Origin of the sequence: Janthinobacterium sp. KBS0711, from assembly GCF_000988085.1 — a bacterium.
In the GTDB taxonomy this organism is placed as follows: domain Bacteria; phylum Pseudomonadota; class Gammaproteobacteria; order Burkholderiales; family Burkholderiaceae_D; genus Janthinobacterium; species Janthinobacterium lividum_E.
Genome location: NZ_LBCO01000005.1, coordinates 1 through 57,671 on the forward strand (window position 1 = coordinate 1; position 57,671 = coordinate 57,671).

The 57,671-nt window shown below is 62.4% G+C and carries 40 protein-coding genes, 1 tRNA gene, 1 pseudogene and 1 riboswitch (1 of these 43 running past the window's edge); of the genes and pseudogenes, 21 read left to right on the forward strand and 21 right to left on the reverse strand.

The features are described 5' to 3' along the window. From VM94_RS27640 to VM94_RS02755, 12 genes and pseudogenes are all read left to right on the forward strand, one after another. Nucleotides 1-124 (forward strand): annotated as a pseudogene (locus tag VM94_RS27640) (elongation factor Tu); the annotation flags it as partial. Nucleotides 125-190: 66 nt separating this feature from the next. After that, nucleotides 191-266: transfer RNA gene (locus tag VM94_RS02705), tRNA-Trp, on the forward strand. A 32-nt stretch (nt 267-298) separates the two neighbouring features. After that, on the forward strand, nt 299-682 hold the full coding sequence (gene secE, locus VM94_RS02710) for a preprotein translocase subunit SecE (RefSeq protein ID WP_010394308.1): 384 nt from the start codon (nt 299-301) through the stop codon (nt 680-682). After that, nucleotides 682-1,308: a transcription termination/antitermination protein NusG gene (gene nusG / locus VM94_RS02715; RefSeq protein ID WP_034753130.1), complete on the forward strand. Its 627-nt coding sequence runs from the start codon at nt 682-684 to the stop codon at nt 1,306-1,308. The genes secE and nusG overlap by 1 nt, the downstream gene beginning before the upstream one ends. A gap of 115 nt (nt 1,309-1,423) precedes the next feature. Beyond that, the gene (gene rplK, locus VM94_RS02720) at nt 1,424-1,858 is read left to right on the forward strand and encodes a 50S ribosomal protein L11 (protein ID WP_034753131.1); all 435 of its coding nucleotides are present in this window, start codon (nt 1,424-1,426) and stop codon (nt 1,856-1,858) included. Beyond that, nucleotides 1,858-2,553 carry a 50S ribosomal protein L1 gene (gene rplA / locus VM94_RS02725; protein WP_046682082.1) on the forward strand — a complete coding sequence of 232 codons (696 nt, stop codon included), beginning with the start codon at nt 1,858-1,860 and terminating at the stop codon, nt 2,551-2,553. The genes rplK and rplA overlap by 1 nt, the downstream gene beginning before the upstream one ends. A gap of 320 nt (nt 2,554-2,873) precedes the next feature. Continuing rightward, on the forward strand, nt 2,874-3,413 hold the full coding sequence (gene rplJ / locus VM94_RS02730) for a 50S ribosomal protein L10 (RefSeq protein ID WP_034753621.1): 540 nt from the start codon (nt 2,874-2,876) through the stop codon (nt 3,411-3,413). A 67-nt stretch (nt 3,414-3,480) separates the two neighbouring features. Then, nucleotides 3,481-3,852, forward strand: coding sequence for a 50S ribosomal protein L7/L12 (rplL, locus tag VM94_RS02735; RefSeq protein ID WP_034753136.1), 372 nt, complete (start codon nt 3,481-3,483; stop codon nt 3,850-3,852). A 244-nt stretch (nt 3,853-4,096) separates the two neighbouring features. Continuing rightward, entirely contained in the window at nt 4,097-8,203 is a 4,107-nt protein-coding gene (gene rpoB, locus VM94_RS02740; protein WP_046682083.1) for a DNA-directed RNA polymerase subunit beta, read from the forward strand. 109 nt (nt 8,204-8,312) lie between these two features. Beyond that, entirely contained in the window at nt 8,313-12,554 is a 4,242-nt protein-coding gene (gene rpoC / locus VM94_RS02745; protein WP_034753138.1) for a DNA-directed RNA polymerase subunit beta', read from the forward strand. 444 nt (nt 12,555-12,998) lie between these two features. After that, nucleotides 12,999-13,787 carry an ArsR family transcriptional regulator gene (locus VM94_RS02750; RefSeq protein WP_235432798.1) on the forward strand — a complete coding sequence of 263 codons (789 nt, stop codon included), beginning with the start codon at nt 12,999-13,001 and terminating at the stop codon, nt 13,785-13,787. 76 nt (nt 13,788-13,863) lie between these two features. Continuing rightward, nucleotides 13,864-14,703 carry an HDOD domain-containing protein gene (locus tag VM94_RS02755; RefSeq protein ID WP_046682085.1) on the forward strand — a complete coding sequence of 280 codons (840 nt, stop codon included), beginning with the start codon at nt 13,864-13,866 and terminating at the stop codon, nt 14,701-14,703. 47 nt (nt 14,704-14,750) lie between these two features. On the opposite strand, the gene VM94_RS02760 is transcribed toward VM94_RS02755, so the two are convergent. From VM94_RS02760 to VM94_RS02785, 6 genes are all read right to left on the reverse strand, one after another. Continuing rightward, entirely contained in the window at nt 14,751-15,926 is a 1,176-nt protein-coding gene (locus VM94_RS02760) for a zinc-dependent alcohol dehydrogenase (RefSeq protein WP_046682086.1), read from the reverse strand. Further along, nucleotides 15,923-17,023: an SRPBCC family protein gene (locus VM94_RS02765; protein WP_052755479.1), complete on the reverse strand. Its 1,101-nt coding sequence runs from the start codon at nt 17,021-17,023 to the stop codon at nt 15,923-15,925. Before VM94_RS02765 ends, VM94_RS02760 begins: the two co-directional genes overlap by 4 nt. Nucleotides 17,024-17,192: 169 nt before the next feature. Beyond that, entirely contained in the window at nt 17,193-19,013 is a 1,821-nt protein-coding gene (locus VM94_RS02770) for a DUF885 domain-containing protein (protein ID WP_046682087.1), read from the reverse strand. 134 nt (nt 19,014-19,147) lie between these two features. Further along, the gene (locus tag VM94_RS02775) at nt 19,148-20,245 is read right to left on the reverse strand and encodes a M48 family metallopeptidase (RefSeq protein ID WP_046682088.1); all 1,098 of its coding nucleotides are present in this window, start codon (nt 20,243-20,245) and stop codon (nt 19,148-19,150) included. Continuing rightward, a complete protein-coding gene (locus tag VM94_RS02780) occupies nt 20,242-21,408 on the reverse strand; it encodes an HPP family protein (protein ID WP_046682089.1) in 1,167 nt (388 codons plus the stop codon). Before VM94_RS02780 ends, VM94_RS02775 begins: the two co-directional genes overlap by 4 nt. Nucleotides 21,409-21,486: 78 nt before the next feature. Beyond that, nucleotides 21,487-21,777 carry a DUF3349 domain-containing protein gene (locus tag VM94_RS02785; protein ID WP_046682109.1) on the reverse strand — a complete coding sequence of 97 codons (291 nt, stop codon included), beginning with the start codon at nt 21,775-21,777 and terminating at the stop codon, nt 21,487-21,489. A 155-nt stretch (nt 21,778-21,932) separates the two neighbouring features. Between VM94_RS02785 and VM94_RS02790 the strand changes: the two genes are divergently transcribed. After that, nucleotides 21,933-22,433, forward strand: coding sequence for a thioredoxin family protein (locus tag VM94_RS02790; RefSeq protein ID WP_082127523.1), 501 nt, complete (start codon nt 21,933-21,935; stop codon nt 22,431-22,433). A gap of 10 nt (nt 22,434-22,443) precedes the next feature. On the opposite strand, the gene VM94_RS02795 is transcribed toward VM94_RS02790, so the two are convergent. Together VM94_RS02795 and VM94_RS02800 are read right to left on the reverse strand one after the other, a co-directional pair. Continuing rightward, nucleotides 22,444-24,420, reverse strand: a complete 1,977-nt coding sequence (locus VM94_RS02795) for a methyl-accepting chemotaxis protein (protein WP_046682090.1) — start codon at nt 24,418-24,420, stop codon at nt 22,444-22,446. Nucleotides 24,421-24,561: 141 nt separating this feature from the next. Beyond that, nucleotides 24,562-25,059 carry an Lrp/AsnC family transcriptional regulator gene (locus VM94_RS02800; protein ID WP_046682091.1) on the reverse strand — a complete coding sequence of 166 codons (498 nt, stop codon included), beginning with the start codon at nt 25,057-25,059 and terminating at the stop codon, nt 24,562-24,564. Nucleotides 25,060-25,212: 153 nt separating this feature from the next. Here VM94_RS02800 and VM94_RS02805 point away from each other — a divergent pair, with 153 nt between their 5' ends. Both VM94_RS02805 and VM94_RS02810 read left to right on the forward strand, forming a co-directional pair. After that, complete coding sequence (locus VM94_RS02805; protein ID WP_046682092.1) at nt 25,213-27,240, forward strand: aminotransferase class V-fold PLP-dependent enzyme; 2,028 nt, start codon at nt 25,213-25,215, stop codon at nt 27,238-27,240. Between the two features lie 393 nt (nt 27,241-27,633). Then, complete coding sequence (locus VM94_RS02810; protein ID WP_046682111.1) at nt 27,634-36,261, forward strand: GH36-type glycosyl hydrolase domain-containing protein; 8,628 nt, start codon at nt 27,634-27,636, stop codon at nt 36,259-36,261. Here the strand turns inward: VM94_RS02810 and VM94_RS02815 are convergent. Next, a complete protein-coding gene (locus VM94_RS02815; RefSeq protein ID WP_138828935.1) occupies nt 36,258-36,476 on the reverse strand; it encodes a hypothetical protein in 219 nt (72 codons plus the stop codon). The genes VM94_RS02810 and VM94_RS02815 overlap by 4 nt on opposite strands. Before the next feature lie 113 nt (nt 36,477-36,589). Further along, the gene (locus VM94_RS02820; protein ID WP_046682094.1) at nt 36,590-37,165 is read right to left on the reverse strand and encodes a TMEM165/GDT1 family protein; all 576 of its coding nucleotides are present in this window, start codon (nt 37,163-37,165) and stop codon (nt 36,590-36,592) included. 21 nt (nt 37,166-37,186) lie between these two features. Then, a riboswitch (yybP-ykoY riboswitch) is annotated at nt 37,187-37,356 on the reverse strand. A 146-nt stretch (nt 37,357-37,502) separates the two neighbouring features. Between VM94_RS02820 and VM94_RS02825 the strand changes: the two genes are divergently transcribed. The 4 genes from VM94_RS02825 to VM94_RS02840 all read left to right on the forward strand — a co-directional run bounded on the left by VM94_RS02825 (nt 37,503) and on the right by VM94_RS02840 (nt 44,006). Continuing rightward, a complete protein-coding gene (locus VM94_RS02825; RefSeq protein WP_046682112.1) occupies nt 37,503-39,896 on the forward strand; it encodes a M1 family aminopeptidase in 2,394 nt (797 codons plus the stop codon). Between the two features lie 118 nt (nt 39,897-40,014). Beyond that, a complete protein-coding gene (locus VM94_RS02830) occupies nt 40,015-41,874 on the forward strand; it encodes a M1 family metallopeptidase (protein WP_046682095.1) in 1,860 nt (619 codons plus the stop codon). A gap of 22 nt (nt 41,875-41,896) precedes the next feature. Continuing rightward, nucleotides 41,897-43,534, forward strand: coding sequence for a serine hydrolase (locus VM94_RS02835; RefSeq protein WP_046682113.1), 1,638 nt, complete (start codon nt 41,897-41,899; stop codon nt 43,532-43,534). 277 nt (nt 43,535-43,811) lie between these two features. Continuing rightward, nucleotides 43,812-44,006: a hypothetical protein gene (locus tag VM94_RS02840; protein ID WP_046682096.1), complete on the forward strand. Its 195-nt coding sequence runs from the start codon at nt 43,812-43,814 to the stop codon at nt 44,004-44,006. A gap of 58 nt (nt 44,007-44,064) precedes the next feature. Here VM94_RS02840 and VM94_RS02845 read toward each other — a convergent pair whose 3' ends face one another. Beyond that, on the reverse strand, nt 44,065-44,895 hold the full coding sequence (locus tag VM94_RS02845) for a class I SAM-dependent methyltransferase (RefSeq protein ID WP_082127524.1): 831 nt from the start codon (nt 44,893-44,895) through the stop codon (nt 44,065-44,067). A gap of 85 nt (nt 44,896-44,980) precedes the next feature. After that, nucleotides 44,981-45,637 (reverse strand): pyridoxamine 5'-phosphate oxidase family protein, encoded by a 657-nt coding sequence (locus VM94_RS02850; RefSeq protein ID WP_046682097.1) that lies wholly within the window; start codon nt 45,635-45,637, stop codon nt 44,981-44,983. Nucleotides 45,638-45,745: 108 nt separating this feature from the next. Here VM94_RS02850 and pdxR point away from each other — a divergent pair, with 108 nt between their 5' ends. Further along, on the forward strand, nt 45,746-47,218 hold the full coding sequence (gene pdxR, locus VM94_RS02855) for a MocR-like pyridoxine biosynthesis transcription factor PdxR (RefSeq protein WP_046682098.1): 1,473 nt from the start codon (nt 45,746-45,748) through the stop codon (nt 47,216-47,218). Between the two features lie 10 nt (nt 47,219-47,228). On the opposite strand, the gene VM94_RS02860 is transcribed toward pdxR, so the two are convergent. The 8 genes from VM94_RS02860 to VM94_RS02895 form a co-directional block, all read right to left on the reverse strand. Further along, the gene (locus tag VM94_RS02860; RefSeq protein WP_046682099.1) at nt 47,229-48,008 is read right to left on the reverse strand and encodes a spermidine synthase; all 780 of its coding nucleotides are present in this window, start codon (nt 48,006-48,008) and stop codon (nt 47,229-47,231) included. Between the two features lie 59 nt (nt 48,009-48,067). Further along, nucleotides 48,068-48,592 carry an FxDxF family PEP-CTERM protein gene (locus VM94_RS02865; protein ID WP_046682100.1) on the reverse strand — a complete coding sequence of 175 codons (525 nt, stop codon included), beginning with the start codon at nt 48,590-48,592 and terminating at the stop codon, nt 48,068-48,070. 237 nt (nt 48,593-48,829) lie between these two features. After that, a complete protein-coding gene (locus VM94_RS02870; protein ID WP_046682115.1) occupies nt 48,830-50,146 on the reverse strand; it encodes a sensor histidine kinase in 1,317 nt (438 codons plus the stop codon). 14 nt (nt 50,147-50,160) lie between these two features. Then, nucleotides 50,161-51,513 carry a sigma-54-dependent transcriptional regulator gene (locus VM94_RS02875; RefSeq protein ID WP_046682101.1) on the reverse strand — a complete coding sequence of 451 codons (1,353 nt, stop codon included), beginning with the start codon at nt 51,511-51,513 and terminating at the stop codon, nt 50,161-50,163. Nucleotides 51,514-51,541: 28 nt separating this feature from the next. After that, nucleotides 51,542-52,780: an ABC transporter permease gene (locus VM94_RS02880; RefSeq protein ID WP_046682102.1), complete on the reverse strand. Its 1,239-nt coding sequence runs from the start codon at nt 52,778-52,780 to the stop codon at nt 51,542-51,544. Between the two features lie 28 nt (nt 52,781-52,808). Next, nucleotides 52,809-54,131: an ABC transporter permease gene (locus VM94_RS02885; protein WP_046682103.1), complete on the reverse strand. Its 1,323-nt coding sequence runs from the start codon at nt 54,129-54,131 to the stop codon at nt 52,809-52,811. A gap of 9 nt (nt 54,132-54,140) precedes the next feature. After that, entirely contained in the window at nt 54,141-54,857 is a 717-nt protein-coding gene (locus VM94_RS02890; RefSeq protein WP_046682104.1) for an ABC transporter ATP-binding protein, read from the reverse strand. A gap of 27 nt (nt 54,858-54,884) precedes the next feature. Beyond that, a complete protein-coding gene (locus VM94_RS02895; protein ID WP_046682116.1) occupies nt 54,885-56,150 on the reverse strand; it encodes an efflux RND transporter periplasmic adaptor subunit in 1,266 nt (421 codons plus the stop codon). A 101-nt stretch (nt 56,151-56,251) separates the two neighbouring features. Here VM94_RS02895 and VM94_RS02900 point away from each other — a divergent pair, with 101 nt between their 5' ends. Then, on the forward strand, nt 56,252-56,437 hold the full coding sequence (locus tag VM94_RS02900; protein WP_138828934.1) for a hypothetical protein: 186 nt from the start codon (nt 56,252-56,254) through the stop codon (nt 56,435-56,437). 9 nt (nt 56,438-56,446) lie between these two features. On the opposite strand, the gene VM94_RS02905 is transcribed toward VM94_RS02900, so the two are convergent. Beyond that, on the reverse strand, nt 56,447-57,671 hold the 3' portion of the coding sequence (locus VM94_RS02905; protein ID WP_046682106.1) for a phosphoethanolamine transferase. It continues 701 nt past the right edge of the window; the window shows 1,225 of its 1,926 coding nt (coding positions 702-1,926); its start codon lies off the right edge, out of view; it ends in the stop codon at nt 56,447-56,449.

Here is a 57,671-nt window from a genome sequence, read left to right on the forward strand (position 1 = left end):
CGATAACGTGTCGATCACCGTCAAGCTGATCAACCCGATCGCGATGGAAGAAGGTCTGCGCTTCGCTATCCGTGAAGGCGGCCGTACCGTCGGCGCCGGCGTGGTTGCAAAAATCCTCGCATAAGGAAATGTTATGCTTCCACCCGGGGCGTCCTGGGTGGTAGAATAGCACTCCTCGAAAGTTTTACGTAGGGACGTAGCTCAATTGGCAGAGCGTCGGTCTCCAAAACCGAAGGTTGGGGGTTCGATGCCCTCCGTCCCTGCCACCGTCAAGGTGCAGGGCACCGAAAGTAGAAAAATGTCAAATCAATCCGTGCAAACCGTTAGCACGTCGAGTGACAAGATAAAAGTCGCGCTGGCAATAGTGGCTGCGATTGCAGGAGTAGTCGGGTTTTATTACCTGGCAGGCCAACCAGCTCTGGTGCGTGCAAGCGCGCTTGTGGCTGGTTTGGTTATTGCTGTTGCGCTCTTGTATGTCTCGACGACCGGCCGTGAATTTCTCAATTTCGCCAAAGAAGCTGTGCGCGAAACCAAGAAAGTCGTTTGGCCTACCCGCAAAGAAGCCACGCAGATTACTGCGATCGTGTTTGCCTTTGTGCTGGTCATGGCGATTTTCCTGTGGGGTACGGATAAATTGCTCGAGTTTTTGTTGTATGACGTAATTCTTGGTTGGAAAAAATAATGAGCGAAAATGTGCATGATGAAGCGGCGGACGAGTCCGTTCCGGGCGACGCTCCGGTAGCGGACACTGGTGCAGCGCTGAGCGTGCCAGTCAGCAGCAAGCGCTGGTATGTCGTGCATGCTTATTCCGGCATGGAAAAAAGCGTCATGCGCGCACTGACCGAGCGCATCGAGCGCGCGGGCATGCAAGACCAGTTCGGCCAGATCCTGGTGCCGATCGAAGAAGTTGTCGAAGTCAAGAATGGTGTGAAGTCCGTCACCGAACGTCGTTTCTATCCTGGCTATGTGCTGGTTGAAATGGAAATGACGGACGAGAGCTGGCACTTGGTCAAGAACACCAGCAAGGTTACCGGTTTCATTGGTGGCAAGTCGAACAAGCCGACGCCGATCTCCGCGCGCGAAATCGACGGCATCATGAAGCAGATGCAGGAAGGTGTTGAAAAGCCCCGTCCAAAAACCTTGTACGAAGTGGGCGAGCAAGTCCGCATCAAGGATGGTCCGTTCACCGACTTCAACGGCAATGTCGAAGAAGTCAACTACGAGAAATCCAAAGTGCGCGTCTCGGTCACCATTTTCGGCCGCGCTACCCCGGTGGAGCTCGAATTCGGCCAGGTCGAAAAAGTTTAAGTATTATCAAGCGCCACCAGGAGCGTCGCAGCGGTCTCAGCGAAATCCGGTCAGAGGAGCCCCGCCAGGGTAGGATCGGCGGGGCGCTACTACTCAATCCAAGATAGGAGCCATCATGGCAAAGAAAATCATTGGTTTTATCAAGCTGCAAGTGCCAGCTGGTAAAGCAAACCCATCCCCACCAATCGGTCCAGCTCTGGGTCAACGTGGTCTGAACATCATGGAATTCTGCAAGGCCTTCAATGCACAGACCCAAGGTCTGGAGCCAGGCATGCCAATTCCAGTCGTGATCACCGCGTTCGCTGACAAGTCCTTCACGTTCGTGATGAAGACGCCTCCAGCAACCTACCTGATCAAAAAAGCTGCTGCGATCACCAAAGGTTCGCCGAAGCCACATACCGACAAAGTCGGTACGCTGACCCGCGCACAAGCTGAAGAAATCGCTAAATTGAAAACCCCTGATCTGACCGCTGCCGACATGGATGCTGCTGTACGCACCATCGCTGGTTCCGCTCGTTCGATTGGTATCACGGTGGAAGGTGTTGTATAATGGCTAAGTTATCCAAACGTATCAAGGCTTTGAAAGCCAAAGTCGACCGTACCAAAGTGTACGCTTTCGACAACGCTGTCGCTCTGATCAAAGAGTGCGCAACGGCCAAGTTCAATGAATCGATCGACGTATCGGTACAACTGGGTGTTGATCCTAAGAAATCTGACCAAGTGGTGCGCGGCTCCGTCGTGCTGCCAGCTGGTACCGGCAAAACCGTGCGCGTTGCAGTATTCGCGTCGGGCGAAAAAGCGGAAGCTGCCAAAGCAGCTGGCGCCGACATCGTTGGTATGGAAGACCTGGCTGAGCAGATCAAAGCCGGCGACATGCCTTTCGACATCGTTATCGCTTCGCCAGATACCATGCGTATCGTTGGTACCCTGGGTCAGATCCTGGGCCCACGCGGCATGATGCCTAACCCGAAAGTTGGCACTGTTACTCCTGACGTCGCTACCGCCGTGAAAAACGCGAAAGCCGGTCAAGTTCAGTACCGTACCGACAAATCCGGTATCATCCACGCTACCATCGGCCGTAAATCGTTCGCTGACGCAGATCTGAGATCGAATCTGGTCGCACTGATCGACGCACTGAACAAAGCCAAGCCAGCATCGAGCAAAGGCGTGTACCTGCGCAAAGTTTCGCTGTCGTCGACCATGGGCGCTGGCGTCCGTGTTGACCAGGCTAGCCTGGCAGCTTAAGTAACAGAATCAAGTCCTGTAGCGCCTTCGGGCGCTGCGGGCGCATCTTTGGGCTGTCTGCCCGGTGTTCGCACCAGGCAGGCAGACAATCAAAGACCGTTGGGCCGACTGCGATCGCACATGCAGAAGGTTAATAGGCTTGCCGGCAACGGCAAGTGCCCAACGCAGATGGTGTACCCGAACAAGTTTTGTAGTCCTCATGCTGCGTGAATCCATCCGCTCAGTTTAGTACTTCTTGACTTCGGACGCCGTGTTCGAACCGATGCAAGGCGCTCAACCACTCGGTTGTGATTGCCGAACATCATTTAAGGAGGTTGACCGTGAGTCTCAATCTGAATGACAAAAAGGCCGTCGTCGCCGAAGTTTCCGCACAAGTAGCAAATGCGCAAACGATCGTCGTGGCCGAATATCGTGGCATCCAGGTTGGTCACTTGACGCAACTGCGTGCTAAAGCGCGTGCCCAAGGCGTGTACCTGCGTGTGTTGAAAAACACTCTGGCTCGTCGCTCCGTTGAAGGTACCGCATTCGCCAGCCTGGCAGATGCCATGACCGGCCCGTTGATCTACTCGATCTCGGCCGATGCCGTTGCAGCAGCTAAAGTCATCGCTGACTTCGCTAAAACCAACGACAAACTGGTCATCAAAGCAGGTAACTACGCAGGCAAGCCGCTGGATACAGCTGCTGTCACCGCGTTGGCGAGCATTCCTAGCCGTGAAGTCCTCATTTCGCAGTTGTTGGGCGTTATGCTGGCTCCGGTTTCGGGCTTTGCACGTGGTCTGGCTGCCCTGGCAGCGAAAAAAGGCGAAGGCGCCGAAGCTCCTGCAGAAGCAGCAGCAGAAGAAGCCCCAGCAGCCGCTTAATTGCGCGCGCTTTTTTCTCTCAGTACCAATCTGATGTAACTAACGTAATAAATTTAGGAGTTTCAAAATGGCAATTAGCAAAGACGATATCCTGGAAGCAGTTAGCGCCATGTCCGTAATGGACCTGAACGACCTGGTTAAAGCATTCGAAGAAAAATTCGGCGTGTCCGCAGCAGCTATGGCTTCGGCCGGTCCTGCAGCAGGCCCAGCAGCAGCAGCTGAAGAACAAACCGAATTCAACGTCATCCTTGACACCTTCGGCGCAAACAAAGTTGGCGTTATTAAAGCAGTTCGCGAAATCACCGGCCTGGGCTTGAAAGAAGCTAAAGACCTGGTCGATGGCGCACCAAAAACTGTGAAAGAAGCAGTGTCGAAAGCTGACGCTGAAGCAGCACAGAAGAAACTGGTAGAAGCCGGCGCAACCGCTTCGATCAAGTAATATCTGTACCGGCGGCAGTTAGCGCCCGAGTCAAAGTCTGAGGTTTCCCCTCGCAAGGGGGGAAATCCGACTTTGGCTCCTTTGTCGTCTGCATCGTATTTGTCATGTAGTTGTAGCAGCAGTTTTTATTCGATTCAAGCCGGAAAGCAGAGCCTTGAGGTTTCGTCTGTGTCACACGCAGCGGTGCAAACGAACACTTGCAAAACCTGAATTTTCTATCCTTTCTGTCACTCACGGAGTGTCCATGCACTACTCATTTACTGAGAAGAAACGCATTCGCAAATCATTCGCGAAGCGCGCCAACGTTCACCACGTTCCGTTCCTGCTGGCGACCCAGCTCGAGTCTTATCATAGCTTCTTGCAAGAGGACATAGCACCGTCCGGCCGCAAGAATGATGGCCTGCAGTCGGCTTTCACTTCGATTTTCCCTATCGTGTCGCACAATGGTTTTGCGCGTCTCGAATTCTTGTCGTACGTTCTGGGCGATCCTGCCTTTGACGTCAAAGAATGTCAACAACGTGGCCTGACGTTCGCGTCGCCGCTGCGCGCGAAAGTGCGCCTGGTGATCCTGGACAAGGAATCGCCAACCAAGCCCGTCGTCAAAGAGATGAAGGAACAGGAAGTCTACATGGGCGAATTGCCGCTCATGACGACCACCGGTTCGTTCGTGATCAACGGCACGGAGCGGGTTATCGTTTCCCAGCTGCACCGTTCGCCTGGCGTGTTCTTCGAGCATGACCGCGGCAAGACCCACTCGTCCGGTAAACTGCTGTTCTCCGCGCGTATCATCCCTTACCGCGGTTCGTGGCTGGACTTCGAGTTCGACCCGAAAGACATCCTGTTCTTCCGCGTCGACCGCCGCCGCAAGATGCCAGTAACGATCCTGCTCAAAGCCATCGGCATGTCGCATGAGCAAATCCTGGCCAATTTCTTTGTCTTCGACAATTTCAACCTGCGCTCCGAAGGCGCGGAAATGGAATTTGTTGCCGAACGTCTGCGCGGCGAAGTGGCGCGTTTCGACATCGTCGACAAGTCGGGCAAGACCCTGGTGCTGAAAGACAAGCGTATCAACGCAAAACACGTGCGTGATATCGAAGCTGCCGGCATCAAGCACATTTCCGTACCGGAAGACTACCTGCTGGGCCGCGTATTGGCGAAGAACATCGTCGATGGCGACACCGGTGAAGTCGTCGCTTCCGCGAACGATGAGCTGACCGAAGATCTGTTGGGCCGCCTGCGCGACGCCAACATTTCCGAAATCCAGACCTTGTACACGAACGACCTGGATCAGGGCGCCTACATTTCGCAAACCCTGCGTATCGACGACACCGCCGACCAGATGGCTGCGAAAGTGGCGATCTACCGCATGATGCGTCCAGGCGAGCCGCCAACGGAAGACTCCGTTGAAGCGCTGTTCAACGGCCTGTTCTACAACTCGGACCGCTACGACCTGTCGGCCGTGGGCCGCATGAAGTTCAACCGCCGCATTGGCCGCGATGAACTGACCGGCGCCATGACCCTGTCGAACGAAGACGTGCTGGCCGTGATCAAGATCCTGGTGGAACTGCGCAATGGCCGCGGCGAAGTCGACGATATCGATCACCTGGGTAACCGTCGCGTACGTTGCGTGGGCGAACTGGCCGAGAATCAATTCCGCGCCGGCCTGGTGCGTGTTGAGCGCGCCGTCAAGGAACGCCTCGGCCAAGCCGAAGCGGACAACCTGATGCCGCACGACCTGATCAACTCGAAGCCGATTTCGGCCGCGATTCGCGAGTTCTTCGGTTCGTCCCAGCTGTCGCAGTTCATGGACCAAACCAATCCTCTGTCGGAAATTACCCACAAGCGCCGCGTATCGGCTCTGGGACCCGGCGGTCTGACACGCGAACGCGCCGGCTTTGAAGTGCGCGACGTGCATCCGACCCACTACGGCCGCGTCTGCCCGATCGAGACACCGGAAGGTCCGAACATTGGTCTGATCAACTCGCTGGCTCTGTATGCCCGCCTGAATGAATACGGCTTCCTGGAAACCCCGTACCGCAAGGTCGAAGGCTCCAAGATTACCGATCAGATCGACTATCTGTCCGCCATCGAAGAAGGTCGCTACATCATCGCTCAGGCGAATGCGACCATCAACGACGCCGGCATGCTGTCCGATGAACTGGTCTCGGCCCGTGAAGCTGGCGAAACCATCCTGGTCTCCCCGGAGCGCATCCAGTACATGGACGTTGCCCCAGGCCAGATCGTTTCCGTCGCTGCCTCGCTGATTCCGTTCCTCGAACACGATGATGCGAACCGTGCATTGATGGGCGCCAACATGCAACGTCAGGCTGTGCCTTGCTTGCGTCCGGAAAAAGCGCTGGTCGGTACCGGTATCGAACGCACCGTTGCGGTCGACTCGGGCACCACCGTGCAAGCGTTGCGTGGCGGTATCGTCGATTACATCGATGCGGGCCGTGTCGTGATTCGCGTCAACGATGACGAAGCGACCGCTGGTGAAGTGGGCGTCGACATCTACAACCTGATCAAGTACACCCGTTCGAACCAGAACACCAACATCAACCAGCGTCCTATCGTGCAAGTGGGCGACCGTGTTGCCAAGCGCGACGTGATCGCCGACGGCGCATCGACCGACCTGGGTGAATTGGCGCTGGGCCAGAACATGACCGTGGCCTTCATGCCATGGAATGGTCTGAACTTCGAAGATTCGATCCTGATCTCGGAAAACGTCGTCAAGGACGACCGCTACACTTCGATTCACATCGAAGAGTTGTCGGTGGTGGCCCGTGACACGAAACTGGGCGCGGAAGAAATTACGCGCGACATCTCGAACCTGGCTGAAAATCAGCTGGCACGTCTGGATGAGTCCGGTATCGTCTACATCGGCGCTGAAGTCCAGGCCGGCGACACCCTGGTTGGTAAAGTGACGCCGAAGGGCGAAACCCAGCTGACCCCGGAAGAGAAGCTGCTGCGCGCGATTTTCGGCGAAAAAGCCTCGGACGTGAAAGATACGTCGCTGCGCGTGCCTTCGGGCATGATCGGTACCGTGATCGACGTGCAAGTCTTCACCCGTGAAGGCATCGTGCGCGACAAGCGTGCCCAGCAAATTATCGATGACGAACTGAAACGCTTCCGTCTGGATCTGAACGACCAGATGCGTATCGTTGAAGGCGATGCCTTCCAGCGTCTGGAAAAAATGCTGATCGGCAAAGTTGTCAACGGCGGCCCTAAAAAGCTGGCCAAAGGCGCCAAGATCACCAAGGAATACCTGGCCGATCTGGACAAATACCACTGGTTCGACATCCGCCCTGCGGACGACGATGCAGCGGTAGCGCTGGAAGCGATCAAGGAATCGATCAACGAGAAGCGTCACCAGTTCGATCTGGCCTTCGAAGAGAAGCGCAAGAAACTGACGCAAGGCGATGAGCTGCAACCAGGCGTGCAAAAAATGGTCAAGGTGTACCTGGCCGTGAAACGCCGCCTGCAGTCGGGCGACAAGATGGCAGGTCGCCACGGTAACAAGGGTGTGGTTTCCCGTATTGTTCCTGTGGAAGACATGCCATACATGGCCGACGGCACGCCAGCCGACGTTGTGCTGAACCCGCTGGGCGTTCCTTCGCGGATGAACGTTGGTCAGATTCTCGAGACTCACCTGGGTTGGGCTGCCAAGGGTCTGGGTATCCGCATCGGCGAAATGCTGAAGGCGCAAACCAAGGTCGAGCAAGTGCGCAAGTACCTGACGACGATCTACAACGACAACGGCCGCGCGGAAGATCTGAACGACTTCGACGACGAAGAGATCATGAAGCTGGCGGAAAACCTGAAAAAAGGTGTTCCATTTGCCACGCCAGTGTTCGACGGCGCCAATGAAGAAGAGATCCGCCGCATGCTGGACCTGGCGTATCCGGACGACATCGCCAAGAACTTGGGCATGACCGCTTCGAAAAACCAGGTGACCATGTATGACGGTCGCACCGGTGAAGCGTTCGAGCGCAAGGTCACTGTTGGCGTCATGCACATGCTGAAACTGCATCACTTGGTTGATGACAAGATGCATGCGCGTTCGACCGGTCCTTACTCGCTGGTGACGCAACAGCCACTGGGCGGTAAAGCCCAGTTCGGTGGTCAGCGTTTCGGTGAGATGGAAGTCTGGGCACTGGAAGCGTATGGCGCGTCGTATGTCTTGCAAGAGATGTTGACCGTCAAGTCCGATGACGTGAATGGCCGTACCAAAGTGTACGAGAACCTCGTCAAGGGCGACCACGTGATCGACGCCGGCATGCCGGAATCGTTCAACGTGCTGGTCAAGGAAATCCGTTCGCTGGGTATCGATATCGACCTCGAACGCAACTAAAAGACAGCCATCTGTCATTTGGTGTGAGTAGTACAAAGCCCGGCTGGGAAACCACGCCGGGCAATGTAGTCTCAGGAATATAGAAATTTAATCACCTCTGGAGTGATACATGAAAGCACTGCTCGATCTATTCAAGCAAGTACAGACCAACGAGACCTTCGATGCAATCAAGATCGGTCTCGCTTCGCCTGAGAAAATCCGTTCGTGGTCCTACGGCGAAGTCAAGAAGCCGGAAACCATCAACTACCGTACCTTCAAGCCTGAGCGCGACGGCCTGTTCTGCGCCAAGATCTTTGGCCCGATCAAGGATTACGAATGCCTGTGCGGCAAGTACAAGCGCCTGAAACACCGCGGCGTGATCTGCGAAAAGTGCGGCGTCGAAGTCACCCTGGCCAAAGTGCGCCGCGAGCGCATGGGCCACATCGAGCTGGCCTCGCCGACCGCGCACATCTGGTTCCTGAAATCGCTGCCGTCGCGTCTGGGCATGGTCCTGGACATGACCCTGCGGGACATCGAACGCGTGCTGTACTTTGAAGCATACGTCGTGACCGATCCAGGCATGACCCCGCTGAAAAAGTGCCAGATCATGTCGGAAGACGACTACGCCGCCAAGTACGAAGAGTACGGCGACGACTTCACCGCCTTCATGGGCGCCGAAGGTATCCGTGAACTGCTGCGCTCGATCGACATCCACCGCGATGCCGAAACCCTGCGCGTGGAACTGAAGGAATCGAAATCCGAAGCCAAGATCAAGAAATACGCGAAGCGCTTGAAAGTGCTGGAAGCATTCCAACGTTCGGGCATCAAGCCTGACTGGATGATCATGGAAGTGCTGCCAGTGCTGCCGCCGGAACTGCGTCCACTGGTACCGCTGGATGGCGGCCGTTTCGCGACCTCGGATCTGAACGATCTGTATCGCCGCGTCATCAACCGTAACAACCGTCTGAAACGCCTGATGGAGCTGCGCGCTCCAGAGATCATCACGCGCAACGAAAAGCGCATGCTGCAAGAAGCAGTCGATTCGCTGCTGGACAACGGCCGTCGCGGCAAAGCGATGACCGGCGCCAACAAGCGTCCGCTGAAGTCCTTGGCCGAGATGATCAAGGGCAAGGGCGGCCGTTTCCGTCAAAACTTGCTGGGCAAACGCGTCGATTACTCCGGTCGTTCGGTCATCGTCGTGGGCCCGCAATTGAAACTGCATCAGTGCGGCTTGCCGAAACTGATGGCGCTGGAACTGTTCAAACCATTCATTTTCAATAAACTGGAACTGATGGGTCTGGCTACCACGATCAAGGCCGCCAAAAAGCTGGTCGAGATTCAAGAGCCGGTCGTGTGGGACATTCTGGAAGACGTGATCCGTGAACATCCGATCATGTTGAACCGCGCACCTACCTTGCACCGTCTGGGTATCCAGGCGTTCGAGCCAGTCCTGATTGAAGGCAAGGCCATCCAGTTGCACCCGCTCGTCTGCGCCGCATTCAACGCCGACTTTGACGGTGACCAAATGGCGGTCCACGTTCCTCTGTCGATCGAAGCGCAGATGGAAGCACGCACTTTGATGCTGGCATCGAACAACATCCTGTTCCCATCGAACGGCGAACCATCGATCGTTCCTTCCCAGGATATCGTGTTGGGTCTGTACTACGCGACCCGCGAAGCGATCAATGCGAAGAACGAAGGGATGATGTTCCCTGACGTGTCGGAAGTGATCCGCGCCTACGACAACAAGGAAGTCGAACTGACGACCCGCGTCACCGTGCGTATTACCGAATACCCGAAAAACGCCGAAACGGGCGAATTCGAGAAAACGGTAACGCGCTACGAAACGACGATCGGCCGTGCGATCCTGTCGGAAATTCTGCCTAAAGGCCTGCCGTTCTCCGTCCTGAACCGCGCGCTGAAAAAGAAAGAAATTTCCAAGCTGATCAACACGTCGTTCCGCAAGTGCGGCCTGCGCGCCACCGTGGTGTTCGCAGACAAACTGATGCAATCGGGTTTCCGCCTGGCGACACGCGCCGGTATCTCGATCTGCGTCGACGACATGCTGGTACCGCCGCAAAAAGTCACCTTGATCGCGACGGCCGAATCGGAAGTCAAGCAGATCGAACAGCAATACGCCTCGGGTCTCGTGACCGCCGGCGAGCGTTACAACAAGGTAGTCGATATCTGGGGCAAAACCTCGGATGAAGTCGGCAAGGCCATGATGGACCAGCTCAAAGTCGAAGACGTGATCCGCCGCGACGGCACCAAGTCGACGCAAGAATCGTTCAACGCCATTTACATGATGGCCGACTCCGGCGCGCGCGGTTCCGCAGCCCAGATTCGCCAGTTGGCCGGTATGCGTGGTCTGATGGCCAAACCGGATGGCTCGATTATCGAAACGCCGATTACCGCGAACTTCCGCGAAGGTCTGAACGTTTTGCAGTACTTCATTTCGACCCACGGCGCTCGTAAAGGTCTGGCCGATACGGCGCTGAAAACGGCTAACTCCGGTTACCTGACGCGTCGTCTGGTTGACGTGACGCAAGACTTGGTGGTGATCGAAGATGATTGCGGCACCATGAACGGCGCCGTCATGAAGGCACTGGTCGAAGGTGGTGAAGTCATCGAACCGTTGCGTGACCGTATCCTCGGCCGCGTGGTGGTGCATGACGTCGTCAATCCTGAAACCCAGGAAACGCTGTACGAAGCCGGCACCTTGATGGACGAAGACATGGTCGAAGAGATCGAGCGTCTGTCCATCGATGAAGTCAAGGTTCGCACGCCACTGACTTGCGACACGCGCTTCGGCCTGTGCGCCAAGTGTTATGGCCGCGACCTGGGCCGCGGCATGCTGGTCAACGCCGGCGAAGCCGTCGGTGTGGTGGCTGCGCAGTCGATTGGTGAGCCTGGTACCCAGCTGACCATGCGTACCTTCCACATTGGTGGTGCGGCTTCGCGTGCGGCAGTGGCATCGTCGGTGGAAGCCAAGTCGAACGGTACCATCCGCTTCACGGCAACCATGCGTTACGTGACGAACGGCAAGGGCGCGCAAATCGTCATTTCCCGTTCCGGCGAAGTGCTGATCACCGACGACCATGGCCGTGAGCGTGAGCGTCATAAAGTACCGTACGGTGCGACCCTGATCGTCAAGGACGGCATGGTCATCAAGGCCGGTACGGCCCTGGCAACGTGGGATCCGCTGACCCGTCCGATCATTACCGAATACGCCGGTCAAGTGCGTTTCGAGAACGTCGAAGAAGGCGTCACCGTAGCCCGTCAGGTCGACGAAGTGACCGGTCTGTCCACCCTGGTGGCGATCGATGCGAAACGTCGCGGTTCGTTGACGAAAACGTTGCGTCCGCAAGTCAAGCTGATCAACGACGCGAACGAAGAAGTCAAGATCGCCGGCACCGAACACTCGGTGGCGATCGGCTTCCAGGTCGGCGCGCTGATCATGGTCAAGGACGGTCAACAGGTATCGGTTGGTGAAGTGCTGGCACGTATTCCTACCGAATCGCAAAAAACGCGCGATATTACCGGTGGTCTGCCACGCGTTGCCGAACTGTTCGAAGCGCGCTCGCCGAAAGATGCCGGTATGCTGGCGGAAGTCACGGGTACGGTTGCGTTCGGTAAAGAAACCAAGGGCAAGCAGCGTCTGGAAATCACGGACATGGACGGCAACAAGCATGAGTTCTTGATCACCAAGGACAAACAAGTGCTGGTGCATGACGGCCAAGTCGTGAACAAGGGCGAGATGATCGTGGACGGCCCAGCCGATCCGCAAGACATCCTGCGCCTGCTGGGTATCGAAGCGCTGGCACGTTACATCGTTGACGAAGTGCAAGACGTGTACCGTCTGCAAGGCGTGAAGATCAATGACAAGCACATCGAAGTGATCGTGCGTCAGATGCTGCGTCGTGTTCAGATCGTCAATGCCGGCGACACCAACTACATCGTTGGCGAGCAGGTAGAGCGTTCGGAACTGCTGGACGAGAACGATCGCATGGCCGTTGAGAACAAGATTCCAGCGACCTACGAAAACGTCTTGTTGGGTATTACCAAGGCATCGCTGTCGACCGATTCGTTCATCTCGGCCGCATCGTTCCAGGAAACCACCCGCGTGCTGACCGAAGCGGCGATCATGGGCAAGCGCGATGGTCTGCGCGGCCTGAAAGAGAACGTCATCGTCGGCCGCCTGATTCCTGGCGGTACGGGCCTGGCCTTCCACCGCGCACGCAAAGAGAAAGAAGCGTGGGAAGTGGAAGAGCGTCAAGCACTGCTGCTGGCCGAGAAAGCCTCGATGGCTGGCGAAGCTGCCGAAGCGCTGCAGGACATCGAAACCCAGCAACACCACGGCGACGAAGCGTAATCTACGCTGCTAGCTGACAAAAAACGGCACCTTCGGGTGCCGTTTTTTTTATGCCTGAGCGTTTATTTAAAAACATGGGTACGTATAGCGCGGAATACGGAAATCATCGTGGTGCTTTATCAAAAATTTATATCCAGCATTATCGCTACCGTAAAACGTCATTTATATGGCAAATTGAAGTATGAGTCGTCTGAGTAAATGAAAAGTGAGCCAGGTATTGAAACTAATGCTGAGCCATGCTGTTATTAATGGCCGAGATTGCGAATCAAAACTTTATTGGTATTCATCCTGTTTGGTATCAGTATGGCCGAGTTACTGTTCGCCGAGCATGCTTGAATTGATGATCTTGGACGGGGTGATGCAGTCGCTGCCTGACTGGCGCACGCGGTGGGGCGGGAGAATCGCCCGGCGTGCCAGCGAATCTGAAGTGAGCGCTCACAAGGGATGTATCTGCAAACTGCCTGTTGCTGTGTCAACGCCATGCGTTGCGCATGGGCTCGCCCAGTTGCCGGTGACGGCGCAACACGGCGTTGTTGTGGCGTCACGCCCAATTGCCTTCGCCACGCCAGTTTCCAGTTCATTCATGCTAAGATTTGGCGCATGATTGCCCAAGCCCTGTTTACTCCGGCCCAGCAGAAACTGCTGGGTTTGCTCTTTGTTCGCGTGAATGAAGGTTTTCACTTGAACGAGATCATGCGCTTGACGGGACTGGGCAGCGCGTCGGCGCAGCGGGAACTGCGCCGGCTGCATGAGTCAGGGCTGATTACGTCGGAGCGGATCGGCAACGTGCGGCGCTTCTGGCCCAACAAGGAAAGCCTCGTGTATCCGGAGTTGAGCGGACTGGTGCAGAAAACCTTCGGCATCGTCGGCGTCCTCAGCATGACCTTGGCGCCTTTGCGTGCCCAGCTGCATCTGGCCTTCGTGTCGGGCGCCACAGCGAAGGGGCAGGACATGCCTGGCAGCGCCATCGATTTGCTGCTGGTGGGCGAAGAAGCCAATTATGGCGATCTGTTGACGGGATTGGCCCCGGCCGAGCGAACCTTACGGCGTAAAATCAATCCCAACCTATATACGCTGGCCGATTATCGCCGGCGGCTGCGCGAAGGCCAGCCGTTTCTGCTGCAGGTATTACAGCAGCCGAAGCTGTTTGTCATCGGCGATGAATCGCTATTGCATGCGCTGGCATTACCTGATGCTTCATTACAAGCGAATCACATGCCTTCTGTATTCTAAAGGCCGGGCCTGGCATTCAATTTCTGATGCTTGAAATTGTTGGTCAGAATAATATCTGAGGCGGATTGATCGTATGATGAACAAACTACAGGCTTTCGGTTTAATTGTTTCCCAGGCAGTGCGTGGAGAATTAACGTTTCCCACGAGTGTGAATTCCGCACTGCAATTGCAATTGGCCCTGGCTGAGCCGGACTGCCACATCGACCATGCGATCAAGCTGGTATTGGCCGAGCCCTTGCTGGCGGCGCGCACGGTCGCGCTGGCCAACTCGGCCGTGTACAGCCGCGGCGATGCCGCACCCGTGACCAGCGTGCGCGCCGCCGTCATGCGCATGGGTTACCGCAATCTGTACGCGCTGGTGGCGGCCATGGTGGTGCGCCAGTTCGGCAGCAAGATCATCGACCCCGTCCTGCGCCAGAAGGCGACCCAGCTGTGGGAACACACTGCCCATGTGGCGGCACTGGCCCACGTGCTTGCCCGCCGCGTGACGCACGTCGATGCCGACACGGCGCTGTTCGCTGGCATCGTGCATGAGGTGGGCGGTTTTTACTTGCTGTCGCGTGCCGACGAATTCCCCGGCCTGCTCGACGACGATGCGGATCACTGGATGGAGTCGGCAGAAGAAATCATTTCCCGCGAAGTCATGAAGAAGCTGCTGATCCCGCTGGCAGTGAGCGAAGCCATCGAAGGCTTGCGCGATGGCTTGCTATCGATACCGCCCGACTCCCTGCTCGACACCTTGTTATTGGCCAAGCAGCTGTCGCCCGTGCAGTCGCCCTTGCAGGTGACGTACGTGGAAATGCTCACGCCTTCCGATTCCGTCATCGATTTCATTATCGACAACGACACCCTGCAAAGCATCCTGGCCGAGTCAAACGAGGAAGTGCGCTCGATGAGCGCCGCGCTGCTCGTCTGAAATACGCATTGCTCATCTGATCCGGCCACGTTGCCTGCCAGCGCAGGTCAAGGGCCGGGGTGCAATACCACCTTGATGCATTGCTCCTGTTTCTTCTGGAAGATCTCGTAGCCGTGCGGGGCTTCGTCCAGGGTCAGGTGGTGGGAAATGATGGCGCCGGGATCGAGCTCGCCCCGTTGTATCCGTTCCAGCAGCGGCTGCATGTAGCGTTGCACGTGTGTCTGCCCCGTCTTGATGGTCAATGAACGGTTCATGATGGAGCCAAACGGGATCTTGTCGCTGAAGCCGCCATACACCCCCGGCACCGAGACGACGCCGCCGTTGCGGCACGCCATCAACGCTTCGCGCAGGGCCGTGGGACGGTCCGATTCCAGTTTCATCGTCTGCTTGAGGCGGTCATAGATATAGCTGATGCCGGAACCGTGCGCTTCCATGCCGACGGCATCGATGCAGGCATCGGGTCCCCGTCCTCCCGTCATTTCCCGCAGGGCGTCGGGCACGTCCACGGCATCGAAATGCAGGGTTTCCGCACCGGACAGTTCGCGCGCCATGCGCAGGCGTTCCGGGTAATGGTCGATGGCGATGACGCGCTCGGCGCCGAGCAGGAAGGCGCTCTGGATGGCGAACTGCCCCACGGGGCCGCAACCCCATACGGCCACCACCTGACCCGGCGCGATGCCGCAGGCTTCGGCCGCCATGTAGCCGGTCGGCAGTATGTCCGAGAGAAAGAGTACCTGTTCATCCTTGAGCTCGTCCGGTACCTTGATGGGGCCGACGTCGGCAAACGGCACGCGCACATATTCGGCCTGGCCGCCCGCATAGCCGCCCGTCAGGTGGGAATAGCCAAAGATGCCCGCGCCCGAGTGGCCCCACATCTTTTCCGCCATGTAGGCGTTGGGATTGGAGTTCTCGCACACCGAATACAGCTGTTGCTCGCAAAAGAAGCAGCGTCCGCAGGCAATGGGAAACGGCACCACCACCCGATCTCCCACCTTGAGCTTGCGTACCGCGGAGCCCGTTTCCACCACTTCGCCCATGAACTCATGGCCGAGGATATCGCCTTGTTCCATGGTGGGCACGACGCCATTGTAGAGGTGCAGGTCGGAGCCGCAGATGGCCGTGGAACTGACTTTGAGGATGGCGTCGCCGGGATTGAGGATGGCGGGATCGGGCACGTGTTCGATCCGTACGTCGCGCTTGCCGTGCCAGCAATTGGCTTTCATGACACACCTCCATTCGTTTGCGTGCCTGCAGCATTTGCCTTGTTGCCAGCCTTGCTCAGCAGCCGTGCCTTGAAGCTGCGCTTGCCCGATGGCTGGCCCTCGGTGGTGCTGACCTCGCCCGTTTCCATCCACTGCTTGAAGCGGCGCAGGGTGGTCTCGATCTGGTAGGCGGGCGCCTGGCTGAACAGGCCGGCCACGGCCGCGCCCACCTTGCCGACCGGCGCCTGCATGTGCAGTTGCATGGTCACCACGGTGCCCTGGCCGTCCGGTGCGGGCGACAGTTCCAGCGCGCCCGTTTCCGCATGGTTTTCCGCCGCGCGCCAGCGCATGCCCTGGCCCGGACGCTCGTCTGTCAGTTCGCCTATCCACTCGCCTTCGACATTGTGCCAGCGCGAGCGGCGCGCATCGATTACCTGTACCGACTGCAGGCCCGGCATGAAGCGGGGCAGGTTTTCCAGGTCGCGCCAGGCGCGGTAGCAATCGTCGGCGGAACGGTTGACGATGACGCTCTTTTGCAGCGCCAGCCCCTCTTCGCCGGGTGCAGGCAATTCGCTCAGCTTGCGCGGCGCCAGTTGTGTGCTGGCGATATAGTCGATGGCCGTCACGCCTGCCACCACGGCCGCCGTCGCCGCAAGGCGTGTGCGCGCATGGCGCCGGCTGGCCATGGCCACGCCCAGCAGCGACAGGTCCATGGCGTCGCCGGCGATGCGCGACCAGCGCCATGCCGGCCTGCTTTCTCCGCGCAGCAAGGCCACGCCGCAAGCCATTTCGCGCAGGCCGATGGCGCGTATCCATAAAGATGAGACGCCACGCAAGCCGCTGGCCCGCGCCAGGCCGCGCGGCGCCACCAGCTGGGCCAGGCCCAGGCCGATGCTGAGCCAGCCAAGTGCCGCGATCAGGGCACGGTTGCCGCGCGGGGTATCGTCGGGAATGTGCCGCTGTGGCCGTGTATCGGACTGGCCGCGCGCGCTCGTGTAGTGAAGAATGGCGTCGTGCCCATTCCCGGACGAGCCGGATGTTTCCGCTGGTATTTCTGACTGCTGCCGCCATGTTGGCGGACGCGCCGTGGCGCCATCGCTGATGTCTTCGTTTTGCATGCTGCCTCCCTTCAGTGTATGGGAATTAGGCAGCATGGTCTGGTACGCGTTCCGGCAGGCGTGCGCGCGATGCGCTGTTTTGTGAAGGGATCTGCGCCAGATCAAATATCGGCACGAAAAAAAACGGCAGCCCCGCTTGGCGCTGCCGTTCTCACAGGAGTGGGTTAGTTTACTTCTGCTGCGCAATCCACCGGTCGACCTTGGCTTCCAGCAGTTTCAGGGGCAGGGTGCCGTCGCTCAGCACCACTTCGTGGAACTTGGGCAGGCTGAACTTGTCGCCCAAGGCTTGCTGCGCGCGCTGGCGCAGTTCGACGATCTTCAGGGAACCGATCTTGTAGCCCAGCGCCTGGCCCGGCCAGGCCATGTAGCGTTCCGTCTCGCTTTTCGCCACGGCGTCATAGCCGAGGGTGTCGCGCATGTACTTGATCGTCTGCTCGCGCGTCCAGCCCTTGGTGTGTAAACCCGTGTCGACCACCAGGCGTACGGCGCGCAGCATCTCGTCGTTCAAATGGCCGAAATACTGGGCCGGATCCTCGAACAGGCCCATTTCCTTGCCCAGGGTTTCCGCATACAGGGCCCAGCCTTCCGTGAAGGCATTGTTGCCGCCGAAGCGGCGGAAGTTCGGCAAGTCCATCTCTTGCACGAGCGCCAGGTGGAAATGGTGGCCAGGTTTACCTTCGTGCAGGAACAAGGTGGTCATGCCCGTGTCGCCATACAGTTTCGGATCCGTGACGACGGACCAGAACACGCCGGGGCGCGAACCGTCGGCGGCCGGCGCCGTGTAGTGGTCGGCGGCCGTGTCGCGGCTCAGTTCAGGTTCCAGGCGCAAATCCAGCGGCGCTTTCGGCACCAGGGTGAACAGGGCGGGCAATTTGCTGTCGAGCAGCACGTTCAGCTTGCGGTAGACGTCGAGCACTTCCTGTTCCGTCTTGAACGGGCGGTATTTCGCCTGTTCCGACACCCACACCGGCAAGCCGGCGGCCGGGCCGTTGTAGCCCATCTTCGGGCCCACGATCGCGTATTGTTCCTGGATGCGCGCCACTTCCTTCAAGCCGATGGCGTGGATCTGCTCCGGTTTCAAATCCGTCGTGGTGCTGCTGGCCACGCGCGCCTGGTACCAAGCCGCGCCATCGGGCAGGGCGCTCCAGCCGCTGCTCGCGCGGCCGGCCGGCAGGTAATCGCGTTCCATGAAGGTGGACAGGCGCTGCAGCGCGGGCATCAGCTTGGCTTCGATGATGACGGTATAGGTTTGCGTCAGGCGCGCCTTGTCCGCGTCGGAAAAGCTGGCCGGCAAGTTCTTGATGGGCGTGTAATAGACGCTGTCCTGCGGCGTGGCGCTGACGAGCTTCTTGAATTGCGGCAGCGCCGATTCCGTCAGCGCCTTCGGCAGCACGATGCCCTTTTGCATGCCGACCTTCATGTTGGCGATGGCCTGGTCTATCCAGCCCGGCAACTGGCCGATACGGCTCAGGTAAGCGTCATACTCCTTGACCGTGGTCAAAGGCTGCGATGCCTCGCCGCCCGCATAATTGGCCAGGGTAACGGGCATGCTGTCCATCTGGTTCAATGGCAGCAGGTATTCCGGAAAGCGCTCGAAGCTCAGGGCCGTGGCCAGCTCATAGTCGAGAATGTCGTAGTTGATCTGGTCCTGGTGCGACAGCTGCGCGCGGGCAATGCTGCGCAGGGTCTTCTGGTACTGGCGGTACAGGGCGAACTGTTTTGCGCGCGCGGCGGGCACGATGGCTGAACCGAGCTGGTCATCAAAGCGGTTGTCGCCGCTTTCGGTGGCATTGATCGGCTCGAAACGGGCCTGTGCATCGTAATATGTGTCGGCCAGCACTTGTAGTTGTTGCTTTGCTTTTGGCGCGCTGACGGCGGGCGCGACGGCTGTTTTGGCAGCGGGCTGGGCCGCTTGCGCCATGGGCGCGTAGGCGAGCAACAGGGAGATGGCCAGGGTGCCGAGGGTGCCGGCGGCAAAACGATGCTTCATGCGCGATGTCCTTTGTAAGGAGGGTATGAACGGAGGCGTTGTGGGTCGGGGTGGCCGGTCGCGATCGAGCAGCCGGGGCGTAAGCATACGCCATTGCACAGTACGTTTGGATAAATTGTACGAGGGGAATGTTGCTATCTTGCCGTAGGCGGCAGGGCCGCTTTCATGGCTTGCCAGTGGTTGCTGGTCAGGGGAAGGCAGGCAAGGCAGGGCGTGGCGGCGATCAGGCTGCGAATCTGCTGCGCGCGCGCCGCCGTTTGCGGGTGCGAGGAAATCCAGTCGGGTACCTTGGCCTTGTCCTTCTCATCGAGCTTTTGGAAAAAGCTGAGCATGCCATCGGGGCGGATATGTGCGCGTTGCAAGGCGAGCAAACCGAGGCGGTCCGCCTCTTCTTCCATGTCGCGGCTGAAATACAGGGTGCCGGCCTGGTGCGCCAGCATGGCGGCCACGGCGCTGATGTCGCCGATGGTCACGCCCACGAGGGCGCCCCAGCCCAGGCTGCTGATCATTTGCCGCAGCGAATGGCGCTGCTCCACGTGCTGCACTTCATGCGCGAGCACGCCGGCCAGCTCGCCCGGGTCGGCGGCTTGGCGCAGCAAGCCCGTATGCACGACGATGATGCCACCCGGCATGGCAAATGCGTTGACCGTGTCGTCGTTCTTGATCAGCCAGCGGTACTGGTAGCGCGAGCCGGCCGTCAACTTGCGGCCGATGTCCTGCACCGTCTGCTGCGTCACGCCGCTTTCGCTGACGCCGCCCTGCGCGCGCACTTGCGCCAGGGCCAGTTCGCCCAGCTGTTTTTCCGTCGACAAAGGGATTAATCCTGCCAGCGCACCGACGGCATTGCCGCCTTGCCACCACAGCAGGCCGGCTGCGACGACGGCCGCGCCCGTCAAACCGGCCAGCCAGCCCGACACTTGCCGCCGATTGCGCTGGCGTTCGCCCCACAAACGCTGCAGTTGCGGCTGCAGTGCGGCCGGCGCTTCGCGCAAGACGATGGCGATGTCGCTAGCCGTCAGCGGCTTGAGCGACGCTTGCCGTCCTTGCGCGTCGAGCCAGTTCAGGAACAGCTCCGGGCCATCGACGCCGCCCACGCTGACGACCAGCTGTGCCACGTCGACACCATGGCCGGGCGCGTCGATGGCCAGCTGGCTGCCGAAAAAATGCGCGCTGACGGGCGTGCCGGCGGAGCCGCCATCGGGGCCCGTCAGCAGTGCCTGGAATGGCGTCATGCGACGGCCTCGGCAAAGCGGCTTTCATACAGGGCCGCCATCAGGTCGGACTGGCTGATGATGCCGGCCAGGCGTTCTTCGTCGTCGAGGATGGGAATATGGTGATAGCCGGCGTCGGCCATCAGGGGTACCAGATCGATGATGGGCGTGCCCAGGCGGGCAGTGTGCGGCGACGGCGTCATCAGCTGGCCCACCACTTCCGGCTTGTCGCTGTGGGACAAGCCGCTGCGTTGCAGCAAGCCGCGCAGGCGCTGGCGCATGCCCTGGTAATCGTCGAGGCCGCCATGGCGCAGGAAATCCGTCTGCGTGATGATGCCGACGACGCGGCGCGCCCGGTTCAGCACGGGCAGGGCGCCTACCTGATGCTCGCGCATGGTGCGCCAGGCAACATCGAGCGGCGTGCCGAATTCCACGCTGAGCACGTCTTTCGACATGATGTCGGCGCAGGTGACGACGCCGAAGCGGCGCTGGTAAGCGCGCATTTCCGTTTGCAGGAAGATCGCTTGCAAATCGTCGCGGCTGATGTCGAGCACTTCGCTGTGCTGGCGCAGGACGGCGTCGAGGTCATCGGGCGAAAAGCCCAGCCGGTTGCTGGGCACGTCATCCTTGGTGGCGTGCGGATGCGGCGCGACCAGTTGCTGGATGTGCGGGTAGCGGCGTCCCGTCAGGTTGTTGTACAGCACGGCGCAAGCGACCAGCACGGCGGAATTGAACAGCACGGTGATAAAGACGAATTCAAAGCCGGCCGCATGCACGCTGGCGCCGCCGACGACCGTGGTGAGCGCCACGGCGCCGCCCGGCGGATGCAAACAGCGCAGGGCAAACATGGCGCCGATGGCCAGGCAGGCGGCCAGCGCCGCCACGCCCACGCTGGGCCCCAGCCATTTGACGCAAGCCATGCCCATCAGGCCGGACACCACATTGCCACCCACCACGGACCACGGTTGCGCCAGCGGGCTGGCCGGCAGGCAGAACAGCAGTACCGCCGAGGCGCCCATGGGCGCGATCAGGTAGACGCTGGCGCTGTCGGGGGCCAGCAGGAAATGGCAGATCAGGCCCGTCAGCAGCAAGCCGCAGATGGCCCCCGCGCAGGCGCGCAATTGTTCGCGGCGGCTGCCGTTGTTCGGTTGTGGCAGCCAGCGTGCCAGGAAAGAAGTCGTCATGGGAGGGCGCGTTCGGGCCGCGTTGCTCAGTATCAGCCCGATATTATCCCATGCGTTCCATTTCGCTGCCTGCAGGCATCAATCTTCGGCACAGACCGCTTGCAAGCCGTGTTGCTCCAGCAAGCGCTTGGCGGCCGCGATGGCGGAAGGTGCCGGTTTGTTGCTGGCGCAGGCATAGATGTCATTGAGGACCACCGCCGCATCCCTGCCCGTGACAGCGGCCATCAGCTCGGCCAGGTTGCGGTCGGAAAAGTGTTCATACAGCAGGGCCAATACGGCGAAATACGCCGAGTCGGGAATGCCAGCGGGATAGGCGCTGCGCAGCATGCGCGCGGCGCCGGACAAGGTTGGGGGCAGGGTATCTGGCATGCTCAAGCGGCTACTCCTTGGTGTTGCTTATACGTTTTCCGCATAAGCACAGTGTAATTAAATGGTGGATATTTCCCACAAGCAGGCATATTCTAGACAATCACACTAGCTGGCAGCTGTTCAGCTGGTCCCCACGATTTTTCTCAGGAGCCCGCATGCGCTTTTCTCTTTTCCTTGCCAGCCTGCTGCTTGCCGGCACCGCCGTTGCCGCTGCGCCGACGCCGGCCAACCCCGTCGCCACGCCGCACTTGCCGTACAACGCGGCGGCCGACGCCAAGGCCGACGTGGCCCGTGCGCTGGCCGAAGCCAAGGCGGCGCAGGTGCCTGTCTTGCTGATCTTTGGCGCCAACTGGTGCGAGGATTGCCGCGCGCTCGACAAGGCATTGAAGGAAGGCAAGAACGCGGAGTTGATGCAGCAACAGTTCAAGGTCGTCAAGGTCGACGTGGGTAACTTCGACCATAACCTGGACGTGGCGCAAGCCTATGGCAATCCGCTCAAGAAAGGCATCCCGGCTGCCGTGCTCGTCTCGAGCGACAACAACCAGGTGCTGTACGCCACCAAGGGCGGCGAACTGGCGAATGCGCGCCGCATGAGCGAGAGCGGCATTTATGATTTCTTCAAGCAAGCGGCCAGCGTGAAAGCGCCGGCGATTTAATTCACACCCTTTAAAACTCTTCCCACGCATCGCTGGCCGGCGCTGTCGGGCGCGACGGCGTGGGCAGCATGGGCTTGTGCGTCGGCTGCCGAGGCTGTGGCTGCGCCGCATGTCCGGTCTCTTCCAGCTTGAAGACGCTGACCACCTGCGCCAGCCGGCCCGCCTGGTCCTGCAAGGACTGGGCGGCCGCCGCCGCTTCTTCCACGAGCGCCGCATTTTGCTGGGTGGCGTCATCCATTTGCGTCACGGTGGCATTGACTTGCGCGATACCCTGGCTTTGCTCCTGGCTGGCTGAAGCGATTTCTCCCATCAAGTCGGCCACCCTTTGCACGGAAACGACGATGTCCTGCATGGTGGCGCCGGCCGAGTCGACCAGCTTGCTGCCCGCTTCCACCTTGCTGCCCGAGTCCACGATCAAGTCCTTGATTTCCTTGGCCGCCGCCGCCGAGCGCTGCGCCAGGTTGCGCACCTCGGTTGCCACCACGGCAAAGCCGCGCCCCTGTTCGCCCGCACGGGCCGCCTCGACCGCTGCATTTAACGCCAGGATATTGGTTTGAAAGGCAATGGCATCGATCACGCCGATAATGTCCGCGATCTTGCGTGAACTTTCCGTAATCGCACCCATCGTCTGCACGACTTGTCCCACGACTTCACCGCCCTTGACGGCGTGGCTCGACGCCGATACCACCAGCTGATTGGCCTGGCGCGCGTTGTCCGCGTTCTGTTTTACGGTCGACGTCAGTTCTTCCATGGCCGCCGCCGTCTCTTCCAGGCTCGACGCCTGGGCTTCCGTGCGCGCCGACAGGTCCAGGTTGCCCGACGCGATCTGGCTCGATGCGCTGGCAATGGAACCCGTACTGTCGCGAACTTCGCGTATCGTCACGTTCAACGATGCGACGAAGCGGTTGAAGGCGGCAGCCAGCGCACCGACCTCGTCTTCCGATTCGACGGGCATGCGGCGGCTCAGGTCGCCATTGCCGCTGGCGATTTCGCTGAGCATGTCGGCCGCCCGCGCGACGGGAGCGGCGATGGCGCGGCTGATGACATAAATGATGCACAGGGCGATGCCGCCACCGACCAGGCCGGCGATCAGGGCGGCAATCAGGGCCGAACGCGTGACATTGCCCAGCACTTCCGCTTCCGGTACTTCCGCCATCACGTACAGATTCAATTCCGGCACGAAGGAGGCGGCGACGAACTGGCGTCCAGCAGGCGCATCGTAGATGGCATACGCGTATTTTTTGCCAGTCAGCAGGCTCTGGCTCAGGGTATCGCTGAAGCCGGGCAAATCCTTGAGTGCATGCTTGCCGTCGGCCAAGGCCGTGTCGCGGTGCACGAGCAGCACGCCATTCGCGCGCGCCAGGTAGACATGGCCCGTCTGGCCGATCTTGTAGCTGCGGATGGTGTCGGCCAGCGCATTGATGGACAGGCCCAGGCCGGCCGCGATCTGCTTGCCGCCCGCCGTCTGGCCGCGCGCATTCAGGTACAGCATCAGGTCGCTGGAGTTTTCCGCCTTGTCGATGTCGAGCGTGTAGGCCTTGTCGCCGGCCAGCAAGCCATAAAACCACTGGTCTGCCGCCTGGTTCTTGTCCAGGGTACGCAGCAAGCCTTCCGTGGTGAAATATTTGCCCGTGCTGGCCGAGGCCCAGTTGATCGAGGCGGCCTTGTTTTTTTCCTTGACCACGGTGGCGTAGCGCTGGAAGGTGGCGATGCCGCTGTCGGGCAAGCCCGCGTCTTCCCAGTCTTGCAAGTAGACATCATTGGCCATGGTCTGCACCACGGACAGGGGCTGGCTGATCTGGCGCAGCACGTCGTTGCGGATTTCGCCCACTTGCGCCGGCAACTCCTGGCTGACGACGCGCTCGCGCACGTAATCGCTGCTCATGCGCACGCTGAGGAAAGACGAGATCGCCATGAAGAGCAGCAGGCACAAGCCCATGCTGAACAGGAGTTTTTTCTGGATGGAGAGGCGGCGGAGCAGAGACATGGAAGACCTTGGAGGATGGCCTGCAGAATGAGCAGAAAAGCGGGCAGGCGAGCAGACAGTATACCGGCCGCACTGCGCCTTCCATCGCACCATTGCTGCTTTTCATTCACTTATGTTGCATTGCAGCAACGCGCGATCGTCTCAGGCAGGCAAGCCGTGGGCGATCAATTCCAGCGGCAATTCCGTGCTGCACTTGATCTGCTCCATGGAAAAGGCGGACGACACGCCCGTCAGCTGCACGGCCTTGATGAGTTTTTTATAAAACGTGTCGTAGCCCTTGATGTCGGTGGTGACGACTTTCAGCAGGTAGTCGATGTCGCCGCTCATGCGGTGAAATTCCTGTACCTCGGGCAAGACGATGACGGCGGCGGCGAAGCGGCGCAGCCATTTCTCATCGTGCTGGCCCGTGCGCACGCTGACGAAGACGGTCACGGGCAAACCCACTTTTTGGCGGTTGACGATGGCCACGCGGCTCTCGATATAGCCCTCTTCCTCCAGGCGCTTGACCCGCTTCCAGCAAGGCGTGCTGGACAGGCCGATCTTCTCGCTGAGGGCGGCGATCGACAGGGTGCCGTCCTGCTGCAGGGCTGCGAGGATGGCGCAGTCGAATTTGTCGAGCGAGGCGTTTGGTGAATTCATTTTACTAATCCAGTTTTTATGGCATGAACATGCTGCATGGTACCTTGTTTGCAGTATTTTTTGGCATATCTTCACGGGGGCAGGCCGGTAGACTATCTATATATCCCAGCCGCCTGCGCTGTGCCCTTTTTATAGAATACTCAGACTGCCATCATGAAAGAAATCTACCTCGACAGCAATGCCACCACTTGCGTGCTGCCCGCCGCCGTTGCCGCCGCCCGGCAAGCGATGGAGCAGGGCTATGGTAATCCCAGCAGCACCCACGCGACGGGATTGCAGGCCAAGGCCATGATGGATGGCGTGCGCCAGCGCGCCGCCCGCTTGCTGGGCGTGGGCGACGGCCGCCTGATGTTCAACAGCGGCGCCACGGAAGGCATCCAGACGGCCGTGCTGTCTGCGCTGTGTGCGTTGCGCGAACGGCGCGATGCAGGCAAGCGCATCGGCAGCCTGCTGCTGTATGGCGCGACCGAGCACAAGGCCGTGCCGGAAAGCCTGGCGCACTGGAATCGGCTGCTGGGCCTGAACCTGGAAGTGCGCAAGCTGCCCGTCGATGCGCAGGGGCGCCACGATTTGCAGGCGCTCGGTGCGCTGATCGGCGACGCGGCCATGCTGTGCACGATGGCGGCGAATAATGAAACGGGCGTCGTCAGCGATTTGTCCGGCATCGCCCACCTGCTGCAGGAACGCGGTGCCGATGCCTACTGGATGGTCGATTGCGTGCAGGCGCTGGGCAAGCTGAAACTGAACCTGGCCGCCACGCGCATCGATTACGCGCCGTTTTCCGGCCACAAGCTGTACGCGCCCAAGGGCATCGGCATGCTGTACGTGCGCGCCGGCGCCCCGTTTACGCCCCTGATGATGGGCGGCGGCCAGGAGGCGGGCCTGCGCTCGGGCACGGAAAACATGGCCGGCATCGCCGCGCTGGGCGCCGTGCTGGGCGCGCTCGACGATGGCAAGACCTTCCGCAGCGACGCCGACCTGGCCGCGTTCCGCGTGCAGCTGGTTGCCAGCCTGGAACGCGCTTTCCCCGGCATCGTCTTCAATATGCCGTTCGACTTGTCCTTGCCGACGACGCTCAATTTTTCCGTGCCGGGCCTGTCCTCGAAAGAGCTGTTGGACCTGTTCGACGCGGCGCGCGTGCGCGTCAGCTCGGGCAGCGCCTGTTCCGCCGCCAAGGCGCTCCCCAGCTATGTCCTGGAAGCGATGCACGTGCCGCAATGGCGCGCCAGCTCGGCCATCCGTTTATCGTTCGGCCCCCTGATCGACGCGGCGACCATTACCGCCGCCTGCGCGCGCATCGAGCGCTGCGGTGAAGCGCTGCGCAGCAGCTGCCTGTTGCCGTCGACACTGGCGCCATCGCCGCAGGACGGCGTAGTCCAGTTGAGCGTCGATGGCCAGTGCACCTGGCTGCTCAGCGACCTTGCCAGCGCCAGTTGCGTCGTCATCGATCCCGTCGCCGCCCTCGTGCCGCGCCTGGCCGCCTTCATCCGCTGCCAGCACCTGGCCTTGCGGGCCATCGTGCACACGGCGGCGCCAGCCGACCATGGCGTGGCGCGTCTGGCCTTGCTGCAGGAACTCGAGATCGAACAAGTCGGCCGCGTCGATATCGACGGTGAGCTGGCGCTGGGCCAGCAGCGTTTGCGCCGCATCGAGTGCGGCGAAACCCATGTGTACCTGCTGGAGCAGCGCTTCGCCTTCATCGGCAACCTGGCTTCCGAGGCGCTGGCGCCCTTGCTGGATGCGGCGCTGCTGACGCAAGACACCGTGCTGTGCGCGTCAGGCGACGACGGCAGCATTTGCGATACCGTGCGCACGGTGCAGGACGGTAGCGTGCCGGCCGCCGAACTGCAGCTCGACGCGGCCGCCTTGCCCGCCTTCCTGCGCCAGCATCCCGACGCCATCCTCGTCGACGTGCGCGAAGCGTATGAACATGCGGCGTGCGCCGGCACGGTGTTCGAGGACTGCGAGGTACGCAGCGTACCGCTGAGCCGCCTGGCGGGGCAAGTGGCCGCGTGGCTGCGGCAGCCGCAGCGCCCGCTGGTCTTTTTCTGCCGCAGCGGCAATCGCAGCGCGCGCGCCAGCGCCTGTTTGCGCCGCCTCGGCCACGGCGCCGCATGGCAGCTCAACGGCGGCATGGCGATGGCGGAAGCGACGCGCCACCCGCTGGCCATCGCTGCCTGAGCGGCTTGGACTTTCCTCGTTGAAATATTGCACCGTGCCATCATCGGTACGGTGCACGCTATTCGTTTCCTTGCGGCATTTTTTCACTGTCCAGTCTGCAAATTTCTTTGCCGACACGCTTCCAAAGCGCCAGCTATGTACGCTAGCGCACGGTCTTGCCTGCGCGGCCCTCCTACGATGAAGTTCAGAAAATCTCCCTATACCCTGAGATTCGTCGCAACGCTCCGGCGCTTCGCTTTCCGTCTTCGCCAGTGTCCGATCGTGTTCTTGCAGACTGGGCTCGCGTGACGGTGGCCGCTGGCTGTGTGCGCGCACCTAGCGAGGCCCAAGTTGAAAGAGTACACAGCAGTTGTCACGCAGCAGATCAAGGAACAGATTTCCAAAGTTAAAGAAATCTTCCGCGACCATTCCCTTGCACCGGACACCTTCGACGCCGCGCGCGACGATGCCTTGCCCCTGCGTTCCGAATTATTCAGCGCCATGCAGATGGCCGCCCACGGCAAGCATGTGGCCACCGGCCATGCGGTGGGCAAGCATCATGGCCGCGACCGCCTGCTGGCGCGCCTGGCCGACAATGCGGCCCTGATCACGGCCACCGTCAACGAATTGACGGCGACCGTCAAAAGCGGGCGCCAGGTCACGCCCGCGTCGGAATGGCTGCTCGATAATTTTTATCTGATCGAAGAGCAGATCCGCACCACGCGGCGCCACCTGCCGAAGAACTACAGCAAGGAGCTGCCGCGATTGACGTCGGGCCCCGATGCCGGCTGCCCGCGCGTCTATAAAATTGCGCTGGAAATCATCTCGCACGGCGATGGCAGGGTCGACCTGGAAAATCTGTGCCACTTCGTCGAGGCCTACCAGGACGTGGCCACCTTAACCCTGGGCGAACTGTGGGCCGTGCCCATCATGTTGCGCCTGGCCCTGATCGAAAACCTGCGCCGCGTGGCCGTGCGCGTGGCCGACGACCGCACGCAGCGCGACCTGGCCAACACCTGGGCCGACCAGATGACGGAGATCGCCGAGCGCAATCCCAGCGGCTTGATCCTGCTGGTGGCCGACATGGCCCGTTCGAATCCGCCGATGACCAGCGCCTTCGTGGCCGAATTGTCGCGTCGCCTGCAGGGACAAAGTTCCTCGCTGACCCTGGCGCTGTCGTGGCTGACGCACAAGCTGGCCGAGTCGGGCCTCACCATCGAGCAGCAGATCCAGTCCGAGATCGGGCAGCAGGCGGCCGACCAGGTGTCGATCGCCAACAGCATCGGCAGCCTGCGTTTTCTCGGCACCATGGATTGGCAGGAATTCGTCGAGACCATGAGCGTGGTCGAGCAAACCTTGCGCCTGGACCCGGCCAGCACCTATGGCTTGATGGATTTCGCCACGCGCGACAGCTACCGCCACGCCATCGAACGCATCGCCAAGCGCAGCGCGCGCAGCGAAGTGGAAGTGGCCGAGATGGTGGTGCAACTGGCGCACACGCACGGCAACGGCAATGACGCGCGCCGCGGCCACATCGGCTTTTACTTGGTGGGGCGCGGCGTGCTGGTGCTGGAAAAGCAGGCAGGCGCGAAGCTGCCCTTTGTCGAGGCGCTGCAGCATACGGCGCGCGCCGCGCCGCTGGCCGTCTACCTGGGCGCCATCTGCTTCCTGAGCCTGGCGACGAGCGCCTTGCTGCTCGAGCGCGCCGTGCGCCATGGCGTGCAGGGCTGGCCCCTGGCAGCGCTGGGCGCGCTGGCGCTATTGGGCAGCAGCCAGCTGGCCGTGGCCGTGGTGAACTGGCTGGCGACCCTGATGACGTCGCCGCATCCGCTGCCGCGCATGGATTACCAGGCCGGCATTCCGTCGGACGCGCGCGGTATCGTTGTCGTGCCGACCCTGATCTACAGCCAGGAAAATGTGGCGGCCCTGTGCGAGGCGCTGGAAGTGCGTTATCTCGCCAACCGTGATCCGAACCTGCGTTTCTGCCTGCTGACGGACTTCGTCGACGCGCAAACGCAAACGATGCCCGGCGACGAAGCCCTGTTGCGCCAGGCGCAGGACACCATCCGCACCCTGAACGAGAAGTACCGCGTGGAGGGCGTCGAATTCAAGGAAAACGGCGACCCGGCCGACGCCGAGGAGCTGGGCCATGTCGGGCCGTTCCTGCTGCTGCACCGTCCGCGCCTGTGGAATTCGCAGCAGAATGCGTGGATGGGGCAGGAGCGCAAGCGCGGCAAATTGTCCGACCTGCACGCGTTCTTGCGCGGCGGCGCGCGCGACAAATTTTCGCTGGTGGAAGGCGAGTTGCGCGGTCTGCGCACGATCAAATACGTGATCACGCTCGACACGGATACGCAGCTGCCGCGCGACGCGGCGCGCGAATTCATCGCCACCATGATGCACCCGCTGAACCGCCCCGTGCTCGACGCGGCCGGCACGCGCGTGGTGGCCGGCTACGGCATCCTGCAGCCGCGCGTGGCCGTGGCGCTGCCCAGCGCGAACGCGTCGCGCTACGAGCTGCTGTGTGGCGGCGAACCGGGCATCGACCCGTACACGCGTACGGTTTCCGACCTGTACCAGGATGTGTTTTATGAAGGCTCGTTCATCGGCAAGGGCATCTATGACCTCGACATGTTCGAGCGCGTGCTGGGCCAGCGCCTGCCCGACAATAAAATCCTCAGCCACGATCTGCTGGAAGGTTGTTATTTGCGCGCGGGACTCCTGAGCGACTCGCAGCTGTACGAGGAATATCCGGCCCGCTACGACGCCGACGTGAGCCGCCGCCAGCGCTGGATCCGCGGCGACTGGCAATTGATCGGCTGGCTGCTGGGCCGTGTGCCGGGCCGCGCCGGCAAGCGCGAACGCAACCCGCTGTCGATGCTGTCGCGCTGGAAGCTGTTCGACAATCTGCGCCGCAGCGTCGTGGCGCCTGCGACCACCGTGTCGCTGCTGCTGGTGTGGGGCTTCTTGCCGCACGTGGCATTCTGGAGCGCGGCCGTGCTGGCCATCATCTTCCTGCCGCCCGTCTTTTCGGCCCTGTACGATCTGCTGCGCAAGCCACGCGACACCCTGTGGCGCCAGCACCTGGCCGCCTTCGAGCGGCGCTGCGGGGTGCAGTTTTCGCACGCCATGCTGACCCTCGTCTTCCTGCCGTACGAAGCGTGGATCAGCCTGGACGCCATCGCCCGCACCCTGTGGCGCCTGGGCGTGTCGCACAAGCATTTGCTTGACTGGCGCGCTTCGAACCTGCACAGCTCTTCCGGTTCACAGGCCGACAGCTGGCGCGCCATGTGGTGCTCGCCCGCGCTGGCGCTGGCCGCCTTCGGCGCCTTGCTCTACTGGCGCCCGGAAGCCTTGCCGGCCGCCGCCGTGGTGCTGTTGTTGTGGCTGGCCGCACCCGCCATCGCCTGGTGGATCAGCCGCCCCATCGAGCGGGCCGTGGCGCGTTTGTCGGCCGAGCAGGGACGTTTTTTGCACGGCGTGGCGCGCAAGACCTGGGCGTATTTCGACACTTTCGTCGGGCCGGACGATCACTGGCTGCCGCCCGATAACATGCAGGAGCATCCGAACCTGGTGGTGGCGCACCGCACCTCGCCGACGAATATCGGCCTGGCGCTGCTGGCCAACCTGACGGCCTACGATTTCGGCTACATCACCATGGGCCAGCTGATCGAACGCAGCCGTGCCACCTTGCACAGCATGGGGGAGCTGGAACGCTTCCAGGGCCACTTCTATAACTGGTACGACACGCAAACGCTCAAGGCGCTGCAGCCGATGTACATCTCGACAGTCGACAGCGGCAACCTGGCCGGCCATCTGCTGACCTTGCAGCCGGGACTGGTGGAACTGTATGACGCCCCGATCATCGGCGCGCAGGTGGTGCAGGGCATCCGCACGACGGCGCAGGTGCTGCAGGAATTCATCGCCGCCGAAGGCGAGGGCAAGGCCATGCGCGAGAGCATGACCCTGCTGCAGGCAGCGGCCGCTCCCGCCAGCCTGGCCGAATGGCATGCCTATCTCGCTGCCGCGAATGGCGCGGCCGATGCGCTGCTGTCGCTGACCCTGCAAAGCGAGGATGGCGAGCTGTCGATGTGGGCGGGTGCGCTGGCGCGCCAGTGCCGCGCGGCGCTGGCCGAATTGCTGCAACTGGCGCCCTGGGCGGCGCAGGCGGGCGTCGATGCGGCGCTGATGCGCGTGCCGACCCTGCGCGAACTGGCCAACCTGGAAGCGCCGCAAGGCACGCCTTCCGAACTGGCCGCCTTGCTGGCGCAAGGCCGCGAACAGGCGGGCCGCCACATGCGCGACATTGCCCATGCTGCGGGCCAGGCGCGCGACTTCGCGCAGATCGAATACGGCTTCCTGTATAACCCATCGACAAAACTGCTGGCCATCGGCTACAACGTCAGCGAACGGCGGCTGGACCCCAGCTACTACGATTTGCTCGCTTCCGAAGTGCGCCTGGCCAGCTTCATCGCCATCGCCCAGGGCCAGCTGCCGCAGGAGCACTGGTTCGCCCTGGGCCGCCAGCTGTGCATGGTGGCTGGCCAGCCCGTGCTGCTGTCGTGGAGCGGCTCGATGTTCGAGTACCTGATGCCGCTCCTGGTGATGCCGAACTACCCGAACACCTTGCTCGACCAGACCTACCACTCCGTCATCGAGGCGCAGATCGATTACGGGCGCCAGCGCGATGTGCCGTGGGGGATTTCCGAATCCGGCTACAACACGGTCGACGCCAGTTTGAACTATCAGTACCGCGCCTTCGGCGTGCCGGGGCTGGGCTTGAAGCGGGGCCTGGCCGACGACCTGGTGGTGGCGCCTTACGCCAGCATGATGGGGCTGATGGTGCAGCCGGAAGCGTCGTGCCAGAACCTGCAGCGCATGCAGGCGGCCGGCTACATGGGCCGCTACGGCTTTTTTGAGGCGATCGATTTCACCACGGCGCGCCTGCCGCGCGGGCAGGGCAGCGCCATCATCCGCTCCTTCATGGTGCACCACCAGGGCATGGGCTTTTTGGCCCTCAGCTACCTGCTGCACGACCGCCCGATGCAGCGCCGTTTCGAGTCCGATCCGCTGCTGCAATCGGCCTTGCTGGTGCTGCAGGAACGCACGCCGCAGGCAGGCGCGTTTTATTCGAACACGGCCGAACTGGCGGTGCTGCGCAGCGGCGCGCCCGAGCAGGCCATGCCGATGCGCATCCTCACGCAAGCCAACAGCGCCGTGCCCGAAACGCAGCTGCTGTCGAATGGCCGCTACCACGTCATGGTGAGCAATGCGGGCGGCAGTTACAGCCGCTGGAAAGACCTGTCCGTCACGCGCTGGCGCGAAGACAGCACGCGTGATAACTGGGGCAATTTCTGCTACCTGCGCGATCTCGATGATGGCGAAGTCTGGTCCACCATGTACCAGCCCACCCTGGCCGAACCGAAGAAATACGAAGTGATTTTTTCGGAAGGACGGGCCGAGTTCCGCCGTGCCGACCACGGCCTGGACCTGTACACGGAAATCGTCGTTTCGCCCGAGGACGACATCGAAATCCGGCGTACGCGCATCAGCAATAATTCGAACCGCCAGCGGCGCATCGAGATCACCAGCTTTGCCGAAGTGGTGATGGCGCCGGCGGCGGCCGATGCGGCCCATCCCGCGTTCAGCAAGCTGTTCGTGCAGACGGAAATCCTCGCGCATGAAAAGGCGATCCTGTGCACGCGCCGGCCCCGCTCGAAGGAGGAGCAGATGCCGTGGCTGCTGCATGTGATGACCGTGCACGATATCGAGCGCTACGAAGTATCGTTCGAGACGGACCGCGCGCGCTTCATCGGCCGCGGCAACACGGCGCAGCTGCCACAGGCGCTGCAGGAAAGTGGGCCGCTCAGTGGCGGCCACGGTTCCGTGCTCGACCCCATCGTGGCCATCCGCTACGTCATCACGCTCGAACCCGACCAGGCTGTCACGGTCGACAGCGTCACCGGCATGGCCGAGCAGCGCGATGCGGCCTTGCACCTGATCGACAAATACCAGGACCGCCATCTGGCCGACCGCGTGTTCGAACTGGCCTGGACGCACAGCCAGGTGGTGCTGCGCCAGTTGAACGCCAGCGAAGCGGACGCGCAGCTGTATGCGCGCCTGGCCAACGCCGTGATCTATCCGAATGCGGCCCTGCGTGCCGAAGCCAGCATCCTGATCAAGAACCAGCGCGGCCAGTCCGGCCTGTGGGCGTATGCCATTTCCGGCGACCTGCCCATCGTGCTGCTGCAGATACGCGACGCGGCCAATATCGAGCTGGCGCGCCAGATGGTGCAGGCGCATGCCTATTGGCGCCTGAAAGGATTGATCGTCGATCTGGTGATCTGGTACGAAGAGCAGTCGGGCTACCGCCAGCTGCTGCACGACCAGATCATGGGCCTGATTGCCTCGGGCATCGATGCGCAGGCGATCGACCGTCCGGGCGGCATCTTCGTGCGCCTGGCCGAGCAGATCGCCAATGAAGACCGCATCTTGCTGCAATCGGTGGCGCGCGCCATCATCAGCGACTTGCGCGGCACCCTGGCCGAGCAGGTCAAGCGCCCGCCGAGCCCCGTGCTGCGCATGCCGCCGCTGCTGCAGGACCCGGCCCGCGAACAGGGCGGCGTGCCGCACCGGGCGCCCAAGCGAGAGCTGATCCTGGAAAATGGCCTCGGTGGTTTCACACCCGACGGCCGCGAATACGTGATCACCACGGCAGAAGGCAAGCAGACGCCGGCGCCGTGGTCGAACGTGCTGGCCAATGCGCAATTCGGCACCGTGGTGTCGGAAGCGGGGCAGGCGTACACGTGGAGCGAGAATGCGCATGAATTCCGCCTCACGCCATGGCAGAACGACCCCGTGTCCGACCTGTCCGGCGAAGCGTTTTATGTGCGCGACGAGCAGACGGGCCAGTTCTGGTCGCCCTCGTCTTTACCCGCTCGCGGCAGCGGCGACTACGTGACGCGCCACGGTTTCGGCTACAGCATTTTCGAACACAGCGAAGGCGGCATCGCCACGGAGTTGTGCACCTATGTGGCGCTCGATGCGGCCGTCAAATATTCGGTGATCAAGGTGCGCAACGACAGCGGCGTGCCGCGCCGCCTGTCCGTTACCGGCTATGTGGAATGGGTGATGGCCGACCTGCGCGCCAAGTCCGGCATGCACGTGGCCACCGAGGTCGACACGATCAGCGGTGCCCTGTTTGCGCGCAATAACTACAACACGGAGTTTTCGGGCCGCGTCGGCTTCTTCAATACGGACGCCAGCATCCGCTCCATCACCTGCGACCGCAATGAATTCATCGGCCGCAACGGCAGCCTGGCGCAGCCGGCGGCGCTGCGCCGCGTGCGCCTGTCCGGCAAGGCTGGCACGGGACTGGACCAGTGTGCCGCCATCCAGGTGCCGTTCGAACTGCAGCCGGGGCAGGAGCGCGAAATCGTCTTTATCCTCGGCGTGGGCGGGCGCCGCAATGCCGACGCCAGCACCATGGTGCAGCGCCATGCGGGCAAGGAAGCGGCCCGCAGTGCGCTCGACGCGGTGCGCGCGCACTGGGAAAGTACCCTGGGCGCCGTGCGCATCGAAACGCCTGACCCGTCGCTCGACGTGATCGCCAATGGCTGGCTGATGTACCAGACCATCGCCTGCCGCCTGTGGGCGCGTAGCGGCTATTACCAGTCCGGCGGCGCCTACGGTTTCCGCGACCAGCTGCAAGATGCGATGGCCATGATCCACACGGCGCCGCAGCTGCTGCGCAAGCACTTGCTGCTGTGCGCGGCACACCAGTTTGTCGAGGGCGACGTGCAGCACTGGTGGCATCCGCCGTCGGACCGGGGCGTGCGCACGCACTGCTCCGACGATTACCTGTGGCTGCCGCTGGCCGCCTGCCGCTATGTGATCGCCACGGGCGACGTCAATGTGCTGTCGGAAGTGGCGCCCTTCATCGAGGGGCGCGCCGTCAAGCCGGAAGAGGATTCGTATTACGACCTGCCCGTGCGTTCGGGCGAATCGGCCGACCTGTACGAACACTGCGTGCGCGCCATCCGCCATGGCCTGCGCCTCGGCGTGCACGGCTTGCCGCTGATGGGGTCCTGTGACTGGAACGATGGCATGGACAAGGTGGGCGAGCATGGCAAGGGCGAGAGCGTGTGGCTGGCTTTCTTCCTGTATGAAGTGTTGCAGCGCTTTGCCGAAGTGGCCATGCTGCGCGGCGACGCCGCGTTCGCCCAGTTCTGCCGCGACGAAGCCGTGAAACTGGCCGCCAACGTCGAGGAGCATGCGTGGGACGGCGAGTGGTACCGGCGCGCGTATTTCGATGACGGCACGCCATTGGGTTCGCACACGAACGAGGAATGCCAGATCGATTCGATTTCGCAAAGCTGGGGCGTGCTGTCGGGCGCCGCCAACAAGGAGCGGGTCGCCGGCGCCATGCGCCAGGTCGATGCGCGCCTGGTGCGCCGCGATTCGGGCGTGATCCAGCTGCTCGATCCGCCGTTCGACAAGGCCGACCTCAATCCCGGCTACATCCGCGGCTATGTGCCGGGTGTGCGCGAGAACGGCGGTCAGTACACGCATGCTGCCATCTGGACGGCGATGGCGTTTGCCCGCATGGGCGACGGCGAAAAGGCGTGGGAATTGCTGCGCATGATCAGTCCCGTGCGCCATGGCGCAGACGCGCAGGCGGTGGCGCGCTACAAGGTGGAACCGTACGTGGTGACGGCCGACGTGTATGCCGTGGCGCCGCATGTGGGACGCGGCGGCTGGAGCTGGTACACGGGATCGTCGGGCTGGCTGTACCGGCTGATCGTCGAATCCCTGCTGGGATTGACGCGCGAAGCGAACGTGCTGCGCATGGCGCCGACGATGCCGGCCGAGTGGCGCAGCTTCAAGCTGCATTACCGCTTCGGCGCCAGCAGCTATGCCATCACGGTGGAGCAGGCGCAGGGGCGGCCTGCGGGATTGTCGCTCGATGGCGTGGCGCAGGGCGGCAACAGCATCGCCCTGCGCGACGAGGGCCGCGAGTATGCGGTGCTATTGCTGCTCTAGTCCTGCCCCCGTACTTGCCACGTATCGTGTTCGGGACGGCGCCGGCCTGCCAGTAGGATCAGGCCGGCGCCAAACAGCAGCAGGTCGCGCGTGCGCACTTCGGGCGCGGACGGCGTTGCCGCCTGGTGGTAGTTCACGGCTGCCGCCGTGGCGGCGGCAGGCTGGATGGCGCAAGCGGCCAGGCACAGCGCCGCCACTTTTCTATTTAACTGCATACATTCCTCAAGAAAGCGCGGTGGGCACCAAGTGGCACCGCGCCAGTGTTCATGTCGACGACATTGTAATTATAGACATGAATATTGTAAATGAGAAATTATCTAAAGCTCTCTCAAAACCCCAGGACGGCGCCTGCGCCCAGCAGGGTGGCCACGCCCAGCACGGCAAAGACCAGCGCCGCGATGCCATGCACGAGGCGCAGCGACACGCGGTTGGCGATCCTGTCGCCCAGGTAGACGGCCGGCACGTTGGCCAGCATCATGCCGAAGGTGGTGCCCAGCACGACGGAAACGATATCGTGATAACGCGCCGCCAGCGCCACCGTCGCCACCTGCGTCTTGTCGCCCATTTCCGCCATGAAGAAGGCGATCAGGGTGGTCAGGAAGACGCCGTATTTGGCCAGCTTCGTCTCGTCTTCATCGAGCTTGTCGGGGATCAGGGTCCAGGCGGCCATGGCCAGGAACGACACGCCCAGCACCCAGCGCAGCACGTCGGGTCCCAGCATGCTGGTGATCCAGGCGCCGACGGCGGCGGCGAACGCGTGGTTGGCGATGGTGGCGACGAAAATGGCCAGCACGATGGGTAGCGGCTTGCGGAATTTGGCGGCCAGTAGAAAGGCCAGGAGTTGGGTTTTGTCGCCGATTTCAGCGAGACCGACGATGCCGGTGGAGATGAGGAATGCTTCCATGAGATTGCAAGAGGTACGCGGGCCGGACGAATTAACCAATGATCCACGGGCGACTCCGGCCCATGCGGCCGCCCTGGATCAATGGTCTCGTCAAGTTCTGCAACCACCTGCACCATGGCCTGCGGGCCAATCATGTTGATACAGGTTCCCGCGGCAGGACCGCGGGACGACTACTCCCCAATGTTCGAGGCGCATCATACGCCAATGCCCGCGCCGGCGCCAGTAGCGCCGGGGCGCGGCACTGCCTGGTGTGTGGGACTTCGACAACAATGACCGGTTTGCAAACAGACTCGACTTAGAATGCAGTTCTGTCCACGACTCCCAGATGGAATGCGCCATGCCGGTCCTTGTCCGCTTGCTTGCCTTGTGTTTGACCTTGTTTGCTCCCTTGTCCGGCCTGTGCGCCGCCGCACCCTTCGACGACAAGTTCCGCCAGCTGGAAGAGCTGCTGCCCACGCCGAACAGCTACCGCACGGCTTCCGGCGCGCCGGGCCACGCCTACTGGCAGCAGCGCGCCGATTACGTGATCCGCGCCACGCTCGATGAGGAACGGCGCGCCATCACGGCCAGCGAGCAGATCACCTATCACAACCGCTCGCCCGACAGCCTGGCCTATCTGTGGCTGCAGCTGGACCAGAATGGCTTGCGCCAGGATGCCGACCAGCGCCGCGTATTGAGTGCCCCATCGCGCCAGGCCTGGCTGAGTAACAGCGAGGACGAGGCGCTGAAATTCGAGGACTTGCGCGCCATCCATGCGGGCCGCGAATTTGACGGCGGCTTCAAGCTTACCGCCGTGAAAGCGGCCAACGGCAAGCCGTTGCCGTATGTCGTCAACCAGACCATGCTGCGCATCGATCTGCCGGTGGCGCTGGCGCCCGGCCAGAGCATCACGTTCAATATCGATTGGTCGTATCAGATCAATGACCAGAAGGTGCTCGTCGAGCGCTCCGGCTACGAATATTTTGAAGACGACAAGAACACGATCTTCCAGATCGCGCAGTGGTTCCCCCGCATGGCCGCGTATTACGACGCCGTCGGCTGGCAGCACAAGCAGTTCCTCGGCTCCGGTGAATTCACCCTGGAATTTGGCGACTACGAGCTGTATCTGACGGTGCCGGGCGATCACGTGGTGGCCGCCACGGGAGAGCTGCAAAATCCTGCTAGCGTGCTGAGCGCGGCGCAGCGCGAGCGCCTGGCGAAGGCAAAAAACAGCACTACGCCGCTGCTGGTGATCACGCCGCAGGAAGCGCTGGCGGCGGAGAAGGGCAAGGCGGCCGGGATGAAAACCTGGCACTTCAAGGCGGCCAGTGTGCGCGACGTGGCGTGGGCGTCGAGCCGCAAGTTCATCTGGGATGCGCAGGGACTCGATAGCGGCGGCAAGCGCGTGATGGCCATGTCGTATTACCCGAACGAGGGCAATCCGCTGTGGCAGCAGTACAGCACGCGCGCCGTCGTGCATGCGATCGAGCAGTACAACAAATACAGTTTCGACTATCCGTATCCGAATGCGATTTCCGTCAACGGCGCCGTGGGCGGCATGGAGTACCCGATGATTGCGTTCAATGGCGGGCGCCCCGTGAAGGACAAGAAGACGGGAGAACGCACGTATTCGAAGACGACCAAATATGACCTGATCGGCGTGATCATCCACGAAGTGGGCCACAATTATTTTCCCATGATCGTCAACTCGGACGAGCGCCAGTGGACGTGGATGGACGAAGGTTTGAATTCCTTCCTGCAGTACCTGGCCGAGCAGGCGTGGGAAGAGCATTTCCCGTCCTGGAATGGCGAGCCGCGCAAGATCGTCGACTACATGCGCAGCCAGAACCAGGTGCCCATCATGACCAATTCCGAGTCCTTGCTGCAGTTCACGGCGAACGCCTACGACAAGCCGGCCACGGCCCTCAACATCCTGCGCGAGACCATCCTCGGACGCGAACTGTTCGACTTCGCCTTCAAGCAGTACGCGCTGCGCTGGAAGTTCAAGCGCCCGACGCCGGCCGACTTTTTCCGCACCATGGAAGACGCGTCCGGCACGGACCTGGACTGGTTCTGGCGCGGCTGGTTCTATACCACCGACGCGGTCGACATCAGCATCGACGGCATCAGCGAATATGGCGTGAGCACGAAGAATCCGGAAGTCGAGAAAGCGTGGAAGAAGGCGCAGAAAGACGCGCAGCCCATCTCGATCTCGGACCAGCGCAACAAGGCGCTGCCGAAGAAGATCGACATCGATCCCGCGCTGAAGGATTTCTACAACCAGCATGATGAATTCACGGTCACCAACAAGGACCGCAACAGCTATGCGGAAGAGCAGGAAACGCTGGAGCCGTGGGAGAGAAAGCTGCTGGAACAGCGCAACATGGGCAAGCATCTGTACCTGGTCGATTTTTCGAATCTCGGCGGCTTGGTGATGCCGCTGATCCTGGAAATCGAACTGAAAAGCGGCAAGAAGATCATCGAGCGCGTACCGGCGGAAGTGTGGCGCTATGCGCCGGACAAGATCAGCAAGGTGATCGTCACGGATGAACCGATGGTAGGGCTGGTGCAGGACCCGTACTGGGAGACGGCCGACATCGACACCAGCAACAATAGCTGGCCGAGAAAAATCACGCCATCGCGCCTGGAGCTGTTCAAGCAGGACCGCGACAAGAACAACCTGATGAAGGATTTTAATACGCCGCTCAAGGCGCCCGAGGCAAAGCCGGAAGCCAAGGCCGAGACGAAATAGGGAAACAGCGCCGGCCAGTCCGGCGCTTTTTTCTGCCGGCCTGCGCGGGAAGTGCTATTCTGCGCGACGCCCCGGCGCACACGGACCGGGGCTTTCGCAAATCATTCAAAAGACGACCATGCAAACTTTGACCTTCCTGCGCGCGCTGGGCTGTGCGCTACTTTGCCAGGTAACCCTGGCCGCGCACGCCGACCCCCTCAGCTACGCGCGCTACGACCAGGTGCGCACGCGCGACCTGCAGCTGGACCTGAAAGCGGACTTCAAGCAAAAGACCCTGTCCGGCTATGCCGAGCTGTCCTTGAACTGGATCGATCCTGCGGCGCGCACCCTGGTGCTCGACACGCGCGATTTGTCGATCGCAAAAGTGCAGGTACAGGACAAGCGCGGCGCCTGGCAGATGGCGCCGTACCAGCTGGACAAGGCCGACCCGGAAAAGGGCCAGGCGCTGCGCATCACCACCACGGGCCAGCCGGGCAAGGTGCGCGTCTACTATCACACGGCGCCGAACGCCATCGCGCTGCAGTGGCTCACGCCGCAGCAAACCATGTCGGGCAAGCTGCCATTCATGTTCAGCCAGTCGCAAAGCATCAACGCCCGCTCGTGGGTGCCATCGCAGGATACGCCGGCCGTGCGTTTTACGTATAGCGCGCGCATCGATGCGCCAGCGGGCATGCGCGTCGTGATGAGCGCCGAGAACGACGAAAAGGCGACGGGCAAGGGCGGCTGGAAATTCAGGATGCCGCAGCCGATTCCATCGTACCTGCTGGCCATTGCCATCGGCGAGCTGGAAGTGCGCAAACTCGGTCCCCGCTCCGCCGTGTATGCGGAACCGCCGCGCATCAAGGCGGCCGAATACGAACTGGCCGACACGGAAAAGATGATCCAGGCAGCCGAAGCGCTGTACGGCCCGTATGGATGGGGGCGCTACGACATGATCGTGCTGCCACCATCGTTCCCCTACGGCGGCATGGAAAACCCGCGCCTGACCTTCCTCACGCCGACCATGATCGCGGGCGACCGCAGCCTGGTCGACCTGATCGCGCATGAACTGGCCCACTCGTGGTCGGGCAACCTGGTCACCAACGCGTCGTGGAAGCACATGTGGCTCAATGAAGGCTTCACCACCTACGTCACGACGCGCATCGTCGAGCAGCTGTATGGCAGCGACGTGGCGCAGATGGGCGTGCAGGTCGACCAGGAAGAACTGGCCGCCTCGATCCGCGAACTACCGGCCGCGAAAACGGCGCTGATCACGCGCGACGCGGATGCCAATCCGGCCGAAACGTACACGGACGACGGCATCATCTACCCGAAAGGCGCCTGGTTCCTGGCCACGATGGAACGCCGCGCCGGCCGCGCCGTGTTCGATCCCTTCCTGCGCGGCTGGTTCGACCAGCACGCGTTCCAGAGCGTGACGACGGAGCAGTTCGTCGCCTACCTGCGCAAGAACCTGCTGGCGCAGCATCCGGACGTGATGCCCGAAGCGGAACTCGATGAATGGCTGTATGGCACAGGCGTGCCGGCCAGCGCGCAGCGTGTCGTCTCGCCGCGCCTGGCGCTGCTCGACCAGCACCGCGACGCCTGGCTCAAGGGCGAGCTGGCGACCAAGGACCTGGGCATGGACAAGTGGATCGCCATCGAATCGATGCACTTCCTGAACGACATCAACAACAAGGCCAGCGCGGCGCAATTGCGTGAGCTGGACCAGGCCTACGGCGTGGGCAAGAGCGGCAACAATGAAGTGGCCTACCGCTTCTACCTGGCCTCCGTGAACGCCGGCTACGACGTGCAGCAGCCCTTGCAGGCATTCCTGATGAGCGTGGGCCGCCAGAAGTTCGTCGTGCCCCTGTACAGCGCCTTGATGAAGACGCCCCAAGGCCATGCCTGGGCCAAGGACGTGTATGCGAAGGCGCGCGAACGCTACCACCCGGTGACGCAGGAAAGCGTCGACAAATTGATGGCCGCGCAAGCGCATTGAACTTCCTTTGGACATCCTCACCATGCATACCATGAACCGCCTCGCCGCCGCCATCGTGCTGGCGTTTTCCGGCATCGCCATGCCGGCGCTGGCCCTTGACGCCGCCCCCGTTGTCGCCGCCGCGCCGGTGCCCGCGCCGGCCTTCGACCTTGAGCGCGACGTCGCCACCGCCCTGAAAGTGTTCGACGTGCCTGGCATGGCGATCGCCATCGTCAAGGATGGCAAGGTCATCACCGCCAGGGGCTTTGGCGTGCGTAAGCTGGGCGAACCGGCCGCCGTCGATGCGAAGACCGTGTTCGAAGTGGCATCGAATTCGAAAGGCTTCACGGCCGCCGCGCTGGCCATGCTGGTCGACGAGGGCAAGCTGGCCTGGGACGATCCCGTCACCAAGCATTTGCCCGGCTTCCAGATGCACGATTCCTACGTGACGGGCGCCATGACCATCCGCGATTTGCTGACGCACCGCAGCGGCCTGGGCCTGGGCGCGGGCGACTTGCTGTGGTGGCCGACGACGACCTTCAGCACCGACGAGATCATCGAGAAGCTGCGCTACATCCGTCCGGCCACGAGTTTTCGCAACAGCTATGCCTACGATAACCTGCTGTACATCGTGGCCGGCAAGATCATCGCCGACAAGGCGGGGAAAAGCTGGGGCGAGGCCATGCATGAACGCATCCTGGCGCCGCTGGGCATGACGGGCACCACCACCAGCCTGGCTGAAAATGCGGGCAATCCCGACGTCGCCAATGCGCACAGCAAGATCGACGGCAAGATCGCCGCCGTCAAATCGATGCCCGTGCCGAACGCCGTGGGCGCCGTCGGCATCAACACGAATGCGGAAGATATCGCCAAGTGGATGATGGTGCTGCTCGACGGCGGCAAGATCGCCGGCGTGAAGGACAAGGATGGCAAGGACGCGCGCCTGTTCAGCGAAAAGCAGGGCCGCGAAATGTGGACGGCGCAAACGCCGATCAAGATCCCCGAGCCGAAACCGGCATTGGCCGCGACGAAACCGAACTTCAGCGCGTATGGCCTGGGCTTCCAGCTGCGCGACTACAAGGGCATGAAGGTGGCCATGCACGGCGGTGCGCTGCAGGGATTTTATTCGCGCGTGGTGATGGTGCCGGAAGCAAAGCTGGGCGTGGCCATCCTCACCAATGCGGAAAATGGCGGTTCCATGACGGCGCTGCAATGGCGCATCCTCGACCATTACCTGCAGGCGGCGCCATCGGACTGGCTGGCGTTGGTGGCCAAGGTGGAGCAGGATCAGCATGCGGAAGAAGTGAAAAAGCAGGGCAAGGCGTCGAGCGCGCGGGCGGCCAGATCGCAGCCATCGCTGCCGCTGGCATCGTACGACGGCGAGTATGAGGATGCCTGGTACGGCAAGGTCGTGATCAAGCCCGAGGGAAAAAAGCATATCCTCAGCTTCACGCGCACGCCGGACCTGACGGGCGAGCTGGAACACTGGCAGCACGACACCTTCATCGTGCGCTGGAAAGAGCGCAACTTCAACGCGGACGCCTACGTGACGTTCTCGCTCAATCCCGATGGCAGCATCGATCGGGTAAAGATGGCGCCTGTGTCGGCCGAGACGGATTTCAGCTACGACTTCCAGGACCTGAGCCTGGTGCCGGTGAAACCGAAGGAAGCGAAGAAATAAAGGGTCGATACCAAAACCGCAGCCTGTGCTGCGGTTTTTTTTCGCCCATTGCCATGCAAATGCGCGGCAGGAGGGCGGCGCGCCGGTTTTTATTCCATGAAATGGGGTGAAAAAGAAACGTTATCTTGTTTTCCTGTTTGCTTATTTAATAATTTTTCAAAGTGCTACTATTTCCGTGCGCCATGAAATTCGCCTGTCGGCAGGCGCTTGCTGGCGGCTGACGTCTTTGTCTTCCAGTGGTTTTTAGAACGACTCAACTTTGGGGAATGGGATAAAAATGATCAATGTGAAAAAAGCCGTATTTGTCTTTTGCGCCGCCGTCGGTTTTGCCGGCGCCATCAGTTCTTCCGCGTTTGCCCTGCCAACGCGCGAAACCTGCGAGGAAGCCTACACGGCCTGCGTGACGGACGGCGATGCCAACGCCTGCACCCTGGTCAAGCGCCTGTGCGGCGTCTACGGCATCCACCTGTAAGGCCGCATTCAATCCGGGATCGGGCGGCGCGCCGGAGTGGCGCGCCGCCGTTTGCTTTTTATGGCTTGATGAACTTCAGGGTCATGCGGTCGCTCTCTCCGATGGCCGTGTACTTGGCCCGGTCCACATCCTTGTTGGCGTAGGTGGGCGGCAGCGCCCAGACGCCCCCCTGGTGGTCCGCCGCGTCTTTCGGATTGGCGTTGATCTCCGATTTGGCCGCCAGTTTGAAACCCGCTCCTTCGGCCAGTTTGATCACATACGCTTCGTGCATGTAGCCGCTGCTGGCCGTGGCGTCCTGCGCCTTGCTCGCCGGCAGGCGATGCTCGACGACGCCGAACACGCCGCCCGGTTTCAGGCTGTCATACACTTCCTTGAACAGGGTCTGCATGCCCGCTTCGCCGATCGGTATCCAGTTGTGGATATTGCGGAAGGTGAGCACCATGTCGGCCGTGCCCTTGGGCGCGATGCGGTAGGTGGTGGGTGGCGCAAAGGCACCGATGTCCACCTTGCCGAAGGCGGCAGGATTGGCGTCGAGTTTTTGCTGGAAGCGCGCCGCGCCACGGCGCGCGCCTTCGCTGGCGGATTGCGGGTCGTTGCCGGCCGCGATCAGCTTGCCGTTGTCGCGCAGGTAGGGTGCCAGGATCTCCGTGTACCAGCCGCCGCCGGGCGCCAGTTCCACCACCGTCATGTTTGGCTTGATGCCGAAGAACGTCAGCGTTTCATACGGGTGGCGGGCGCTGTCGCGCAGCGCGTTGGCCGGCGTGCGCGCACTGCCGGCGATGGCCGCCTTCAGGGTCGCGTCGCCCGTATCGGCGGCCAGTGCCGCGCCGCTGCCGCCACAGGCCAGCATGACCGTCAGGGCCGCGGCCAGGGATACTCGCTTCATCATCATTTGCTCCATGCGTGATTGGATCGGTTGGTCAATTGGTGGCGATCGCCATCAACGCCGATCATCGGCCAAGCACGCTGGCTGGTCAAGCGGATTCCGTCCCCCATGCGGCGGCATACGCGGGCATGTCGCAGGTGTTGAGTGCATCGGCGATGGCCGCGCCACGGCCGTGCGTCAACGGCAGTTCGCCCGTCCAGACGGCATGCGCCATGTCGTCCGCATCGTCGAGCGGACCGCCCTTGCGCTGCTTGACGGCGTATTCGTCGAGCGCGATGCGCAGCACGGTGGTGGCCGCGTATTCCTTGGCGTTGCCGCCGCGCACGTGCGCCAGGCGTCCCGGCACCAGCTTTTCCATCAGCGCGTCCATGGCCGCATGCTGCTGGCCGATGTCGCTCACTTTCTCAAACTGCCCGTACACCATCGCCGAACGGTAGTTCATCGTGTGGTTGAAGGCGGAGCGCGCCAGCACCAGGCCGTCGAGATGGGTGACCGTCACGCACACGTCGCTGTCTTGCAGGAGCTTGAGCATGCGGCTGCCGTTCGAGCCATGGATGTACAGGTGGCCATCGATGCGCCAGCAGGCGGTCGGGATGCAATGGCTACCCTTGTCGTCGTGGAAGGCGATATGGCACAGGTAGGCGGCATCGAGAATGGCGTGCAAGGTGGCTTGCTCGTAGCTGGCCAGTTCGGCGACGCGGCGCACGCGGGTACGGGGGCTGGGAGGCAGGGCGGTAGCGGTCATGGCGGAAATCCGTTGGTTGAAGAGGCAGGCCGCACTATAATCGGCTTCTGGCCCTGAAAAAAGATCCAGAAGTGAGAAATAATATAGAGCCACAATGGAGGGGAGCGCATGGATTTCGCTTTGTTGCTGAACGCATTCGAGCGCACGCACCGCGAGCGGGGCTGGCCGCGCCAGCGCCTGTTGCATGAATGCCTGCGCGCGGCGATCCGCAGCGGCCAGCTGGCGCCGGGCACGCGCCTGGCCGCCACGCGCGTGCTGGCGGCCGAACTGGGGCTGGCGCGCAATACCGTGCTGTACGCCTACGAGCAATTGGCCAGCGAAGGGTTTGTCTTGCCGGACCGGCGCGGCACCGTCGTCGCCGGCAGCGTTGGCGTGCCGACCGCACCGCCAGTGAGCGCAGGCCAGGATGGCTTGTCGCGCCGCGCCCGGTATTTGCGCGGCGTGTCGGGACAGGATGCCAGCGCGGCGGTGGTGTTTCCCGCCGACGCCATGGGCGCGTTCGCGCCTGGGGTGCCGGCGCTCGATGAATTTCCGCTGGCGCAGTGGCGCCGCATGCTGGACCGCGCGTGGCGCGCGCTGACCCCGCGCCAGCTCAATTACGGCGACCCTGCCGGCGAGCCGCAGCTGCGCATGGCCATCGCCGAGCATTTGCGCGCCGCGCGCGGCGTCGTTTGCGATGCGGGCCAGGTGTTCATCACGGATGGCACGCAGAGCAGTCTCGATGTCTGCCTGCGCGCCTTTGCCGACCAGGGCGACACCTTGTGGATCGAGCATCCCGGCTATGGCGGCGCGCTGGCGGCGGGCCGTGGCGCCGGCTTGCAGGTGACGGGCATCGCCGTCGACATGGATGGCATCGCGCCGACGGATGACGACTGGCGCGCTATGCCGCCGCGCCTGATCTACACGACGCCGTCGCACCAGTATCCGACGGGCAGCGTGCTTAGTCCCGCGCGCCGCATGGCGCTGCTCGAACGCGCGCGTACGGCCGGCGCCCTGATCATCGAAGATGATTACGACAGCGAGTTTCGCCATGGCGGGCCACCGCTGGCAGCCATGCAGGGACTGGTGGCCGACGCGCCCATCGTGTACCTGGGCACCTTCAGCAAGACCATGTTTCCCGCCTTGCGCCTGGCCTTTATCGTCGTGCCGGCCGCGCTGGCCGGGGCCTTCGCGCAGATGCAGGCGCAGGGCGCCGCGCGGGGCCGCGTGGCCGAACAGCTGGCGCTGGCCGAGTTCCTGCGCAGCGGCCTGTTTGCGCGCCACGTGCGTCGCATGCGCCGCCTGTACCGCCAGCGGCGCGACGCCTTGAGCGAGGCGCTGCAGCGCCATGCGTGTGGCGGCGCGGCCATCCATGGCGGCACGGCCGGCATGCACCTTGCGCTGCGCTTTCACGATACGGCATGGGATGACCTGGCGCTGAGCCGCCGCGCCGCGCAGGACGGCATCGTGGCGCTGGCGTTGTCCGCGCATGGCACGGGAGAAGGGCCGGGCTGGAACGGTTTCCTGCTCGGTTATGCGCAGGTGCCGGCCGAGAACATGGATGGCCTGGCGCGCCGCCTGGGCGCGCTGCTGCCGGCGTGATGCGGTTATCTTATTGCTGGTCCTGCATCCACTGCTTCAAGCCGTTGACCCAGTTCTTGGCGGGCAGGTTGAACTGCTTCTTGATGGTGGCGGCGCGTTCGTATAAATCGCTGAAGTCGAGCGAGGGCGATTTTTTGAAGGCCAGCACGACGATGTTTTCATCTTCCATTTCCGGCACCCAGACGACGGCGTCGAAGACCAGTTCCATCGCCTGCAAATTCTTGTCGTAGTTGGGGAAGTCGCCGAAGACATTCGTGCACATGATGCCGTCGTCCGTCAGGCAGTCGAAGCAGGCCTGGTAAAACTCGGGCGTGTCGAGCACGGGGCCGCGCGCGTCCTCGTCGTACAGGTCCACTTGCAGCGCGTCGACGGTGCCGTGGTTGGCCGGGTCAAGCACAAAGTCGAGCGCATTCATTTCGCGCACGTCAAGGCGTGCGTCGTTTGGCGGCAGCGCGAACTGGGCGCCGCAGATGGCGATCACGTTCGGATTGAGTTCGATGGCCGTGACCGTGGCGTCGGGGAAGCGGCGGTAGCTGAACTTGGTCAGCGCGGCGCTGCCCAGGCCCAGCTGCACGATGCGTCTGGGCTGCGTCTTGAACAGCATCCACATCATCATCATCTGCACGTATTCGAGTTCGATAGCGTCGGGTTTGTCGAGGCGCATGGCGCCTTGCACCCACTTGGTGCCCAGGTGCAGGTAGCGGATGCCGCGGTGTTCGGTGGTGGTGGCGGGCGGGTGGCCCGGGTGGCTGAAAGCGGTGTGGCTGGTGGAGGTAAAGTCGGTCGTCATGGCGTCAGTTTAGCAGCCGCCAAAAAAAAAGACGCCGGGGCGTCTTTTGGGAGGAGCGTTCAAGATTGCTTGCGGCGTCGCGCCAGGAAGCCGAGTATGCTCAGGCCAGCGAGCAGCATGCCATAGGTTTCCGGTTCAGGAACGGGAGCCAGGTTCAGGTTGAAGACGCCGCCATAGCTGCCGCCCTTGGTGTTGCCCATGACGGTCAGGACCAGCGGGCCATTGAACAGGACGCTCGTCGGTGCCAGTATTTCACCCTGGGCATAGCCAAAGACGGTGGGGCCGCCAAAGCCGGTCAGTCCTATGCCGTTCAGGTCGGCACTGGTGAAGTGGATGGAGGAGCTGTCCGTGCCCGTAACGGACAGGTTGGCCAGGAAGGCTTGCGCGGTGGAACCGAAGGTGGCATTCGGCGTAAACGTGAAGGTATCCGTGAAGTCGCCGAGGGGGCTGGGTACGGCGTTGAAACCGCTGGTCCACAGATTGCCCGTGGTATTGACGAGGTTGACGGTGTAGGCGGTGGCGCTGGCGCTGCCGATGGAGGCGGCGCTGAGTACTGCCGCTGCGATGAGTGATTTTAGTTTCATGTTGATCCCCGCGAAAAAACGATTAATGTTTCAAAAAAACCGTACCGCGCTGATAAATTATCGCCAAGACAATTCATTGTCAATGAGCTATTTTTATATCATTATGAAAACTTAAATAGCTTATTTCTAACACACGGGCATGGCGTTCATGAAGTTGCAATATTAAAAACTATAATTATTAATATTGCACTGAAAAATAATTGCGGATGGTGTGATTTAAAAATCGTTGCAGAGGAACTAATTTCTGTCTGGCAAAGGCAGAATCAAGGTCACCGCCAGGCCGCCGCCTTCTCGGTTGGCCAGGGTGATGCGCCCGCCATGGGCTTCGGCGATTTCGCGCGCCAGGGCCAGGCCCAGTCCCGTGCCGCTGCGCTTGGTGGAATAAAACGGCACCAGCGCGTTTTCCAGCACGGCGCCGCTCATCCCCGGTCCGCGGTCGCGCACTTCGATGCGCAGCTGACCATGCGCCTGGCTGACGTGCAGGCCGATATGCTCTTCCCGGGAGCCCGATTCCAGCGCATTCTTGAGCAGGTTCAGCAGTGCTTGCTGCATTTGCGCCGCATCGAACAAGGCCGCCTGCGCGGGCGGGGGGCCATCCAGCGTGAAGGCCGCTTGCGAGGCCAGGCTGTCGAGGAAGGGTTGCCATTCGCACGGCGCCACGCGCGGCGCGGGCAGCTTGGCAAAGCGCGCATAGCCCAGGATGAAGGTTTCCAGGTGACGCGTGCGTTCCTCGATGGTGGCGAGGATCTGCGGCAAGCGCTCCGTCTGGCCGCGGCGCACCAGCTCGGCGCCGGAATGGGCCAGCGAGGCCAGTGGCGCCAGCGAGTTGTTGAGCTCATGGCTGATGACGCGGATGACTTTTTTCCAGGTCTGCACTTCCTGGCGCCGCAGTTCCAGCGTCAGCTGGCGCAACAGCAGCAGTTCGTGCTTGCGCCCGTTCAGGCTGAAGCTGCGCCGCGCCAGGTGATATACCTCTTCCTGTTCCCCTTCACCGCTGGTAAACAGGCCGTCGTTGCGGCGCGCCAGTGCTTCGGCCAGGGCCGGCGCCGCCTCGCGCACGATGTCGGTCAGATGGTGCCCTTCGAGCCGGCGGCCGTGATGCAGCAGCTGGCGCGCGGCCAGGTTGGCGTAGACGATGGCGCTGCCCTCGGCCACCAGCAGCATGGCCACCGGCGTGTTTTGCACCATGGTGTCGAGCAGCAGTTCGCGCTGCACCAGGTCCAGGCGCTGCTTGCGCAGCACGTCGCCCAGCGCATTGTGGGCCGCCACTAGGTCCGCCAGTTCATCGTTCTGCGGCCAGCGCAGGCTGAAGCCGAAGTCGCCGTCCTGGTAGCTGGCCACCGTGCCGCTCAAGGCGCGAAACAGCGACAGCATCGATTGCAGCTGCGCGCGGATGGTAATGACGGCCACCGGCAGCACGCACAGCAGGGTGCCGGCCAGCACCAGCAGCGGCTGGCCCGGCAAAAAATGCGCGAGCAGCAGGGCGATGCCGATGCCCAGCACCAGCAAGGTGACGATCAGCGCCGTCCAGCGCGTGAGCAGGGAGAGGCGCATGGGGCGGTAGGCCATCAGCCGCGCGCGATGCCCAGGCGTTCCATGCGCCGGTACAGCGCCTGGCGCGACAGCCCCAGTTCCTGCGCCGCCTGCGCCACCACGCCGTGCGCACGCGCGAGCGCCGCGCTGACGCTGTCGCGGTCCGGCTCCGTCGCGGCGCCATCCTGCGGCGCGCGCGGCGATGCCACACCGGTCAGCGGCAGGCCCGTTTCCAGCGCGCCGATCACCGGGCCGGCCGTCAGCAGGCTGGCGCGCTGCATGACGTTTTTCAGTTCGCGCACATTGCCCGGCCAGCCGTGCGCCAGCAAAGTCGCCTCCGCCTGCGTGTCCAGCGTCTTTTCGCTGCCCAGGAAATGCCGCGCCAGCACCAGGATGTCCAGCGGTCGCTGGGCCAGCGGCGGCAATCGCAATTCGATCACGTTCAGGCGGTAGAACAGGTCTTCGCGAAACGTGCCGGCCTTGATCATCGCCGGCAGGTCGGCATTGCTGGCGCTGATGACGCGTACTTTCACCTGCCGTTCGCGGTTCGAGCCGAGGCGCTCGAAGCGTCCCGTTTCGAGCACGCGCAGCAGTTTCATTTGTCCGGCCAGCGGCAGGTTGCCGATCTCGTCGAGGAACAGGGTGCCGCCGTCGGCCGCGTCGAACTTGCCGTCGCGTGCGCGCGTGATGCCCGTGTAGGCGCCCGCTTCCGCGCCGAACAGTTCCGCCTCGATCAGCTCCACTGGCACGGCGCCGCAATTGAGCACGACGAAGGGGCCGCTGGCGACCTGGGAATTGGCTTGCACGATGGCGGCGATGCGTTCCTTGCCGCTGCCGTTCGGCCCCGAAATGAGCACGGGCACGTCGGCGCGCGCCACCTGGCACGCCAGGTGCACGACTCGTTCCGTGGCCGGGTCTTGCCACACCATGCCGCGCAAGTCGAAATCGTGTTCCAGGGCGTGGCGCTGGCGCTGTTCGGCCACCACGCGCTGGCGCAGCGCGCGATTGGCCTGCCCCAGCTCCAGCAGGTTCTGCACGCTGGCGATCAGGCGCCGGTCATCCCATGGCTTGGCCAGGTAGTCGGCCGCGCCGGACTTGATCAGGTCCACGGCCGCGTCGAGCTGGGTCCATGCCGTCAGCAGGATCACGGGCAGGTCCGGGTAGCGCGCGCGGATCGCGTGGAACAGCGCGCCGCCTTCCTCGCCCGACGTGGTGTCGGCCGTGAAGTTCATGTCCTGCACCACCAGGTCGATGGCGTGGCGTTCCAGCAGGTGCAAGCCCTCCTCGGGCGAGGCGGCGCGCACGGCGTCGATCTCGTGCAGCGAGAACAGCACGTCCAGCGCGATGGCCACGGCGGCATTGTCGTCAATAATCAGTACGGTAGGCATGCGCGCAGCATATCACTCAGGTGCCGGCTCAGGTACTGCGGGTGGCAGTGGCGGGCGAAATGCTGGCCGCGCGCCATGCCGGGCCGTACACCGCGCCCACGCCCAGCAGCCAGAACACGAGCGCGCCGGCCAGCAGATAGCCGGGCGGCAGGCGCGCCATTTCCAGCTGGCTTACCAGCAGCTGGTTCAAGCCCAAAGCCAGCACCACGCCGGCCGCCACGCCCACGCTGGTGATCAGGAAATTCTCCGTCAAAAAATAGCGCAGGATGTCGATGCGGCGGGCGCCCAAGGCGCGCCGCACGCCGATCTGCTTGCGCCGCTGCGTCACCCACAGGCTGGCGATGCCGACGATGCCGCTGGCCGTCACCAGCAGCAGCAGGGTCGAGACAGCGATCAGCATCCATGACAGCCCCTGATCGGCCCGGTAGCGCGCCTTGCGATGCTGTTCCAGGGTGTCGGTGGTGACCAGCAGCCGGTCCGTGCTGGTAGTGCGGATGGCCTGTTCCGCTTCCTGCATCAGACGGTCACGCTGGCCTGGTTCGGCTCGCACGGCGTATATCAGCAGGCCGCGCCCGCCCGTCAGGCGCGCCGGCAGCAGCGACGAATATTCGCCGCGCGGCTTGGTCTGCGCGCTCTGGGTCTGCAGCCGCTCGACGATGCCCACCACGCGCAGTTCCGGGTCGTCCGAGCCGGTGCCCTGGTACAAGGTCTTGCCGACAAAGCTGGTCTCGCCGGGCCAGATTTTCTGCGCCGCCGCCCGCGTCAGTATCAGAACCTTGGGCGAGCTCTCGTCGACGTCTTCGTTGATTTCGGGCGCCTCGTCAGGCCGGAAATCGCGTCCTTCGACCAATTGCAGGCCATAGGTTTTGATCAGCGAATCGGGACTGACATAGGTGGATACTTCGGCGCTGGCCGCGGCCTGGTCGCGCTTGGCGGACATGCTGGTGAAGTGGCCAGAGCGCGACAGCACCGCCTGTGACGTTTGCGCCACCGACATCACGCCTGGCAGCGCGCGCAGCAGTGCCGCCTGGCGCTTCTGCTCGGCCAGCTGGCGCTCATGGCTGCCACGGTTGAGGTTCTGGATATTGACGTAAAAAACGTCGTTTTCAGCGGCCACGCCGCTGGGCCGCGCGGCGACGGCCTGGCGCACGTTGACAATGTGCAGGGCGTTGGCCAGGATGGCCAGGCTGATCGCGACCTGCACGGCCACCAGGACGGCGCCGGTTTTGCTGCGCATCAGCGCCGACAGGATGGGACGGATTTCCATGCTGGACCTCATGTTGGGTAAAGGATGTTCATTGGGATTTGAGCTGGATGGCCGGCGTCACCTGGCAGGCGCGCCAGGTCGGCAGCAAGCCTGCCAGCAGGGCCGCCAGCACCGACATGGCAAACGTCAGCAGCAGCATCGGTACGTCCATGTGCGCGACGGTGCCCAGATCTTCCGACTGCTTGCTGACCACGGCCAGCGCGCCGAACGCCAGCAGCAGGCCCAGCACGCCGCCAGCCAGGCCGATGACGCCTGTCTCGATCAGGAACTGGCGGAAGATGTCGCGCCGCGTGGCGCCCAGCGCACGGCGGATGCCCACCTCGCTGGCGCGCACGGAAAACTTCGCCAGCAGCAGGCCGATGGTGTTGACCAGGCATAGCAGCAGGAAACCGAAGGCCAGCCAGGCCGCCAGCTTGTTGTCGTTGTCGACTACCTGCAAAAAGCTCATCCATTCGTTCAGGTCGTACAGGCGGTTCGGCGCGTTGCGCTTCATGCGCCCCAGCTTGCGCTGCTCTCCCGCATAGGCGTCCAGGTACTGCTGCAACTGGCCACGCTCGCCGCTGCCGGCCATTTCGAACCAGAACTGCAGCCAGGTGCAGCCCGAGGCGAGCCTGCCCTGGTAGCCGGGTGCGTTATTGTCGCCGTTGCAGCTCATGCCGCCGTCGTGCTCGGTTTCGTGGCGGATCGCGCTGGCAAATGGAATGAAGAATTCGTCCTCCGGACCGAACGCCCCCTTGCTGCCGATAATGTGATGGGCGCGCGGCACCACGTCCCAGGTGGCCAGCACGCCCGTCACCATGTAGGGCCGGCCCAGCACCGTCACGCGCTGGCCGACAGGGTTGTTCGTGCCCACCAGTTTTTCGGCCAGCGCGCGGCTGAGCACGATCACATCGGCGCCGCTGGCGTCATCGGCTTCGCTCCACGGCTGGCCGTACAGAAAGGGGGCTTCGAACATGCTGAAAAAATCGCGCGTGGGCGCCATCCCCTGGGCCTGGAAGGAACCGATATCCTTGCGCGCCGGCTCGACTGGCCCTGCCACGCCATACATGACGGTGCGGCGCACGCCCACCTTGCTGGCCATGAAATTGCGCGCGTCGATATAGCTCATCTGGGATTGCGCGAAGCCGGGTTTGTCGCCGGGCACGTAGCCCTTGACGGGCAGGATGTCGATCATCGGCACGAACAGGCGGTCGCTCTTGTGCGGCAGCGGGTCGCCCGACATGGCGTGCAGGATGGTGACGGTCGATACGCTGGCGGCCACGCCGACGGCCAGGGTCAGCACCATCAGCGCCGTCAGGGCGCGGTTGCGGCGCAGGCTGCGCAAGCCCAAGGTGAAATAGTAGCGGAACATGTGCTCTCCTTACACGGTCGCGGCGTGCTGCGGCTTGGCCGACAGCGTGGCGCGGTGCTGCACCAGATCCGACACCTGGCCGTCGATGATGTGCACGTTGCGCTGGCTGCGCAGCGCCAGTTCCGGATCGTGGGTGACCATCAGGATGGTGGTGCCTTGCGCGTTGATGTCTTCCAGCAGTTCCATCACGCCGCGCGCCATCTGCGTATCGAGGTTGCCCGTCGGCTCATCGGCCAGCAGCAGTTTGGGCGAGCCGGCCAGCGCGCGCGCGATGGCCACGCGCTGCTGCTGGCCGCCCGACAATTCGGCCGGATAATGCTTCATGCGCGAGGCCAGGCCCACCTTGGCCAGCGCGTCCTCGATGCGTTCCTTGCGTTCGGCGCGGTTGAAGCCCCGGTAGCGCAGTGGCACGTCGACGTTGTCGAACAACGACAGGTCGGGAATCAGGTTGAAACCCTGGAAGATGAAGCCCAGCTTTTCATTGCGCAGGCGCGAGCGGGCATTGTCGTCCATACCCCTGACGTTGACGCCGTCGAGGATGTATTCGCCGTCGGTGAATTCCTCGAGCAGGCCGGCGATGTTCAGAAAGCTCGTCTTGCCCGAGCCGGACGGCCCCGTGACGGTGACGAATTCACCTTGTTGCACATGGATGTCGAAGCCGCGCAGCGCGTGGGTTTCGATCATGTGGGTGCGGTAGACTTTGCTCAGGTTTTGCATGCGCAGCATGGAGGGCTCCTGGTTGGATGAGTGGCGTTAGTTGAGCGAGACGCGGGCCGCGTTCTCGAAGTTTTCCGTGCCGGCGACGACGACCTTGTCGCCCAGCTTCAAGCCGTCGAGGATTTCCACCGACGAGACGCTGGTCGCGCCCAGCTTGATCGGCGTGCGCATCGCCACGCCGTCGCGCACGACGTAGGCGAAACGGCCGCCTTCGGCCTCGACGAAGGAGCCGCGCGCCAGCATCAGCACATTCGGTTTTTCATCGATCAGCAGGCGCGCCGCCACGCGCTGGTTCTGGCGCAGGCCGGCCGGCTGCTCGCCGTTAAAACGCACGCGCGCCAGCACTTGGTTTTTCACCACTTCGGGCGACAGCGCCGACAGCTTGCCGGTCGCCCGGATGGCGCCTGTTTCGATTTCCGCGCGCATGCCCAGGCCGATGTCGGCGACATAGGTTTCCGGCACCTCGAGCTCGACTTCCAGCTGCGACAGGTCGACCAGGGTCATCAACGCAGTGTTGGCTTGCACCACGCTGCGGTTGGCCACCGACAGGGTGCCGATGAAACCGTTGACGGGCGCGCGCACGGTCAGTTCATCGACTCTGCGCTGGGCGTTGTCGCGGCTCAGGCGCTGGCGTTCCAGTTCGTTGACCTTGGTCTTGAGCGCCAGGGTCACGTCTTCGCTTTCCAGGCCCGCCGCCTGCGAGGCGTGCTTGCTGCGGATATCGGCGGAATTGAGCGCATCTTTCGCCTTCTGGTAATCGATCTTGGCAATGATGCCTACCTGCGCCACGCTTTCATAGCGTTCGAGCGTGCGCTGCGCGGACAGGCGCTCGATCTCGGCCGTATCGGCTTCGCGCCGCGCCAGCAGTTTCTGCTTCTTGGCCAGGATCTGCTGGCGCGCCACTTCCGCTTCCAGCTGCTGCACGCTGGACTGCTCACGTTTCAGCGCATCGGACAGGTCCGGCGACTCCAGCACGGCCAGGATGTCGCCCTTTTTCACCGTGTCGCCCGCCTTCGCTTTCAGCGTGACGGTGGCCACCGTGGTCGAATACAGGGTGGGGCTGATGGCGGCCACCACGCGGCCCGTGACGGCCGCGTCGCGTATCAGGGTGCCGCGCGTGACCTCGGCGATGCGCAAACGGCTGGCATTGACGGAATGCTCGCTGTTGCGCCAGCCGGCAACGACAGCGATGGCCGCGCCGATGACGATGACGGCGCCGGCCAGCAGCAAGGCGCGTTGCTTGTGGCGCTGGCCCGGCGGGGCGGACAATACGGCGTCTTGGGAAGAGGTATCGCGGATCATGGTCATGTCTCGTGGAGAATGGCTGCTCCAATGCACGATCCATGCCAGTTATTAAGCCGTTGATTTGATTGGGGAAAAATCCGGGCGTCCGGTTGTCCGCCGTGTCCGCGCTGTCCAGGCGGTGTCCGCGCGCGTCCGGCGTGCTGCAGGCCACCAACGGCATCGCCCTGCTGGCGCAGCGCGGTTTTGACGCCGGTATCACGGACAAGGCGGGGCGCGTCTTCGACTGGCTCAGCACGCACATGGCGCAGCCGGCCGATTGCGCGGGAGTGCTGGCGCGGGCTTGATGGCCGCCCTTATTTGTCCTGCTTCTCCGGCGTGCTCTTGTCGATCACTTCGCGGCAGTCGCCGCGGATGATGGCGTTGTCGTAGTTGGTCCAGCCGTAGCTGTCGACATAGCGCTTGTGCTGCTTGAAGCGGGCGCTGGCGATGCTCCAGTCGGGCTGTTCGCCGGCGAAGCGGATGTCGCCCAGGTCGAGCAGCGTATGGAACATGTTTTCCGTCGACAGGCGCGCCTTCTGATGGCGCCGCAGTTGCGTCACCTTGTCCGGATAGTGCTGCTGGAATTGTGGCGAATACCAGACGAAGGCGGGCACGTGGAATTCGAACTGCGTGTTGTGGCCATGGAAGGCCAGGCGGCAGGTGCCGTCGTACAGGGTCTGGCCGTGATCGGCCACATAGACGAGCGAGCTGCGCAGGGCGGTGCGCTGGCCGTCGTCCTTCAGCATGCCGATCACGTTTGACAGGAACCAGTCCGTGTACAGGATGGAGCTGTCATAGCTGTTGTTCAGCTGCGGCTTGATGGCCGTGTCCGTGTAGACGGGCTTGTCGACGCCGAACAGCGACGGCTGCCACTTGTCGAACGATTTCGGATAGCGCTGGCTGTAGTTCCAGTGGCTGCCCAGGGTGTGCAGCACGATGAGTTTTTTCGGCGCCGGGTCGGCCAGTGCGTTCTTGAACGGATCGAACAGGATCTGGTCGAAGTTCGAACTGTTGGTAAAGCCGCCCAGGTTCAAAAATTGCACCACGTCCGCTTCCTTGGCAAACACGGACACGGGCGTGTCGAACTGGCCGAACGAGATCTGGTTCGACAGCCAGTAGGTCTTGAAGCCCGCTTCCTTGTAGGCGGTCAGGAAGGATTTTTCCGAGAAGCCATCCTTGAGGCTTTGCGTGGCCGGCTTGCGCGAGATGATGACGGGCACGGACAAACGCGTGGCGGAAACGGCCGTGATGACGTCGGCCAGCGGCACCAGGTTGCTTTCCTGTTTCAGCAGGGGATTGGTGTCGCGTTCGTAGCCGTTCAGGCTCCAGCGGTCGTAGCGCGACGATTCGCCGATCACCATGACCACCACTTCCGGGTTGGTATCGGGCTGTTGCTGGTGCGCGCCGAAACGGAAGCTGCTGCTTTTCTGTCCCAGCTCGGCCAGGTATTTGCGTTCCTTGTAGAAATCGAAGCCGCGCGCGGCCAGGCCGAAGGGCCAGGAATTGCTGACGGTGTCGAAGGCGTAAGGCAGGCGCGCC

Excerpts from the sequence above, each read along its gene's own strand:
- secE (WP_010394308.1), top strand. The coding sequence starts at position 299 with ATGTCAAATCAATCCGTGCAAACCGTTAGCACGTCGAGTGACAAGATA.
- nusG (WP_034753130.1), top strand. The coding sequence starts at position 682 with ATGAGCGAAAATGTGCATGATGAAGCGGCGGACGAGTCCGTTCCGGGC.
- rplK (WP_034753131.1), top strand. The coding sequence starts at position 1,424 with ATGGCAAAGAAAATCATTGGTTTTATCAAGCTGCAAGTGCCAGCTGGT.
- rplA (WP_046682082.1), top strand. The coding sequence starts at position 1,858 with ATGGCTAAGTTATCCAAACGTATCAAGGCTTTGAAAGCCAAAGTCGAC.
- rplL (WP_034753136.1), top strand. The coding sequence starts at position 3,481 with ATGGCAATTAGCAAAGACGATATCCTGGAAGCAGTTAGCGCCATGTCC.
- rpoB (WP_046682083.1), top strand. The coding sequence starts at position 4,097 with ATGCACTACTCATTTACTGAGAAGAAACGCATTCGCAAATCATTCGCG.
- rpoC (WP_034753138.1), top strand. The coding sequence starts at position 8,313 with ATGAAAGCACTGCTCGATCTATTCAAGCAAGTACAGACCAACGAGACC.
- VM94_RS02750 (WP_235432798.1), top strand. The coding sequence starts at position 12,999 with ATGTATCTGCAAACTGCCTGTTGCTGTGTCAACGCCATGCGTTGCGCA.
- VM94_RS02755 (WP_046682085.1), top strand. The coding sequence starts at position 13,864 with ATGAACAAACTACAGGCTTTCGGTTTAATTGTTTCCCAGGCAGTGCGT.
- VM94_RS02760 (WP_046682086.1), bottom strand. The coding sequence starts at position 15,926 with ATGAAAGCCAATTGCTGGCACGGCAAGCGCGACGTACGGATCGAACAC.
- VM94_RS02765 (WP_052755479.1), bottom strand. The coding sequence starts at position 17,023 with ATGCAAAACGAAGACATCAGCGATGGCGCCACGGCGCGTCCGCCAACA.
- VM94_RS02770 (WP_046682087.1), bottom strand. The coding sequence starts at position 19,013 with ATGAAGCATCGTTTTGCCGCCGGCACCCTCGGCACCCTGGCCATCTCC.
- VM94_RS02775 (WP_046682088.1), bottom strand. The coding sequence starts at position 20,245 with ATGACGCCATTCCAGGCACTGCTGACGGGCCCCGATGGCGGCTCCGCC.
- VM94_RS02780 (WP_046682089.1), bottom strand. The coding sequence starts at position 21,408 with ATGACGACTTCTTTCCTGGCACGCTGGCTGCCACAACCGAACAACGGC.
- VM94_RS02785 (WP_046682109.1), bottom strand. The coding sequence starts at position 21,777 with ATGCCAGATACCCTGCCCCCAACCTTGTCCGGCGCCGCGCGCATGCTG.
- VM94_RS02790 (WP_082127523.1), top strand. The coding sequence starts at position 21,933 with ATGCGCTTTTCTCTTTTCCTTGCCAGCCTGCTGCTTGCCGGCACCGCC.
- VM94_RS02795 (WP_046682090.1), bottom strand. The coding sequence starts at position 24,420 with ATGTCTCTGCTCCGCCGCCTCTCCATCCAGAAAAAACTCCTGTTCAGC.
- VM94_RS02800 (WP_046682091.1), bottom strand. The coding sequence starts at position 25,059 with ATGAATTCACCAAACGCCTCGCTCGACAAATTCGACTGCGCCATCCTC.
- VM94_RS02805 (WP_046682092.1), top strand. The coding sequence starts at position 25,213 with ATGAAAGAAATCTACCTCGACAGCAATGCCACCACTTGCGTGCTGCCC.
- VM94_RS02815 (WP_138828935.1), bottom strand. The coding sequence starts at position 36,476 with ATGCAGTTAAATAGAAAAGTGGCGGCGCTGTGCCTGGCCGCTTGCGCC.
- VM94_RS02820 (WP_046682094.1), bottom strand. The coding sequence starts at position 37,165 with ATGGAAGCATTCCTCATCTCCACCGGCATCGTCGGTCTCGCTGAAATC.
- VM94_RS02825 (WP_046682112.1), top strand. The coding sequence starts at position 37,503 with ATGCCGGTCCTTGTCCGCTTGCTTGCCTTGTGTTTGACCTTGTTTGCT.
- VM94_RS02830 (WP_046682095.1), top strand. The coding sequence starts at position 40,015 with ATGCAAACTTTGACCTTCCTGCGCGCGCTGGGCTGTGCGCTACTTTGC.
- VM94_RS02835 (WP_046682113.1), top strand. The coding sequence starts at position 41,897 with ATGCATACCATGAACCGCCTCGCCGCCGCCATCGTGCTGGCGTTTTCC.
- VM94_RS02840 (WP_046682096.1), top strand. The coding sequence starts at position 43,812 with ATGATCAATGTGAAAAAAGCCGTATTTGTCTTTTGCGCCGCCGTCGGT.
- VM94_RS02845 (WP_082127524.1), bottom strand. The coding sequence starts at position 44,895 with ATGATGAAGCGAGTATCCCTGGCCGCGGCCCTGACGGTCATGCTGGCC.
- VM94_RS02850 (WP_046682097.1), bottom strand. The coding sequence starts at position 45,637 with ATGACCGCTACCGCCCTGCCTCCCAGCCCCCGTACCCGCGTGCGCCGC.
- pdxR (WP_046682098.1), top strand. The coding sequence starts at position 45,746 with ATGGATTTCGCTTTGTTGCTGAACGCATTCGAGCGCACGCACCGCGAG.
- VM94_RS02860 (WP_046682099.1), bottom strand. The coding sequence starts at position 48,008 with ATGACGACCGACTTTACCTCCACCAGCCACACCGCTTTCAGCCACCCG.
- VM94_RS02865 (WP_046682100.1), bottom strand. The coding sequence starts at position 48,592 with ATGAAACTAAAATCACTCATCGCAGCGGCAGTACTCAGCGCCGCCTCC.
- VM94_RS02870 (WP_046682115.1), bottom strand. The coding sequence starts at position 50,146 with ATGCGCCTCTCCCTGCTCACGCGCTGGACGGCGCTGATCGTCACCTTG.
- VM94_RS02875 (WP_046682101.1), bottom strand. The coding sequence starts at position 51,513 with ATGCCTACCGTACTGATTATTGACGACAATGCCGCCGTGGCCATCGCG.
- VM94_RS02880 (WP_046682102.1), bottom strand. The coding sequence starts at position 52,780 with ATGGAAATCCGTCCCATCCTGTCGGCGCTGATGCGCAGCAAAACCGGC.
- VM94_RS02885 (WP_046682103.1), bottom strand. The coding sequence starts at position 54,131 with ATGTTCCGCTACTATTTCACCTTGGGCTTGCGCAGCCTGCGCCGCAAC.
- VM94_RS02890 (WP_046682104.1), bottom strand. The coding sequence starts at position 54,857 with ATGCTGCGCATGCAAAACCTGAGCAAAGTCTACCGCACCCACATGATC.
- VM94_RS02895 (WP_046682116.1), bottom strand. The coding sequence starts at position 56,150 with ATGATCCGCGATACCTCTTCCCAAGACGCCGTATTGTCCGCCCCGCCG.